General features: G+C 39.5%; 47 protein-coding genes (1 of these 47 running past the window's edge). 23 read left to right on the forward strand and 24 right to left on the reverse strand.

The features are described 5' to 3' along the window. The 5 genes from B9T30_RS10225 to epmA form a co-directional block, all read left to right on the forward strand. The coding region (locus B9T30_RS10225) for a YadA-like family protein (RefSeq protein WP_086184887.1) at positions 1-4,710 on the forward strand (4,710 nt) is incomplete at its 5' end. 67 nt (positions 4,711-4,777) lie between these two features. After that, complete coding sequence (gene tpgA / locus B9T30_RS10230; RefSeq protein ID WP_086184888.1) at positions 4,778-5,569, forward strand: trimeric autotransporter adhesin/peptidogylcan-associated protein TpgA; 792 nt, start codon at positions 4,778-4,780, stop codon at positions 5,567-5,569. Positions 5,570-5,671: 102 nt separating this feature from the next. Further along, positions 5,672-6,010, forward strand: a complete 339-nt coding sequence (locus B9T30_RS10235) for a hypothetical protein (protein ID WP_086184889.1) — start codon at positions 5,672-5,674, stop codon at positions 6,008-6,010. Positions 6,011-6,431: 421 nt separating this feature from the next. Beyond that, the gene (locus B9T30_RS10240) at positions 6,432-7,499 is read left to right on the forward strand and encodes a 4-phosphoerythronate dehydrogenase (protein WP_086184890.1); all 1,068 of its coding nucleotides are present in this window, start codon (positions 6,432-6,434) and stop codon (positions 7,497-7,499) included. Between the two features lie 32 nt (positions 7,500-7,531). Continuing rightward, complete coding sequence (gene epmA / locus B9T30_RS10245) at positions 7,532-8,503, forward strand: EF-P lysine aminoacylase EpmA (protein WP_171264158.1); 972 nt, start codon at positions 7,532-7,534, stop codon at positions 8,501-8,503. 520 nt (positions 8,504-9,023) lie between these two features. Here the strand turns inward: epmA and B9T30_RS10250 are convergent. From B9T30_RS10250 to ahcY, 6 genes are all read right to left on the reverse strand, one after another. Further along, the gene (locus B9T30_RS10250; RefSeq protein WP_086184891.1) at positions 9,024-10,259 is read right to left on the reverse strand and encodes a multifunctional CCA addition/repair protein; all 1,236 of its coding nucleotides are present in this window, start codon (positions 10,257-10,259) and stop codon (positions 9,024-9,026) included. 88 nt (positions 10,260-10,347) lie between these two features. Further along, positions 10,348-12,621: an NADP-dependent malic enzyme gene (locus B9T30_RS10255; protein ID WP_086184892.1), complete on the reverse strand. Its 2,274-nt coding sequence runs from the start codon at positions 12,619-12,621 to the stop codon at positions 10,348-10,350. 165 nt (positions 12,622-12,786) lie between these two features. Then, positions 12,787-15,654 (reverse strand): EAL domain-containing protein, encoded by a 2,868-nt coding sequence (locus B9T30_RS10260; RefSeq protein ID WP_086184893.1) that lies wholly within the window; start codon positions 15,652-15,654, stop codon positions 12,787-12,789. Positions 15,655-15,825: 171 nt separating this feature from the next. Continuing rightward, positions 15,826-16,542, reverse strand: a complete 717-nt coding sequence (locus tag B9T30_RS10265; protein ID WP_086184894.1) for a 16S rRNA (uracil(1498)-N(3))-methyltransferase — start codon at positions 16,540-16,542, stop codon at positions 15,826-15,828. A 35-nt stretch (positions 16,543-16,577) separates the two neighbouring features. Further along, positions 16,578-17,414, reverse strand: a complete 837-nt coding sequence (gene metF / locus B9T30_RS10270) for a methylenetetrahydrofolate reductase [NAD(P)H] (RefSeq protein ID WP_086184895.1) — start codon at positions 17,412-17,414, stop codon at positions 16,578-16,580. 188 nt (positions 17,415-17,602) lie between these two features. Then, positions 17,603-18,985, reverse strand: a complete 1,383-nt coding sequence (gene ahcY / locus B9T30_RS10275; protein ID WP_086184896.1) for an adenosylhomocysteinase — start codon at positions 18,983-18,985, stop codon at positions 17,603-17,605. Between the two features lie 261 nt (positions 18,986-19,246). Here ahcY and B9T30_RS10280 point away from each other — a divergent pair, with 261 nt between their 5' ends. After that, the gene (locus tag B9T30_RS10280; protein ID WP_086184897.1) at positions 19,247-19,762 is read left to right on the forward strand and encodes a peptidase C39; all 516 of its coding nucleotides are present in this window, start codon (positions 19,247-19,249) and stop codon (positions 19,760-19,762) included. 39 nt (positions 19,763-19,801) lie between these two features. Then, positions 19,802-20,734 carry a DUF4424 family protein gene (locus B9T30_RS10285; protein ID WP_086184898.1) on the forward strand — a complete coding sequence of 311 codons (933 nt, stop codon included), beginning with the start codon at positions 19,802-19,804 and terminating at the stop codon, positions 20,732-20,734. Positions 20,735-20,782: 48 nt separating this feature from the next. Here B9T30_RS10285 and B9T30_RS10290 read toward each other — a convergent pair whose 3' ends face one another. The 7 genes from B9T30_RS10290 to B9T30_RS10320 form a co-directional block, all read right to left on the reverse strand. Beyond that, positions 20,783-21,292: a tetratricopeptide repeat protein gene (locus B9T30_RS10290; protein WP_086184899.1), complete on the reverse strand. Its 510-nt coding sequence runs from the start codon at positions 21,290-21,292 to the stop codon at positions 20,783-20,785. Positions 21,293-21,391: 99 nt separating this feature from the next. Beyond that, a complete protein-coding gene (locus B9T30_RS10295; RefSeq protein WP_086184900.1) occupies positions 21,392-21,730 on the reverse strand; it encodes a DUF3325 domain-containing protein in 339 nt (112 codons plus the stop codon). After that, positions 21,727-23,448 (reverse strand): PepSY-associated TM helix domain-containing protein, encoded by a 1,722-nt coding sequence (locus B9T30_RS10300; RefSeq protein ID WP_086184901.1) that lies wholly within the window; start codon positions 23,446-23,448, stop codon positions 21,727-21,729. Before B9T30_RS10300 ends, B9T30_RS10295 begins: the two co-directional genes overlap by 4 nt. 1 nt (position 23,449) lies before the next feature. Next, positions 23,450-23,803: a hypothetical protein gene (locus tag B9T30_RS10305; RefSeq protein WP_086184902.1), complete on the reverse strand. Its 354-nt coding sequence runs from the start codon at positions 23,801-23,803 to the stop codon at positions 23,450-23,452. Positions 23,804-24,037: 234 nt separating this feature from the next. Then, positions 24,038-25,012 carry a Tim44 domain-containing protein gene (locus tag B9T30_RS10310; protein ID WP_086184903.1) on the reverse strand — a complete coding sequence of 325 codons (975 nt, stop codon included), beginning with the start codon at positions 25,010-25,012 and terminating at the stop codon, positions 24,038-24,040. Positions 25,013-25,123: 111 nt separating this feature from the next. After that, a complete protein-coding gene (gene radA, locus B9T30_RS10315) occupies positions 25,124-26,515 on the reverse strand; it encodes a DNA repair protein RadA (protein WP_074947446.1) in 1,392 nt (463 codons plus the stop codon). 131 nt (positions 26,516-26,646) lie between these two features. Then, positions 26,647-28,002, reverse strand: coding sequence for an alanine/glycine:cation symporter family protein (locus tag B9T30_RS10320; RefSeq protein WP_086185014.1), 1,356 nt, complete (start codon positions 28,000-28,002; stop codon positions 26,647-26,649). Between the two features lie 415 nt (positions 28,003-28,417). On the opposite strand from B9T30_RS10320, the gene B9T30_RS10325 reads away from it, so the two are divergent. The 5 genes from B9T30_RS10325 to B9T30_RS10345 all read left to right on the forward strand — a co-directional run bounded on the left by B9T30_RS10325 (position 28,418) and on the right by B9T30_RS10345 (position 33,435). Next, positions 28,418-29,821: an amino acid permease gene (locus tag B9T30_RS10325; protein WP_086184904.1), complete on the forward strand. Its 1,404-nt coding sequence runs from the start codon at positions 28,418-28,420 to the stop codon at positions 29,819-29,821. A gap of 133 nt (positions 29,822-29,954) precedes the next feature. Continuing rightward, the gene (gene lptM, locus B9T30_RS10330; protein WP_086184905.1) at positions 29,955-30,185 is read left to right on the forward strand and encodes an LPS translocon maturation chaperone LptM; all 231 of its coding nucleotides are present in this window, start codon (positions 29,955-29,957) and stop codon (positions 30,183-30,185) included. 24 nt (positions 30,186-30,209) lie between these two features. Beyond that, positions 30,210-31,454, forward strand: coding sequence for a diaminopimelate decarboxylase (gene lysA, locus B9T30_RS10335; protein WP_086184906.1), 1,245 nt, complete (start codon positions 30,210-30,212; stop codon positions 31,452-31,454). Between the two features lie 13 nt (positions 31,455-31,467). Next, positions 31,468-32,313, forward strand: coding sequence for a diaminopimelate epimerase (dapF, locus tag B9T30_RS10340; RefSeq protein ID WP_086184907.1), 846 nt, complete (start codon positions 31,468-31,470; stop codon positions 32,311-32,313). Between the two features lie 201 nt (positions 32,314-32,514). Beyond that, the gene (locus tag B9T30_RS10345) at positions 32,515-33,435 is read left to right on the forward strand and encodes a tyrosine recombinase XerC (RefSeq protein ID WP_086184908.1); all 921 of its coding nucleotides are present in this window, start codon (positions 32,515-32,517) and stop codon (positions 33,433-33,435) included. A 2-nt stretch (positions 33,436-33,437) separates the two neighbouring features. Here B9T30_RS10345 and B9T30_RS10350 read toward each other — a convergent pair whose 3' ends face one another. Continuing rightward, positions 33,438-34,991: an FAD-dependent oxidoreductase gene (locus B9T30_RS10350; RefSeq protein WP_086184909.1), complete on the reverse strand. Its 1,554-nt coding sequence runs from the start codon at positions 34,989-34,991 to the stop codon at positions 33,438-33,440. 441 nt (positions 34,992-35,432) lie between these two features. Here B9T30_RS10350 and B9T30_RS10355 point away from each other — a divergent pair, with 441 nt between their 5' ends. Beyond that, positions 35,433-35,801, forward strand: coding sequence for a hypothetical protein (locus tag B9T30_RS10355; protein WP_413772569.1), 369 nt, complete (start codon positions 35,433-35,435; stop codon positions 35,799-35,801). On the opposite strand, the gene B9T30_RS10360 is transcribed toward B9T30_RS10355, so the two are convergent. Together B9T30_RS10360 and B9T30_RS10365 are read right to left on the reverse strand one after the other, a co-directional pair. Continuing rightward, positions 35,728-36,339: a GNAT family N-acetyltransferase gene (locus B9T30_RS10360; protein WP_086184911.1), complete on the reverse strand. Its 612-nt coding sequence runs from the start codon at positions 36,337-36,339 to the stop codon at positions 35,728-35,730. The two genes, B9T30_RS10355 and B9T30_RS10360, sit on opposite strands and share 74 nt — an antisense overlap. Before the next feature lie 6 nt (positions 36,340-36,345). Next, a complete protein-coding gene (locus B9T30_RS10365) occupies positions 36,346-36,840 on the reverse strand; it encodes an Lrp/AsnC family transcriptional regulator (RefSeq protein ID WP_086184912.1) in 495 nt (164 codons plus the stop codon). Positions 36,841-36,955: 115 nt separating this feature from the next. Between B9T30_RS10365 and B9T30_RS10370 the strand changes: the two genes are divergently transcribed. The 5 genes from B9T30_RS10370 (at position 36,956) to gyrA (ending at position 43,687) form a co-directional block, all read left to right on the forward strand. Next, entirely contained in the window at positions 36,956-37,561 is a 606-nt protein-coding gene (locus tag B9T30_RS10370) for a LysE family translocator (protein ID WP_086184913.1), read from the forward strand. Between the two features lie 511 nt (positions 37,562-38,072). Next, the gene (locus tag B9T30_RS10375; RefSeq protein ID WP_086184914.1) at positions 38,073-38,822 is read left to right on the forward strand and encodes an electron transfer flavoprotein subunit beta/FixA family protein; all 750 of its coding nucleotides are present in this window, start codon (positions 38,073-38,075) and stop codon (positions 38,820-38,822) included. A 17-nt stretch (positions 38,823-38,839) separates the two neighbouring features. Continuing rightward, positions 38,840-39,772, forward strand: a complete 933-nt coding sequence (locus B9T30_RS10380) for an FAD-binding protein (RefSeq protein WP_086184915.1) — start codon at positions 38,840-38,842, stop codon at positions 39,770-39,772. Positions 39,773-39,859: 87 nt separating this feature from the next. Next, positions 39,860-40,375, forward strand: coding sequence for a DinB family protein (locus B9T30_RS10385; protein WP_086184916.1), 516 nt, complete (start codon positions 39,860-39,862; stop codon positions 40,373-40,375). 303 nt (positions 40,376-40,678) lie between these two features. Next, positions 40,679-43,687, forward strand: coding sequence for a DNA gyrase subunit A (gyrA, locus tag B9T30_RS10390; RefSeq protein ID WP_086184917.1), 3,009 nt, complete (start codon positions 40,679-40,681; stop codon positions 43,685-43,687). Between the two features lie 40 nt (positions 43,688-43,727). Here the strand turns inward: gyrA and B9T30_RS10395 are convergent, their stop codons facing one another. The 6 genes from B9T30_RS10395 to B9T30_RS10420 form a co-directional block, all read right to left on the reverse strand. Further along, entirely contained in the window at positions 43,728-44,651 is a 924-nt protein-coding gene (locus B9T30_RS10395) for a hypothetical protein (protein WP_086184918.1), read from the reverse strand. Between the two features lie 159 nt (positions 44,652-44,810). After that, positions 44,811-46,130, reverse strand: a complete 1,320-nt coding sequence (gene gltP, locus B9T30_RS10400; protein WP_086184919.1) for a glutamate/aspartate:proton symporter GltP — start codon at positions 46,128-46,130, stop codon at positions 44,811-44,813. A gap of 270 nt (positions 46,131-46,400) precedes the next feature. Further along, positions 46,401-47,498 (reverse strand): ABC transporter permease, encoded by a 1,098-nt coding sequence (locus B9T30_RS10405; protein WP_086185015.1) that lies wholly within the window; start codon positions 47,496-47,498, stop codon positions 46,401-46,403. A gap of 8 nt (positions 47,499-47,506) precedes the next feature. Further along, the gene (locus B9T30_RS10410; protein WP_086184920.1) at positions 47,507-48,637 is read right to left on the reverse strand and encodes an ABC transporter permease; all 1,131 of its coding nucleotides are present in this window, start codon (positions 48,635-48,637) and stop codon (positions 47,507-47,509) included. Continuing rightward, a complete protein-coding gene (locus B9T30_RS10415; RefSeq protein WP_205666511.1) occupies positions 48,637-49,824 on the reverse strand; it encodes an HlyD family secretion protein in 1,188 nt (395 codons plus the stop codon). Before B9T30_RS10415 ends, B9T30_RS10410 begins: the two co-directional genes overlap by 1 nt. Positions 49,825-49,842: 18 nt before the next feature. Continuing rightward, the gene (locus B9T30_RS10420) at positions 49,843-51,339 is read right to left on the reverse strand and encodes a TolC family protein (protein ID WP_227518967.1); all 1,497 of its coding nucleotides are present in this window, start codon (positions 51,337-51,339) and stop codon (positions 49,843-49,845) included. Between the two features lie 156 nt (positions 51,340-51,495). Between B9T30_RS10420 and B9T30_RS10425 the strand changes: the two genes are divergently transcribed. Next, complete coding sequence (locus B9T30_RS10425) at positions 51,496-52,161, forward strand: hypothetical protein (RefSeq protein WP_086184921.1); 666 nt, start codon at positions 51,496-51,498, stop codon at positions 52,159-52,161. A gap of 119 nt (positions 52,162-52,280) precedes the next feature. Next, positions 52,281-53,360 (forward strand): 3-phosphoserine/phosphohydroxythreonine transaminase, encoded by a 1,080-nt coding sequence (serC, locus tag B9T30_RS10430; RefSeq protein WP_086185018.1) that lies wholly within the window; start codon positions 52,281-52,283, stop codon positions 53,358-53,360. A 610-nt stretch (positions 53,361-53,970) separates the two neighbouring features. Here the strand turns inward: serC and B9T30_RS10435 are convergent. Continuing rightward, positions 53,971-54,903, reverse strand: coding sequence for a hypothetical protein (locus B9T30_RS10435; protein ID WP_086184922.1), 933 nt, complete (start codon positions 54,901-54,903; stop codon positions 53,971-53,973). Between the two features lie 273 nt (positions 54,904-55,176). Here B9T30_RS10435 and B9T30_RS10440 point away from each other — a divergent pair, with 273 nt between their 5' ends. Together B9T30_RS10440 and B9T30_RS10445 are read left to right on the forward strand one after the other, a co-directional pair. Next, positions 55,177-55,647 carry a YaiI/YqxD family protein gene (locus B9T30_RS10440; protein WP_004648315.1) on the forward strand — a complete coding sequence of 157 codons (471 nt, stop codon included), beginning with the start codon at positions 55,177-55,179 and terminating at the stop codon, positions 55,645-55,647. Between the two features lie 12 nt (positions 55,648-55,659). Beyond that, on the forward strand, positions 55,660-56,571 hold the full coding sequence (locus tag B9T30_RS10445) for a DMT family transporter (RefSeq protein ID WP_086184923.1): 912 nt from the start codon (positions 55,660-55,662) through the stop codon (positions 56,569-56,571). A 5-nt stretch (positions 56,572-56,576) separates the two neighbouring features. Here the strand turns inward: B9T30_RS10445 and B9T30_RS10450 are convergent, their stop codons facing one another. After that, complete coding sequence (locus B9T30_RS10450) at positions 56,577-57,146, reverse strand: PilZ domain-containing protein (protein ID WP_086184924.1); 570 nt, start codon at positions 57,144-57,146, stop codon at positions 56,577-56,579. A 23-nt stretch (positions 57,147-57,169) separates the two neighbouring features. On the opposite strand from B9T30_RS10450, the gene B9T30_RS10455 reads away from it, so the two are divergent. After that, on the forward strand, positions 57,170-57,671 hold the start of the coding sequence (locus tag B9T30_RS10455) for a lipoprotein-releasing ABC transporter permease subunit (RefSeq protein WP_074946404.1). It continues 734 nt past the right edge of the window; only the first 502 of its 1,236 coding nucleotides appear in the window; its start codon is at positions 57,170-57,172; its stop codon lies beyond the right edge, outside the window.

Consider the following 57,671-nt stretch of genomic DNA (forward strand, 5'->3'; position numbering starts at 1 on the left):
TTAAGCCAAGACTTGAGCTTGACCAGTGTGACCACAGGCAATACGGTTATTAACAATGCAGGACTTACAGCGGACAAAGTCACTGTAGGCAACGTTGTTATCGACAAAACGACCAATAAAATCACAGGCATCGAAGCAGGTACCAGCAGCAAAGATGCAGTGAACAAAGGTCAATTAGATACATTGGCGGCACAACAAGCGGCAACAGACAGTGCAGCAGTGAAGTACGACAATGCCGCGACGAAAGATAAAGTGACTTTAGGCGGAGCAGCGGGTACCACGATCAGCAATGTGAAAGCAGGTGGAGTCAATGCAAGCTCAAGCGATGCAATTAATGGTAGTCAACTTTATGCAGTATCGAACAGCATTAAAAATGCAATTGGCGGTAGTACGACTATAAATGCAGTGACTGGAGCTATCACCACCAACAACATTGGTGGAACAGGTGCAAACACGATTGATGGTGCAATTAACAATGTCAGCAATGCAGCGAAAGCGGCTAAGACCGAAGTCAAAGAAGGCGACAATATTAAAGTCACTTCAGTGGTTGGAGCAGATGGTCAAAGCATTTACACCGTAGCAACAGCGCAAGATGTAAGTTTCGATAAAGTAACCGTTGGTAGTGGTACTACGCAGATCACGCTTGATGGCAGCACAGGAAAAATTGGTGGTTTAAGCAACAAGACATGGAATGCGGCAAGCATTACCAGTGGACAAGCGGCGACAGAAGACCAATTGAAACTTGTGAGTGATGCACAAACTGCAACAGACAGTGCAGCAGTGAAGTACGACAATGCCTTAACGAAAGACAAAGTCACTTTAGGTGGCGGAGCAGCAGGTACCACGATCACCAATGTGAAAGATGGTGCACTAAATGCCAGCTCAACAGATGCAGTGAATGGTCGCCAACTCTACGCAACCAACCAAAACGTTGCACAAAACACCACAAGTATCAATGCACTAAACACCACGGTGAGCAATCACGGTACACAAATCACCACCAATATCGCAGATATTAGCACCTTAAAAGGTGGCTTTACCCTACAAACGAATGGTGCGAATGCAGGTGCAATCAAAGCAGGCGATACAGTTGATATCGGTGTTGCAGACCTTGCAGATACAAACCTCACTGCGACCAAGACCGGCAAAGACATCGCATTTGCTTTAAGCCAAGACTTGAACCTGACCAGTGTTACGACAGGCAATACGGTTATTAACAATGCAGGACTTACGGCTGACAAAGTAACCGTGGGCGGTGTTGTACTGAATAAAGCCAATAATGACATTACTGGTTTGAGCAATAAGAGTTTATCGGCAGCAGACTTTGCTACACAAGGTCGTGCAGCGACTGAAGAACAGCTAAAAATGGTCAGTGATGCACAAACTGCAACAGATAATGCAGCAGTGAAGTACGACAATGCAGCAACAAAAGACAAAGTCACTTTAGGTGGCGGAGCAGCAGGTACAACGATCACTAATGTTAAAGATGGCGCACTCAATGCAACATCAACAGATGCGGTGAATGGTCGCCAACTCTACGCAACCAACCAAAACGTTGCTCAAAACACCACAAGTATCAGCACACTGAACACCACAGTGAGCAACCACGGTACACAAATCACCACCAATACCGCAGACATTAGTAGCTTAAAAGGTGGTTTCACYCTRCAAACCAATGGTACGAACGCGGGTGCGATCAAAGCAGGTGATACTGTTGATATCGGTGTTGCAGACCTTGCAGATACAAATCTCACTGCGACCAAGACAGGCAAAGACATCGCATTTGCTTTAAGCCAAGACTTGAGCTTGACCAGTGTGACCACAGGCAATACGGTTATTAACAATGCAGGACTTACAGCGGACAAAGTCACTGTAGGCAACGTTGTTATTGACAAAACGACCAATAAAATCACAGGCATCGAAGCAGGCACCAACACTAAAGATGCAGTGAACAAAGGTCAATTAGACACATTGGCAGCACAACAAGCAGCAACAGACAGTGCAGCAGTGAAGTACGACAATGCCTTAACAAAAGACAAAATCACTTTAGGTGGAGGAGTAGCAGGTACCACAATCACCAATGTTAAAGCAGGTGGAGTCAATGCAAGCTCAAGCGATGCAATTAATGGCAGTCAGCTTTATGCAGTATCGAACAGCATTAAAAATGCAATTGGCGGTAGTACGACTATAAATGCAGTGACTGGAGCTATCACCACCAACAACATTGGTGGAACAGGTGCAAACACGATTGATGGTGCAATTAACAATGTCAGCAATGCAGCGAAAGCGGCTAAGACCGAAGTCAAAGAAGGCGACAATATTAAAGTCACTTCAGTGGTTGGAGCAGATGGTCAAAGCATTTACACCGTAGCAACAGCGCAAGATGTAAGTTTCGACAAAGTAACCGTGGGCGGTGTTGTGCTAAACAAAGCCAATAACGACATTACTGGACTAAGTAATAAAGATTTGAAAGCTGCTGATTTTGCAACGAAAGGTAGAGCTGCGACTGAAGAACAATTGAAGCAAGTGATTTCTAGCAACATCACCGAAGTTGTCGATGCTAGTGGTAATAAAGTCAATATTATTGATCAAGTTGTAAACACTAAACTGGATAATACTAATCAAGATTCATTGTTCTTAACTTATAACAAGCAAGGACAGGAAACCACGGATCGTTTGACGATTGGTCAAACTGTTCAGAAGATGAATACTGAAGGTACGAAGTTCTTCCATACCAATGCGGACACGTCTAAAGGTGATTTAGGCACAACCAATGATTCAAGTGCAAGTGGTCTAAATTCTACTGCAATAGGTGTCAATGCTATTGTCGCTGCGGGTGCAGATAGCTCAGTTGCCTTAGGTCATAACGCTAAGGTTCAAGGCGCACAGTCAATTGCAATTGGTAATGGTGCTGAAGCATTAGGTACACAATCAATCAGTATTGGTACAGGGAACAAAGTTAAAGGCAATCATTCTGGTGCAATTGGTGATCCAACAATTGTGAATGGTAATAACAGTTATTCTGTGGGTAACAATAACCAAGTGCTTACAGATGACACTTTTGTACTTGGAAATAATGTCACTAAGACGGTTGCTGGTTCTGTTGTATTAGGCACAGGTTCTGCTGCCACAACAGGTGCAGGTGTTACAGGTTATGCGTTGTCTACTGCAACAAATGCAGATAAGACCGCAATCAATAAAACAACGTCAACAACTGGTGCTGTTGCAGTTGGTGATGCAGCAAACGGTATTTATCGTCAGATTACGGGTGTTGCAGCAGGTACTCAAGATGCTGATGCCGTAAACGTTGCACAATTGAAAGCAGTTGGTAATCAAGTTGTCACGACCCAGAATTCACTTGTGAATAGTTTGGGTGGCAATGCTAAGGTCAATGCGAATGGAACCATTACTGGACCTACCTATAATGTTGCGAAAAGCACTCAAACTAATGTTGGTGATGCATTAGACGCATTAGATAAAGCCATCGAATCTACGGCTGTAACCTCTAAAACAACAGTGACTAAAGGTCAAAATATTGTTGTGAACAAGAGCAAAAATGCTGATGGTTCAGATAATTATGAAATAGCAACTGCGAAAGATTTAACCGTCGACTCTGTTAAAGCGGGTAACACTGTTCTCAATAATGCTGGTATTGCGATTGGTAATAATACTGTTGTATTAAATAACACAGGGTTAATTATTGCAGGTGGTCCAAGTGTCACAACTCAAGGTATTAATGCGGGCAATAAGCAAATTACCAATGTTGCTGCTGGTACAAATACAACTGATGCTGTGAATAAAGGACAATTAGATTCGGCAATTAATAGTGTGGCGAGTGATGTCACTCAGCTTTCTAACAATGCGGTGAAATATGACACTGCATCTAAAGATAAAATCACATTAGGTGGTTCGAATGGAACCACGATTACCAATGTTAAAAACGGTGCTGTTGTTCAAGGTTCGAAAGATGCTGTGAATGGTGGTCAATTGTGGACTGTTCAACAACAAGTGAACCAAAACACCAATGATATTCAAGGTATTCAAACCAGCATTAGTAATATCAACAATGGTAAGTCTGGTTTAGTGCAGCAACAAACACAAGGCGGTGATATTACTGTTGGTAAAGATGCAGGTGGTACAACACTCAATGTATCTGGTACTCAAGGTGATCGTGTTGTTACAGGCGTGAAAGATGGTGCAATTAATGCAACATCGAAAGATGCTGTAAATGGCTCTCAACTTAATACAACAAACAATAAAGTGGCTGAATTCTTAGGTGGTGGGGCTGGTTATAACAACATCACCAATAGTTTTACCAACCCAACGTATAAGGTTGATGGCAAAGACTACAATAATGTAGGTGGTGCAGTCGATGCTTTAAACAAAGCAGATCAAGCCTTAGGAAATCGTATTACCAATCTCGGTGATCGTTTAGAACAAGCCTTTACTGAAACCAACCAACGTATTGATGGTATTGAGAAAAAAGCCAATGCAGGTATTGCGGCTGCTATGGCGTTGGAAGCAGCACCATTTGTTGCAGGCAAATATACCTATGCGGTAGGCGCGGCTTACCATGGCGGTGAAAATGCGGTGGGCGTGACTTTACGTAAAACAGCAGATAACGGACGTTGGTCATTAACGGGTGGGGTTGCAGCGGCATCACAAGGCGATCCAAGCGTGCGTATCGGTATTAGTGGCGTAATTGACTAAGGTGTGAGAAGTGGAGAAAAACATACACAGTTTTTCTCCATACTGCAAAAATTCAAGAGTAATCAATATGAAAAAAGTTATTACAATCGCACTTTCAGCAGCGCTTTTTGGTCTTGCGTTGCCAGTTTATGCAGCAACACCTGTCGCAGTTGAGCAGGAAGATGATGTCTATTTCCCTACGATAGAAAAAAGCTACCTGAAGCAAGTTAATCGCTATGAATACAGCAATGCTGCCCGTTTAGAAGAAGGGTTAAGTAAGGATCAGATTCGTCACTTGCTTGGTAATCCTCAGTTTAGTGAAGGTCTATTTGCGGTTAAAACATGGGATTATGTTTTAGATATTCGCGCTCCGAATAGCCAAGACTACAAGCGCTGTCAATTACGCATCGATTTCAATAAAAACCTTGCTAAGCGTCTGTCTTGGAAAGGCGAAGCATGTGAGAATTTTGTACAGCGCGCTAATTATGGGCAGCAATCCTCTGAAGTTCAACCAATTACATCAGCGGTGAGCTCGGCAAATATTTTGTTTGCATTTGATCGTTATGATGCCGATGCGATACAGCAAGGTAGGCAAGCAGCGGCAGTAATTGCTCAGCAAGTTAAGGATTCTGGTTCAAATCATGCCGTTGTTGTTTCGGGCTTTACTGACCGCATTGGTAATACGGGCTATAACCAGAAATTATCAGCGCAACGTGCAAATACAGTGGTGGAGCTGCTGGTGCAGCAAGGCATTGATGCTAACCGCATTCAGCTCAATGCCAATGGCTCAACCGAACAATATCAATATTGTGAAGGCAAATATTCTCGTGCGCTGGTGGAGTGTTTACTACCAAACCGCCGCGTCAATGTAAGTTGGTAATGATTCTTTCTTCTCAATAAACGTGAGTGATGAGATAGATATTTGATAAGAGGGAAAGGATTGTCCTTTTCCCTCTTATTGCCCGATTTAAGGATCAAGAGAATGACTGAGTTTGCACAAGTTTTAATAAATATTGAACGCATTGATTATAAAAATATAAATTTTTTTTATTACTTAAATAGAATCATAGAAAGTGAAGATAGGTATTGTATTCTTAAAATCATGAGTAAGTTTATTGAATATACGAATTCTTATTATGATGATAAACATCATTTTTTTATACGAAACTTTCCCGAAGGAATGATAAACATTGTTTATCAAAAAAAATCGATTGAAAAATTAAAGAAAATTTATAGAGATTATGAGGGGAACCGTATTGAAAAAGATGAATTATGTGAAGAATTAAGTGATTGGATCTTAGCTGTACCAGCGCAAGCCTAAGCTGAAAATTACTCAACTTTTTCTATTCAGTAAACTTTCAAATAACGGATGTCTACAGAGTATTTTCCCTTGATGGGGGCATTGAGTATTATAAAATTCAGCCACTTGTCTACATTAATCGCTTCTTTAGATAAAGGAATGCGGTGCTCTTTTTTTAGCTTTTATACGTTATTGGTTTTATTCTTACTTTGACTGAATATGATTAATGTTATGCGAATTTTTAATTTTAATTCACTGGCTTGGGTAAGTGCTTCAGCCAAACATACTTCAATATAAAAATTCAATCAAACAAGTCAAAACTTAGATCTATTAAGCGCGATTTTTTATCGTTTGGGCTTTCTTTTTTCTTCACAGTACACGCTCATAGTCAGATTGGTCTCTAAGCGTTATTATAGCGCTCTTCATATTATTGGAATGTGCTATGAAAATCGTCGCAGATGAAAATCTGGCTTTTACTGAATATTTCTTTGCAGATTTTGGAGAAATTCAACAAGCGGCAGGGCGTACTTTAACCCAAGCAGATGTACAGGATGCTGAAGCTTTATTGGTACGTTCTGTGACGAAAGTAAATACGCAGCTGATAGAAAATAGTTCAATTAAATTTGTTGGTAGTGCCACGATTGGTACAGATCATTTAGATATTGCAGCCTTAGAAAAACACCACATTGCATGGTCAAATGCGGCAGGGTGTAATGCTCAAGCGGTTGCTGAATATGTCATTACCGCACTGCTATATTTACAACCGAATTTAATCGATAAGAATGAAAAATTTACCTTAGGGATTATTGGCTTAGGAAATGTGGGTTCGCGTTTAGCATTTATGGCCAAGTTATTGGGTTGGAAAGTGATTGGTTGTGATCCCTTTGTGAATCGTGAAACGATCCAGCAAGTGGAATTGGAAGAACTATTAAAAACGGCAGATGCTATTTCAATTCATGTTCCCTTAACCAAAATCGGGAAGTATCCGACGTTTCATTTGATCAATACCGAGGCGTTGGCACAGATGAAACCCGAAGCGATACTGATTAATTCAGCACGTGGGCCAGTGGTTGAAGAGTCGGCTTTAATTACGGATCTTCAAACGACTAAACGCCCAGTGGTATTAGACGTATTTGAACATGAGCCTGAAATTTCAGCAGAATTACTCAATTTAATTGGTTTGGTCACTCCGCATATTGCAGGCTATAGTTTGGAAGGGAAGGCCCGTGGTACGCAAATGATTTACGATGCTTTTTGCAAAACCTTTAACTTTAGCGCAAATAAGCAATTTGAAACGCAATTGCCTGTATGTGAACAATATTTCCAAAATCAGGATTTAAAGCAAGCACTGAAACAACATCTGAATCAAATTTATGATATTGCGCGAGATGACTCAAATTTACGTGCTTGTTTAAAAGAGGGTAAAGTCGATCAACAGGCTTTTGATTATTTACGTAAAACCTATCCATTACGTCGTGAATGGGCAGCGCATGGAGGCCCTCAAGCATGAGTATGGAAAACACTAAAATGGTCAATACTGAAATGGTCGATTATCAGCCCACCTGTGATATTAAAGCTTTAAAAGCACGCGCCAAAATGTATGCCCAAATTCGTCAATTTTTTGCCGAACGTGAGGTCTTGGAAGTAGAAACGCCAATATTGTCCCAAGCGGGTGTAACCGATGTACATTTAGCGTCAGTTCAGGCGCAGCGTCATCTTGGTGGAAAGCAACACACTCATTATTTACAGACTTCACCTGAGTTTGCCATGAAGCGTTTATTGGCAAGTGGTAGTGGCCCGATTTACCAAATCTGTAAAGTCTTTCGTGATGATGAACATGGTCGTAAACACAATAGTGAATTTACCATGTTGGAGTGGTATCGCCCAAATTTAAGCTTAAAAGAATTAATGTTTGAAGTTACTGATTTACTTAATGTGACTTTGGCACATCGTTTTGGTGAAGTACGTCCAACCATTTTAAGTTATAAACATGCTTTTATGGATCGTTTGAACCTCAATCCATTACAAGCTAGTTTAAAACAGTTAAAAGATTGCTGTAATCGTGTGGGTTTAAATCTAGATTTAGGTGATGACCGTTTGGGTTATATCGACTTGTTATTTTCACATATGGTTGAACCGAGTTTAGGCTTTGATACACCGGTATTTTTAACCGATTTTCCAGCTGAAATGGCATCTCTTGCCAAAGTCAGAACCGACGAAGATGGCGAGCATGTTGCAGCACGTTTTGAGCTATATATTGAAGGCTTAGAATTGGCAAATGCCTATGATGAATTGATTGATGCCGCGGTGTTACGTTCTCGCTTTGAAGCAGATAATTTGGAGCGTCAAAAACTTGGTTTACATGTGATGCCGATTGATGAATATTTATTAGCAGCATTGCCAAATATGACTGAATGTTCCGGCATCGCTTTAGGAATTGATCGTTTATTGATGATTGCTTCGCAGCAAATGAAGTTGGAAAAAGTGATTACTTTCCCTGCCCATGTTTCTTGAAAATTTTGCTAAAAAACTTTATAAATCACTCCCTTGCGTAGCAGCGCTACTCACCTTTAAAAAAGGGAGGGGAAGTTCTTCATTTTTTTAAAGATGAACCGAACTGCTAGGCAAGGGGGGTAAAATAAAAAGCTTCTCTTGTGAGTAATGCCAGTCAGTTAAGAAATTGACGGGCTTTTTTATTTTAAATTCATGATGTTATTCGATACGCGGAAATTTCATCCGCAACTGTTCGAGGCCAGACTACTTTGAAAAAGTAAAGTTTCTGCGATGAATTGATCAATAAAAAGTATTTGACGAGTTTTGCGGTGAGGCGCACTACGCCGCAAGATGCCTTTCTTGCGAACTCAAAATATATTTTGAGGCTTCTCATTTGGGCTTATCCAAAGTAATAGATGAGTTCCAAGTGTTTGATTTAAAGATATAAGACTCCGTTATGAATAGCTAAAAAGCTAAGGAGTTGATTGTAAAACCCCTTAACTGATCAGCATTATCTTTTGTGAGAAGCCTTTTTTCCAATCTAGACAATTAAAACAGTTTGCTGTGCTTTTAACGCTTCAATTGCTTTGATACGACGTTGAATAAGCATTTCACCAATATCGGGGCCTTGAATATCGGGGGGGAGATCTTGTGCTTTAATGCCACGAACAACCTCCATCGCATCGAGTACATATTGCGCTTGTGGATATTCACGGTTCTCTAAACCTAAACGACCCCGTGAATCACACTCACAAGCTTGAACATAGGCTTCAACACGTTCAGGACGACGTAATACATCTAAACGTTGTAATAAGCGCCATAAAGTGCCCGGTTTAAGGGTTAATGCTTGATGACATTTTAAATGTTCTTTACATACCGCAATTGCAAGCTGCTTGGTATGGGTTGGTACTTTAAGTCGCTCACAAACTTCGGTGACAGGTGTTATGCCTCGTTCTTCATGCATGATATGACGGGGTAACTCATCGACTGGAGTAAGCGCCTTACCTAAATCATGCATTAAAACAGCAAAGCGTACTTCCAGTGAGTAATTGGCTTTACAGGCTTGTTGTAATGACATCATGGTATGAATACCACAATCAATTTCTGGATGATATTCAGGACGTTGTGGAACGCCATACAGAGCATTTAATTCAGGAAAGAGGACTTTTAGGGCACCACAAGTACGCAAAGTTTCAAAATACTCATCTGCATGATTTTCCATCAAGGCACGGGAGGTTTCTTTCCAAACCCGTTCAGGTGTTAATGCTTCTAATTCGCCCGATTCTGCCAATTGCTGCATCAATGCTAAAGTTTCAGCTGCAATGCTAAATCCAAGTGATTTATAACGTGCTGCAAAACGTGCAATACGCAGTACACGTAAAGGATCTTCTACGAAAGCATCGGATACGTGGCGGAGCACCCGATCTGCTAAATCTTGTTGACCATTATAGGGATCATAAATATTGCCATCATCATCCATTGCCATGGCATTAATGGTTAGGTCACGCCGAATGAGATCTTCTTCAAGCGTAACACTGACATCAGTATGAAATTCAAAACCATGATAACCATGACCAGATTTGCGCTCAGTACGGGCTAATGCATATTCTTCTTTTGTTTTGGGGTGTAGGAAAACAGGAAAATCTTTGCCTACAGGTTGATAGCCAAGCGCAATTAGTTGTTCGGGTGTAGCACCGACAACGACATAATCTTTTTCGTGATAGGGGTGACCAAGTAAGTGATCACGTACTGCACCGCCTACTAAATAAACTCGCATGAAAAAACCTCTATTCTTCAAGCAATCATGCTACAGAATAGAGGTTTTCTCAAGTAAAGAACCTTAGCTTTTTGCTAAAGATTCCTTTTTATTCAGCTTGCGCTTGTTGAATTTCAGCAACAGTCAATGCCGTCATATTCACCAAACGGCGTGTTGTCGCTGTTGGCGTAAGAATATGAACTGGTTTTGCTGCACCAAGTAAAATAGGACCAATGGTCACATTATTACCTGATGTAGATTTCAATAAATTGAATGAAATATTGGCCGCATCAAGATTTGGCATAATCAGTAAATTTGCTGAACCTTTGAAACGTGAGTTCGGGAATGCAAAGTGACGAATGTTTTCATCGAGTGCTGCATCACCATGCATTTCACCTTCAACTTCAAGATCAGGCGCAATTTCGCTTAAAATTTCAAAAACTTTACGCATTTTTTGTGCACTGGCATCTTGCTGATCACTACCGAAGCTGGAGTGTGAAAGCAGAGCAACACGAGGTGTCATACCAAAGCGACGAACTTCTTCTGCTGCTAAAATGGTCATTTCAGCAAGTTGTTCAGCCGTTGGGTTGGTATTGACATAGGTATCAGCAATGAACAGGTTACGATCATTGAGCATGAGTGCATTTAAAGTAAAGAATGTGCTGCGACCTTCTTTCAAGCCAATCACATTTTTAACGAAATCTAAATGAATATCATAGCTCGAATAAGTACCACAAAGCATACCGTCTGCATGACCAAATTTCACCAGCATTGCAGCAATCAGGGTAGAGCGACGACGTGATTCACGTTGAGCATACTCAGGTGTTACCCCTGTGCGTTGCATGGTTTGATAGTAATCATCTGCAAACTGTTCGTAATGCGGATTATTTTCTTGATCTACAATTTCAATGTTGACACCGTGTTCAAGACGCAAACCTAATTTTTTGATGTTTGCTTCAATAACAGCAGTACGACCCACCAAGATTGGTTTTGCCAAACCTTCATCTACCGCAATTTGAACTGCACGAAGAACACGCAAGTCCTCACCTTCAGCATAAGCAATGCGTTTAGGGTCAGATTTTGCTTGTGCAAAAATTGGTTTCATCATAAATGCAGAGTTATAGACAAACTCAGATAATTTTTGACGATATGCAGAGAAATCTTCGATAGGGCGAGTCGCCACACCAGAATCCATTGCTGCTTTTGCGACAGCAGGGGCAATTTCAAGGATTAAACGTTGATCAAGTGGACGTGGAATAAGGTAGTCACGACCAAATGATGCAGATTTTTCACCATATGTTGCAGCATCAGCTTCGATATGTGCCATACGTGCAATGGCATGTACACAAGCAATTTTCATTTCTTCGTTAATTGTGGTTGCACCAACATCTAGAGCACCACGGAAGATATAAGGGAAACAAAGTGCATTATTCACTTGGTTTGGATAATCCGAACGACCCGTTGCCATAATCACGTCATCACGAACTTCATGTGCATGTTCAGGCAGAATTTCAGGGTCTGGATTTGCCAAAGCAAAAATAATTGGATTTTCTGCCATCACTTTAACCATTTCTTTGGTTAAAATGCCTGCCGCAGAAAGTCCGAGGAACATATCTGCACCAGCAATCACATCTGCCAGTTGAGTGCCTTCAATGTCTTGAACATAGCGTTTTTTAGATTCATCAAGGTTGTCACGTTTGGTTGTTAACAAACCACGTGAATCGGCAACGGTAATGTTTTCCTTGCTCGCACCTAAAGCACACAGCAAATCTAAACATGACAATGCAGCAGCACCGGCACCTGAAGCAACAATTTTAATCTCTTCAATTTTTTTGCCAGTCAGTTGTAAAGCATTCAGTAACGCTGAACCGACAATAATAGATGTGCCATGCTGATCATCATGAAACACAGGAATATTCATGCGTTCACGCAGTTTTTTCTCAATATAGAAACACTCTGGTGCCTTGATATCTTCAAGGTTAATACCACCAAAAGTCGGTTCTAATGCAGCAACGATATCGACAATTTTGTCTGGATCGTTTTCAGCAATTTCGAGGTCAAATACATCGACACCTGCGAATTTTTTAAATAGTACACCTTTACCTTCCATTACAGGTTTAGATGCTAATGGGCCAATGTTGCCTAGACCTAAAACGGCTGTACCATTTGTAATAACAGCAACCAAGTTCCCACGTGCGGTATAAAGTGCTGCTGTTGATGGGTCGCGTTCAATCTCTAAACATGGCGCTGCGACACCTGGAGAATAAGCAAGCGCTAAGTCATGTTGGTTGACCAGCTGTTTACTTGGTGTAACACTGATTTTCCCTGGTGTTGGGTGTTCGTGGTAGTACAAAGCTTGCTGTTTTAATGATTGATCGTCCATCTGTATCTCTATTGTTGCTTGAGTTGTCCAGCCCGAGCGGGTGGTGGTTTTTTGCTTACTTTAGTCGAATATAACATTTGTTACGACCTTAGCACAGTCGCGAATATACCTTTTTCCAGTAAACTTATACTTAGGTCGGTAGACTTATATTAAGCAGGTATAAGTCTACACTTGAGAAGGTATGAGCCTGTGTTGCTCTAAGAAGATTGTGGCTTCACTTTCGGGTAAAGGCTTTGAAAACAAGAAGCCTTGCGCAATGTCACATTTGAGATCTTGTAAGTACTGAAGTTGTTGCTGGGTTTCAATACCTTCAGCAACCACCATCATGCCCATAGCTTTGCCCATGGCAATCATGGCACTGACAATAGCCTCTTGTTTATTTTCGCCAATTTTAGAGATAAAGCTTCGATCTATTTTTAATATATCAATTGGAAAATCAGCAAGATAGGATAATGATGAGTAGCCAGTTCCAAAATCGTCGAGGGAGATGTTGATTTTACGTTCTTTGATTTCATCGAGTAGATTCTTAACCGTAATTGAGTTCTCAAGCAGCGATGATTCGGTAATTTCAAGCTCTAGACTTGACCCTGATATTTGGTAAGTTTGAATGGCATAATCAAGGTCTTCAAGCAACTGCCCCCGTTGTAATTGTTGGGCAACCACATTGACCGATACACAGATATTATTAAAGCCTAAATCATTCCAGTGTCGAATTTGTTTAGCGGTTTGTTGTATAACAATTCGACCAATATCTGAGATTAAACTGGTTCGTTCTGCTAAAGGAATGAACGAATTGGGTGGAATAATCCCTTTGGTTGGATGGTTCCAACGGACAAGGGCTTCAAAACCATAAATATTTTGGTCGCTAAAATTAATTTTGGGTTGATAGTAAACAATCAATTCATTGTTATTAATCGCAAGTCTTAAATCGCGTTCTAAATAAATACCTTGTTCAAGCAAGGCTGTATTTTTGTTTGAATAGTAACGAATGGTATTGCCACCTAAGTTTTTAGCTTCGGTTAATCCTTGTTCGGCACAATTATTCAGATAATCAAGTTGGCGACCATTTTCAGGGTAGAAAGCAATGCCCATAGAGAGGGTGATAATATGCTCTTGATCAAAAATAGTGAAGGGGAGTGAAAATGCTTGACTGATCCTTTCACAGTGTTGTTGAATCGATGGTCGAATATGTGAAATTTCATAGACAATTGCAAAGTCATCACCATTTAAATGAGCCACAAATAAGGCTTCTGCGTTGGTGAGTCGCAGTCTTTGAGCAACTTGGCGTAATAATTCATCGCCACCACTATTGGATAAGAATTCATTCAAAGGTCTAAAACGATCAATATTGAGACGGATCACAGCAAGCTGTTGAATAGAGTCCTTTTGGCTCACCAAATATTGGTGCAATTGATAATTATAATAAAAACGATTCGGTAGGTCGGTGAGAGGGTCGTAATTTTCTAAATAGGAGAGACGCTGTTCTTGTAGTTTGCGTTCAGTTAAATCAGAAACAATACCAATATAGTGTGTTACACGATTTTGCTCATCGGTGATGGCATTAATGTGCATCCAAACGGTGAGTTCTTTACCCGAGAGAAACTTTTCATTTATTTCCCCATCATATTCACCTGTTTTAAGTAGTTGATTGATGATTAAATAGTGATCATTTCTTTGTTGGGATTTATGGTTTGCAGTAATATCAAATAAATGTTTGCCAATGATTTTTTCTTGTGAAAAATTGGTCAATTTTTCATAGAATGGATTGACGTCGATGTAACACAGTTGTTCATCAAGTATAAAAATACCTTCTGAAGCTTGTTTTAGTACGCTGGCTGCAAGTTTTAAACGTTCTTGATCGGTGCGCTCTTGCTGAATATCACGACGAATACCGACCATACGTAAAGCTTTTTGATTGATCGGATCACGGCTAATGACTCTGCCAATATCGTGAACCCATTTCCATTTTCCAAGACTATTTTGAATTCGATACGTGGCTTCATACAGATTTGATCGACCACGTAAATGTTGTTTCATCGAAAATTTGAAATGTTCGACATCATCGGAATGAATAATATTTTGTAGCTGGTGCTGATGCTGTTTTAAAGCTTTTAATGTCTTTTGTTGTTTGGAATTGGTGATTAAAATTTCCCGATCTTTAATATTCCAATCCCAAGGTCGAAGTCCTGCAATTTCATGTGCCAACACCAGATTTTGTTGCTGATTTTCTAAATCGGTGTTCATTTTAGCGAGATCGAAAGTACGTTCTTTGACTTTTTGTTCAAGCAGCTGATTGTTTAATTGTAATTGCAGTTCAATCTCTTTTGATTTGTTAATTTCGGTTTTTAATTGCTGACATAACTCATCTGTCCATAGGACTTGTTGCTCTGCATTTTTAACCAAGCGGTTATTTTTGCAATACAGCGCTGAAATACGTTGATGAATACGCGAACTGGTATTTGCACAAAGTAAAATGACAATCAGGGCAAAATTGATTGTTAAATGGAATAAATAATTCGAGGTGTCAGCAGCAATAAATTGTGAAGCAAGATAAGGTAAAATTGCCGGAATAAAGGCTAAGCAAAAATAATTGAGCCGTTGGGTTAAAAACGTTAACGCAAATGCTTGGCTCACAATCAGCAGTAAAGCCGATAACATCAAGCCATGAACTGGGTTGAAATCATGGTTATACTGCGGAAGATAGTAATAAATGAGAGCAATACCCACCCCGATCCAGCTTCCTGTCGCCAAAAATTGAAATTGAAGCCAACGATGTGCATGCTTTAATGAGAAATTACGGGGCTTAAAATAGATACTGGTAATCAGTAAGCTTAAGCAACAAAACAGTGCCGTACTGATAAACCAAAGGTTTAAATAGAAAGATGGTTTGGCAAAATAAAATTGATAAATACAATAAATATACAGGGATACAATCACAATACTGACGAGAAAAAATCGGCTAAGACGAATCGTGTTGGTAATTTGTGCAGCACTCACATGCTTATTGATATATTCGTCCTGAATATTTGACATAAAAGCAAAAACCTTATTTTTGTTTTGCGATAAATTAACCCATCAAAATTTACTAGCGTTTAAAAAAAAGCAAAACTTTTTTTAAATCTATATTTATCATTAGAATCAAGAGTAATAATGTTATTTAAAAAAATCAATCGAATTGCGACTATTTACCTAGAATAAGGTGAACTAAACAGTTAGGTTATAATTTAAAATAGATAAAGCAACAATTGGCGCAGTTTCCGTCCGTAAGACGCGATTGCCAATACACCAATTGATGAATCCTACTTTATTTGATAATTCAATTTCACTTTCACTTAAACCCCCTTCGGGGCCAATCAGCAGTGCAATATTTGGCGTTGCATTTTCAAGTACATTGATTTGGTCTTTATTTGGCGCAAGTACCAGTTTGGTGGTGGGTAATTCAGTTTCAAGCCAGTCGGCCAATGCAAGCGGTGCTAAAATTTCTGGAACGCGATTCATGCCACATTGTTCACATGCTGCAATGGCAATACCTTGCCAGTGGTCGATTTTTTTCTGGTCACGATCATATTTTAAACGCATTTCACAGCGTTCAGACGTTAAAAGTTGAATTTGTGAAACACCCAATTCAACTGCTTTTTGAATCGCATAATCCATACGGTCACCTTTGCTCATCACTTGTCCGAGCAAGGTGCTAAAAGCAGGCGTGCGATCATCAGGGTTAAATGTGTCGACAGAAACACTTGCTGCTTTTTTTGAAATATCAACAAGTGTCACTTCATATTCGCCACCTTGTCCATTAAACAAAGTGGCACTTTCACCGACTTTTGCACGTAATACTTTCACCCAGTGGTGAAAAACGGTTTCCGTTAATTCAACATGCGTATCAACAGCTAAATCAGCTTCAATAAAAAAACGCGGCATGTGGTATTACTCTCAAAAATCGGTGAAAAGAAAAATTATGCTAAACCTAAGTCAAGCACAAGTTGACGATTAGGCTCAGTCTGGTTCATGGTGTAGAAGTGTAGACTTGGTGCACCGCCTGCAATTAGGCGTTCACAGAGTTTCACCACGACTTCATGACCAAAGGCTTTAATGCTTGCGCTATCATCACCATAAGTGGCTAATTGTTTACGAATCCAACGTGGGATTTCAGCACCCGTACCATCTGCAAAGCGAATTAGATTGCTGGCATTGGTAATCGGCATAATGCCAGGCGCTACAGGAAGATCAACGCCTTCTTTTTGTAAGCGATCGACAAAGTAGAAATACGCATCTGGATTAAAGAAGAATTGAGTCAATGCTGAATTGGCGCCTGCACGAGCTTTAGTGATAAAGTTTTGAATATCTTGATCAAAGCTTTCGGCTTGTGGATGCATTTCAGGGTAGGCTGCGACTTCAATATGGAAGTGATCACCAGAATGTTCACGAATGAATGCCACTAAATCAGAGGCGTAAGGTAATTCACCTAGACCCACTTGACCTGAAGGTAAGTCGCCACGCAGTGCAACGATACGGTCAATGCCTTGTGATTTATACAAATCGAGCAATTCGGCAATACGTGCTTTGTCATCACCAATACAAGACAGGTGAGGGGCAACGGGTGTGCCTTTACCATTAAAATCGTTGATGGCAGCGAGTGTACGTTCACGTGTTGAACCACCTGCACCATAAGTTACTGAAAAGAACTCAGGATTCAGCAGTTGTAATTCTTGATGAACTACACGAAGTTTTTCTGCACCCACATCAGTTTTAGTCGGAAAAAATTCAAACGAAACTGGAATACGTTTGCTCATTTTTCAAATCCTTTTTTTATAAATATTTAAAATTTTAACCCTCATCCTAACCTTCTCCCTGAGCCATATATGGCGCAAGAGAAGGAACTCCCTATTCATTTTGCAATCAAAATTCCCTCTCCTGAGCGTGCTTTAAGCATTGCTTTAAAGTTCAGCGCAAGTGAGGGCTAGGGAGAGGTATTAAGAACTTAGTATTTATAAGAGTCAGATTTGAATGGGCCTTCAACAGGAACACGCAAGTAGTCTGCTTGTACTTGAGTTAACTGAGTCAATACGCCACCAAAACCAGCAACCATTGCCGCAGCAACTTCTTCATCTAATTTCTTAGGAAGCAGTTCTACACGAATTGCAGCTTGTTTTTGATCTTCCGCAAGATCCGCAAATTTTTCAGCGAATAAGTGCATTTGACCTAATACTTGATTGGCAAAAGAACCATCCATGATACGTGATGGGTGACCTGTTGCATTACCAAGGTTGACCAAACGACCTTCTGAAAGAAGGATTAAGTAATCGTTATCGTTTTCTGTACGATACACTTGGTGTACTTGAGGTTTAACTTCAACCCACTTGTAGCCACGTAAATAGTTGGTGTCGATTTCAGTGTCAAAGTGACCGATGTTACAAACCACAGCACCTGCTTTTAAAGTATCAAGCATTGCAGCATCGCACACGTGGTAGTTACCCGTAGTTGTTACGATCAAATCAGTATTTTGAAGAAGATCAGCATTTACATCTTCTTTCTTACCCGTTTGAACGCCATTTTTATATGGAGAAACAACTTCATAGCCATCCATACATGCTTGCATTGCACAGATTGGATCAACTTCAGTAACACGTACAATCATGCCTTCTTGACGAAGTGATTGCGCAGAACCTTTACCTACATCACCGTAACCGATGACTAATGCACGACGACCAGACATTAACATGTCAGTACCGCGTTTGATGGCATCATTCAATGAGTGACGGCAACCGTATTTGTTGTCATTTTTAGATTTAGTGACTGAATCATTGACGTTGATTGCAGGAACTTTTAAAGAACCGTCTTTCCACATTTCTAAAAGACGTTGAACACCTGTTGTGGTTTCTTCAGTAATGCCGTGGATTTTAGCAATCAATTCAGGATATTTGTCATGAACAACAGCAGTTAAGTCACCGCCATCATCTAAAATCATGTTGGCATCCCAAGGTTTGCCGTTCACATTAATTTGTTGTTCAAGGCACCACATGTATTCTTCTTCTGTTTCGCCTTTCCAAGCAAATACAGGAACGCCAGATGCAGCAATTGCAGCAGCAGCATGGTCTTGAGTCGAGAAGATGTTGCAAGATGTCCAACGAACTTCTGCGCCCAATTCAACTAGGGTTTCAATGAGAACCGCAGTTTGAATGGTCATGTGGATACAGCCGAGGATTTTTGCGCCAGCAAGTGGTTTTGCAGCAGCATAACGACGACGTAAACCCATCAATGCTGGCATTTCAGCTTCAGCAAGTTTGATTTCTTTACGGCCGTAATCAGCAAGTGAAATATCAGCAACTTTATAATCTGTAAATGAAGCAGTAACCGCGTTCATCAGGATCTCCTAGTTATTAAATAACAATAAAAATAGATTGGATCGTTATGTTCGCGGATGCCGTTGTTAATCAAAACCAGTGTTTTACAGAAGCTTTGACCGAATTGTCGAGCCTAGCGATTTCACATTACTGTTTTTGAAAATCAGCCTGTGAAAAAGTCGCAGCACCCCTCGACGAGTTGCATATTGTACTTGGAAATTGTTGTAGTTCCAATGTCGTTTTGCTTATTATCAACACAATCATCTTTTTTGAATTGTATTATGGCTTTGAATATCCCTGAATCCTTAATGAACCTTGAAGCAAATGGCGGTATTTATGCTGTATGGATGATGCTGCAACATTTAGCTATAGATGCTGATATTGAGCAACTTATAGATGTATGTGGCTACGAAGCAGAACATGGTACGGCAACCATTGGCTTAGCGGTGGGATTAAAAAAATTTGGTTTCAATGTTCAATTTTATACCGATGAAGACCCCGACCTTCAAGAACAAGAAAAACTGAGCTATGCAGAAGCAGAACAACTAAAACTTCCTGTTTTACCTGCCATCAATTACCAGCAAATTCAACAGGCATTTGAGCAAAATAAATTTGTCATTGTGTATTACGATACTTTAGAAGAGGTCGGAAACCACTCACTGGTTTATTCGATAGATGAGCAGGAAATCTGCTTCTTTGATTCTTTTGAACCAATGTCTGCATCTGTTTTTGAACAACAGCGTCAAGCAGAGGGCATCTGCCGACAAGTAATCGTGATTGATAATTCAAATTCTTGAATATTTTCAGAAAAATAAAGATTAAAGAAGAAGTTAAAAATGAAAAAGATTATCGGAATATTGGCATTTATTTCAATGCAAATTAGTGCCAATGACAGTACTGGCTACGTCTCTACGGGTGGTGTGCAGTATCTGAAAAATAATAATATTCAAATGTACAGTGAAGACTTATTCATTAGTAAAAATCAGATTAAAGTTGATTATCAATTTAAAAATTTAACCCATAAAGACATTTCTGAGACGGTACTTTTTCCGCTTCCGCCGATAGAGAATTTCTTTGAATCAGATTTTGCGGATACGGAAAAATTGCTAAACAGCTTTAAAGTGCAGGTGAATGGCAAAAATATTCAGCCAGAAATGCATGTGAGAACATTTATTCAAAAAAATGAGCACTCAAAGCCAATCGATGCAACCGAGCTATTTAAGCAATGTGGTTTTACGCAAACTGAAATGCTGAATCCGTGGAATAGAAAAATCTATGAATATGAATTGTTTGAAAATAAATTAAGACGTTGTCCTAATGTACAGTTAAAAAATCTTTTGCCAAAGAGTCAAAGTGAAGCAATAGTGTGGTCTTCTCAAGTGATTTACAGTTGGCAGCAAAGCTTTAAAGCCAGCTCATTGACGCGTGTACAGCACCAATATGCACCATTGGTCGGTGGTTCAGTGTCCTTATATCCAGCAGAAGATGAAAAATCGTATTGCATGGATGGTAATTTTAAAGCGGGTTTAAAGAAAGCCAAGTCACAGCATGCACCTTATTCAGCTTTGGGCTATATTTTAAAAACGGGTGCCAATTGGGCTAAACCGATTGAGCACTTTAAGCTCACAGTTGAACGTGATACAGATGAGTTGGTCTCTTTTTGCTGGGCTGGAAAGGTGACTAAAATGAGCCCAACACGCTTTCAAATGCTTGAAAAGAATTTTCTGCCAAAGCAGGATTTAGAGATTATTTTTGTTCGAAAATTTTAATCCGTGCAGACCAAGAAGCCGATCATTCGATAGGCTTCTTGGTTAAATTTATTCAGCAGCTTTGACTTTCTCATTCCAATAATCTGCTTTTTCTTCATCAATCTCTACACCTAAACCATGCTCATAGATACAGACTAAATCACGCATCGCTTGAACTTCACCCAGTTCGGCTGCTTGTTTGACCAATTCAACCGATTTCGCCACATCCTTTTCAACCACATCACCACGACGGTAAAAATTTGATAGCTCTAAAATTGCAGTAGGGTATTTATGTTTACTGGCTTGTTCTAACCAGCGGTATGCATGTTCAAAATAGGTTTTTGCCTCTTCAGGATCTTCTTCTAACATATCTTTTGCATAGAAAGTATAGCCTTCACCTAACCAGTACATGGCTTCAACATGACCTAATTGTGCGGCTTTAAGCGCCCATTCTTCAGCCAGTGCAACATGGTCTTCATTTTCACTTTGCATATAAATTTCAGCAAGTTCAAATTGTGCATCACGATTACCTGCCATGGCACGATTAAACAGTTCGGTAGAAATAGGGAGGTCAGACATAACAAATCCAAAGGACATAATGTGTATAGCGTAAATGGTCGGCGTAAAAAAACCAATCCATAGATTGGCTTTTTCAAGCTGTTATTTAATTTTGAACGCTTAGATGAGATAGGTTATGCAACTTAAAATGGCAATCAAAATACACGCCATCACCCATTGTTTTGCTTTATGTGCAAAATAGCTTAAACATAAACCGACAAATAAAGCAGAGAAGGTTAGTGCGCCAATCCAATAACTGATCATATTGCTTAAGTTGCCATGAGTGATACAGATCACCAGTGCAATGATTAATAATACCCAGCCTACAAGCGTTGCAAGTTTAGTTTTTGATGCTGTTAATTCACGACCAAAAATTTGCTTTTGATGTTTTGACATACAACTTGCTAAAGCAAAGAATGCCACAGTACAGATTGACCAAATCAGGATGAAAAAAATCATGCTTCAGGCTCCTGAGTAACTTTGGCTTTTTTAACGGGGAGACCTTTGTGATTTTTCACTTTCTGATAAGAATAGAAGAACAAGATTGCAAGTAGCCACATGGCTAAATCAAATGAAGCGATCATCCATTGCTCATTGGCAATACTGTTCCATAAGGCTTGACCACCTGTCATAAAGTTAATAACAGGTAACAGGGCAAATGCAACTGTTGCAAAAATAAGTAATTCTAACCATGCTTGACGGTGTGGACGAATCGCAGCATAAATTAAACTGAGTAGCCAGATGATAAAGAAGCTACGAATTTCCCAGTCTGAACGCATGTCCATTTCAGCAGGAATAAAACGGTTGGCATAAAAATATGCAGCACAGGCAATCGGTAAACCAATAATCGCTGTAATATTGGTGACTTCGACTACACGATAACCAAAGGATTTATAACCTTGTTTTTGTTGCTGAGGGGCACGTTTTACACACCATAATATTAGACCTGTTGCCACCATCAATGTGCCAACGATTCCTGAACAGAACAATAACCAACGTAGGGCTAAGTCGACACCACGGGCTTCATGGAGTACGGTCACGACATTATAAATAGCCATCGGTACAGATGGGTTTTTTAGACGTGAACTGTCATCTGTGATGTTTTGACCTGTCACAGCATTAAATTCTAAGCTGTCATAAACATTGCGATGAGCAACACTTTCCCCCAATAAGGCACGTAATTCAATTTTGCCTTGATTGGTATTTGGCGCAATGATCGTGATTGAACCTACAGGATTGCCTTTCCACTTTTGTTGTGCAGTCGCCAAAATAGGAGCGATGTTTGCTAAAGGTGCGGGTTGAGCTTCAGGTTTTTGACGCTGTTGCCGTTTTTCACGACCTTCACCGTGTTGTTCCGTATTTCCGCCACGAGCTTGCGAATTGTTTTGACGATTAGTATTACGTCCCTCAGCACGTTCGTTTTTATTTTCTTTATTTTCGACCAGTGCACGACTTTGTTCTTGTAGGAATTGTCCTCGGTCTTCATAAATTTGGTTAATTCCCCAAGGCATGAGTGTAAATAGCAGCAGTAATAAGCCACTAAAAGTAATCATGATATGAAAGGGTAGCGCAAGTACAGCAGTGGCATTGTGTGCATCTAACCAAGAGCGTTGTCCTTTGCCTGCACGGAAGGTAAAGAAGTCTTTAAAGATTTTTTTATGGGTAATCACACCGCTAATAATGGCAACCAGCATAAGTAGGGTTGCAATTCCAACCAGCCAACGTGTCCATAATCGTGGTAAGCCATACAATTCAAAATGGAAACGATAGAGAAAACTACCACCACGAGTATCGCGTGCTTCAAGTACTTCACCTGTTGCGCTATCTAAGGTGATTCGTTCACCGCCACGCCGTGCGCGAGGATCTTCACCAATTTTACGAATATTAAGTAGGGTTGTATTTTGCCGTGCATTCGGCAGTTGAATATTCCAACTGCCAGCATTCGGATGGTTTTTTTGTAAATAATTGAGCGCCACTTGCGTTTGTTGAATTTGACTGCTCTGAGGTACAGATTGGTGTAATTCAGGTTTCATCCAAACCGTGATTTCATTTTGGAAAAAGCTTAAAGTACCGGTCAAGAATATTGCATACAACAACCAACCAAGAATTAAACTTGCCCAAGTATGTAACCATGACATGGACTGGCGAGGCCCTTCCTGTTTTGCATCTACGCGCATATTAGTTTCCTAAAAACTGATAAATAACAAATAAGAAGAGACTTGGGAGAACAATACCTAGACTGGCTTTTAGTGTCTTGTTGACCATAAAAACCCAGATAAATGCACATGCCCAAAGTGTAAAAGCAACGAGAGTCGCACTCATTGCAGCACTACCCCGAGATTCAGCAAAGTATTGTGCAATAACCATCGCACTTAAACTCGCCAGAACATAACCGCCTATCAGCGCTAGCATAAAACGATAGAAAATCATAAAACGGTAAGCGAGTAATAAAGACTTTTGCTGCGTTTTTTTAGCTGCTGAAGTGGCAAGGTGATTTGTTGCCAAAGCATCAAGTTGGGAACTATTCATCATTTTAAATTCAATTATTACGAAGCGTGATTGTTTATAATGAAAATGATAACAATTATTATTAATGTTTAAAATGATTGATTTAATAAAATGCACGATTAAATAATATTTCTTTATCGCATTATTTATTTTAGAAGGGATGATGTGGCAAGAAATGGTAAACGGAATTGGTGATAGATTTTTGCAGTTGTTAAGCAAAAACAGCGACCGAAGTCGCTGTGTTTAGTCCAAAAGAGCTTAAGCTTCTTGTTGGATACCTGCAACCAACCAATCTTGGTTAGAACCAGCAGGTTTAGTGAAATGCCAAATTTCTGCAAAAGATTGCGGTAAGCTGTTTAAGTCTTCACTTACAGTACCCGTGAAACGTACACTCACCACATATTGACCATTTTCATTTGCAGAATCTGTCACCATTGCATTGAGGTTAGAGAATTCAGCAACGTCTTGGTCTTGGTTTGCCATAATGTCGTTATACATAGACTGATAAAGATCAGGTGTTAAATAACGTTGAATTTCAGCAATATTGCTTGCTGTGTTCATAGATTGAATATGGTTAAAGCGTTGACGAGCAACACGTAAGAATGCAGCAGGTTCAGTACCATCTGGTAATTGATTGCCATTGCTGGTCGAAGCGCTTCCAAAAGGAGCATGAGTTGCTGCGCCCGCAGAACCACCTACAGATTGACCAAAAATATTGCTGTTGTCATTTGAAGTACGTGGTGCTGCGGTTTGTTGACCAAACGGTGCTGTATTTCCAGCATTGTTTGGTGCGTATGGGTTATTGGCGGCTAGTTTTTTTTTTGCTCCGAATTTACGGAACAAGAAAAATGCGCCTGCTGCTGCAAGAAGAATCCAGATCCAGCTCGGAAGACCACCTTTTTCTTCTTCTTGCTGTGTAGTCGCATCAGCACTGCTTGCAGCAGGTTTATCATCCGCCATTGCATTGGCTGCAACTGCACCAATTGCAGCACCAGCAACACCAGCAGCAACCATTTTACCTACGCCAGAACCTGATTTTTGTTGAGTAGGTGCTGTTGTTGGTTGTGGGGCAGGAGTAGCTTGACGTGGCTGTTGGTAAGATTGGCTTGGAGCAGCAGAACGACTCATGCCATGGCTTTTACCACCACCTGCACGTTTTGCTTCAGCCATTGGTGCAACCACCAAAGCCGCCATTAAAATACCTGCCATCAAACTACGCTGTCGAACTTCCATCGTTTTTTCCTAAATAAAAATAAATTATAGCCACACAGTTATGCAGTCATTTACACCGAATTTCAATATTAAATTGGTGTTTTTTTTACATAATCTTTCATCTGTCTAAGCTTAAGCCAATTCTTCTGTTAAGTTCATGGCTTCGGTTAATGCTTCATGTAAACGTGCCACTGAAATGATTTGTACATTTGCAATGGGTTTTTGAGGAGCATTACCTCTGGGTAAAATAATATATTTGAAACCATGTTTGATGGCTTCCTTTAATCGCTCTTGACCATTTGGCACAGGACGAATTTCACCAGAGAGTCCCACTTCACCAAATACAGCCAGTTGTTGTGGTAAGGCTTTGCCGCGCAAACTTGAAGCACAGGCCAGTAACACCGCAAGGTCAGAACCTGTCTCGGTAATTTTTAAACCACCGACGACATTGACATAAACGTCTTGCCCTGAAGTTTGTACGCCACCGTGACGGTGCATGACGGCAAGCAGCATATTGAGTCGGTTTTGTTCTAAACCCAAGGCAACACGGCGGGGTTGTCCATGTGCATCGTCCACCAAAGCTTGTACTTCAACCAAGAGTGGACGTGTGCCTTCACGGCTAATCATGACAATAGAACCGGGAATGGCTTCATCATAACGACTTAAGAAAATCGCAGATGGATTGGCAACCTCTCGTAAGCCTTTATCGGTCATACCAAACACGCCTAACTCATTGACTGCACCAAAACGGTTTTTGACGGCACGAATCATTCGATACCGTGAGTCAGATTGACCTTCAAAATACAGCACACAATCGACCATATGTTCTAGAACACGCGGCCCAGCGAGAGCACCTTCTTTGGTTACATGCCCCACCAGAAACAGTGAGGTGCCACTATTTTTAGCAAAACGGGTCAACAGTGCGGCAGATTCACGAATCTGTGAAACTCCACCGGGAGCAGATTGCAGTGTTTCGGTATACAGCGTTTGAATCGAATCTAGAATGGCCACTGCTGGACGGACTTGCGCTAAAACTTCACAAATTCGTTCCACACAGGTTTCCGCCATGACTTGAAGATGGTCTGTCGGTAACTCTAAACGATGGGCACGTAACGCCACTTGTGAAAGTGATTCCTCACCGGTGACATACAGCGCTGAACTTTGTGCCGATGCCATGTGTGTGGCAGTTTGTAACAAAATGGTTGATTTACCAATACCGGGATCACCACCAATCAACACCACAGAACCCGTCACCAAGCCACCGCCTAAAACACGGTCAAATTCAGCAATGCCTGTCGCTAAGCGGGTTTCATGTGAAACTGAAATTTTATTTAAGGTGGTAATGTTGGCGACTTGACCTGCATAACCACCGCCCATTTTCGGTTGGGCACGATGAGTGACGGCAGGCTCTACACGGACTTCCGTTAAGCTATTCCATTCGCCACATTCCGAACATTGACCTGACCATTTGGGATGATCAGCACCGCATTGCTCACAACGGTAAACACTTTTTGCTTTTGCCATATCTTATTTTTAAATGCTGAAAATGAATAATCTGATAACAGCATACAGATGAATTTTACTGAATTGAATGCTTGCTAGAATTTGAGTCCATAAAAAAGCCACCTTCAAGGTGGCTTGATGAACTTTTGAAATTAATACAATTCGCCTGACTTACGTTTTGCAATGAAATCTTTCGACTCTTTCGCAATCACTGTAGAGAGCAATAAGAGTGCAATTAAGTTTGGAACAGCCATTAAGCCATTGAAGGTGTCGGCAAAAAGCCAAACCAAGTCTAGCGTGGCGACGGTGCCAATAAATACTGTCGCAATATAAATAAGACGATAGATGAGTACGTACTTTTCTCCGAAAATATAAGTACAACATTTTTCACCGTAATAACACCAACCTAAAATAGTTGAGTAGGCGAAGAAAATAATACCGATTGTTACCACCCAACCGCCAACACCCGGTAAGAGTTGATCAAAGACACGCGTCGTGAGTACAGCACCTGTTTCATTTCCAAAGGTGTTGCCTGCCATGATGAAACCCATCACCAAGACAATACCGGTAATACTACAAACAATAATGGTGTCAATAAAAGTTCCTGTCATTGAAACCAAACCCTGACGTGCTGGATGATCTGTTTTTGCCGCTGCTGCTGCAATCGGTGCCGAACCCATACCGGCTTCGTTAGAGAAGACACCACGTGCGACCCCGTAACGAATCACAGCACCAATTGCACCACCTGCAACCGCTTCGCCCGTAAATGCATCTTTAAAGATCAATTCCAGTGCAGGTACAACCAACTCAAGGTGGTTAAGAATAATGATTAAACCACCAGCAACATAGCCCACCGCCATGACAGGAACAATTACAGTTGCTGCTTTAGCAATGGATTTAATCCCGCCTAAAATCACCAAGGCAGAGAAAACAGTAATGATGATGCCTGTAACCCACGTTTCAATACCCATGCTGTTTTGCACGGCAAGCGCAACAGTATTGGACTGTACTGAACTACCAATACCAAAAGAAGCCACGGTGCCAAAGAATGCAAAAATCAGAGCCAGCCATTTCCATTTTAAGCCATGTTCGATGTAATACATGGGACCACCAGACATCATCCCATTTTCATTTTTAACACGATATTTGACGGCCAGTACACCTTCACCATATTTGGTTGCCATACCAAATAAAGCCGTCATCCACATCCAAAAGACGGCACCGGGGCCACCTAGAACGCATGCTGTTGCCACACCCGCAATGTTACCTGTACCAATAGTGGCGGAGAGTGCTGTCATGAGCGAGGCAAAATGTGAAATATCTCCTGCATGGGATTTAGCTTGAGGATGCTTACCAAAAACCTGTTTAAAGGCCAGTGGCAGCATACGAAATTGCCAGAACATGAGACGGAATGTGAGAAATACACCAGTACCGACAATCAGTACCAACATGTACGGACCCCAGACCCATCCGCTGAGTGTTTCCATTATCGATTGTAAGTTTTGCATCATAGCTTCTTCTTTTCGTCTAGAGTTTCGTGAATGGCTTATTTAGATTTATCAATGCTTAAGCAAGTGGTGTGCCATATTGGGGACCTTCCTGATCATTTGTTATAACGCGACTAAGACATTTATTCATTAGGGTTGAAAAGGTTTTAATTTTTGTTACTTGCTGCTGGATTTGTTATGAAAGCATTTTGTTTTATTGTTATTTATTTTTTAGCTAAAGTTCAGCACTTTTACAAGCATTTAAAATGAATTATTTATGTTTATTTTTAAATCAATTTTTCATCATTTTCCTATATAAGAAAAATAAATTAACTTTCTTACTTAATTAGAAAATATAGATAGTGCACAGTTTTTTATTGTTTTCTGTATTTTTTACGTTAATTTGTTGCGATAGACGTCGAAGATGAATGAAATAATGTCACATCAAAATACAAGTTCGACCGCTGAAAATGGTGAACTGCAACGAAGTTTGTCTAATCGACATTTGCAATTGATTGCAATCGGTGGGGCAATTGGTACGGGATTGTTCATGGGTTCGGGTAAAACCATCAGCCTAGCGGGTCCTTCAATTTTAATTATTTATATGATTATTGGTTTTATGGTGTTTTTTGTCATGCGTGCGCTTGGCGAATTATTGCTATCTAACTTACAGTACAAATCTTTTATTGATTTTTGTACCGATTTAATTGGACCGTGGGCAGGCTATTTTGTCGGCTGGACCTATTGGTTGTGCTGGATCACGATAGGGATTGCCGATCTTTCTGCGATTATTTATTACTTACAGTTCTTTAATAATGGAATGCCCTTTAGCCCAGCAGAAGGAGTCATGATCAGTATTGCCGCGATTGTTTTCATCATCGGTTTAAACCTTGTGACTGTAAAACTGTTCGGTGAACTCGAGTTCTGGTTTGCATTAATTAAGATTATTGCCATTGTCGTGCTGATTGGTGTCGGCTTATGGATGATCTTTACTGGTTTTACCTCGACAGCAGGTGAGGTTGCCTCGTTTACGCATTTATGGTCACATGGTGGTATTTTCCCAACAGGTGCGACAGGCTTCCTTGCAGGTTTCCAAATTGCAATTTTTGCTTTTGTGGGCGTGGAACTTGTGGGTACAACTGCGGCTGAAACCAAAGATCCTGAACGTAACTTACCAAAAGCCGTGAACTCGATTCCAGTGCGTATCATTATTTTCTATGTGTTGGCATTGGTGATTGTTATGTCCGTGACACCATGGAATAAAATTGATCCAACCGTTAGTCCTTTTGTAAACTTGTTTAGTCAAGCAGGTATTGCCGCAGCTGCAATCATCATGAATTTGGTGGTGTTATCTTCAGTGATGTCATCCATGAATAGTGGTGTATTTTCAACCAGTCGGATGTTGTTTGGTTTATCTCGTGAAGAACAAGGACCTAAAGCATTTGGACATTTAAATAAGCGTGCTGTTCCTGCCAATGCCTTGTATTTCTCTGCGGTATGTTTGTTGTTAGGTGCTGCACTTCAGTACTTTGTACCGAATACTGTTGAAGCCTTTACTTTGGCCACCACACTTTCAACCATTTTGTTCATCTGTGTATGGTTGATGATTATCTGGAGTTATATTGTTTACTATAAAACGCGTCCAGAACTTCATGCGAAATCAACCTTTAAATTACCGGGTGGATTATTTACCTGTTGGGTGGTCATTGTCTTCTTTATTGGCATGATTTACGTGTTGTCATTAGAAGCCGATACCATGAAAGCCCTGATGGTGAGTCCAATTTGGTTCATTATCTTGATTGTTGGTTACTTTGGTTTCTATAAACCGAAACATAAATAAGCCCTTTGTTGGTGAAAAACGCCAGTTTGAAACTGGCGTTTTTTTTTAACACACGATAATCTCTAGCGTTTAGCACTTTGGTCACGGCTGTGATCGAGTTATACTTCTTTGAAAACATAGGATAGGTGGTCAGATGCGTCTTGTCATTTGCTACATCAGTTTATTGGCGACAGGTTTTGCCTTGGTCGGTTGTGGTCAATCTGGAGCTTTACAGTTACCGAATGATCAGAATTACGACAAGCGTTCCAAGTATTTGTTATATCCCAATGTCGATTCCAAAAAGCAGTCTGAACAGAATCAACAATCTGAACAGAAAGAGCTTGAAACACCGAATACTGAGTCTAATCAGCCTTCTACACCTTAACGCTTTCATAGAAAGGATACATTCATGAGTTTTACCCGCATTAATGGGGTTTTGCACGCAGAGCAATGTTCATTGCAACAACTTGCGCAGCAATTTGGCACGCCACTTTATGTTTATTCAAAAGCCACTTTTGAAAAGCATTATCTCGATATGGATCGTGCATTTAGCTTTATCGATCATCAAATTTGTTTTGCGGTAAAGTCAAACTCAAATATTGCGGTATTGAATGTATTGGCCAAGCAAGGTGCTGGTTTTGATATTGTGACTGGCGGTGAGCTTGCTCGTGTATTGAAAGCGGGTGGGGATGCTTCTAAAATCGTATTCTCTGGTCTAGGTAAATCAGAAGCAGACATTAAAAAAGCTTTAGAAGTGGGCATTGCTTGCTTTAATGTTGAGTCGTATGCAGAGCTGGATCGCATTCAAAAAGTTGCGGCTGAATTGGGGCAAAAAGCACCTGTTTCTTTACGTGTCAATCCAGATGTCGATGCGAAAACACATCCATACATTTCGACGGGTTTAAAAGAAAATAAATTTGGTATTCCATCTGACAGCGTATTTGAAACCTATCAATATGCAGCTTCATTATCGAATCTAGATGTGATTGGCATTGACTGTCATATTGGTTCGCAACTCACTGAAACTCAGCCTTTTGTCGATGCACTTGATCGTGTGATCATGATGATTGAAAAATTGAAAGAGCTGGGTATTCATCTTAAACACATCGACATCGGTGGTGGTTTAGGCGTGACCTATAAAGATGAAGTGCCACCAACCGTTACTGAATATGCCAATGCACTGAAGCCTGCTTTAGAAAAATTGGGCTTAAAAGTGTATATGGAACCGGGACGTAGTATTTCTGCCAATGCAGGTGTATTGCTCACCAAAGTAGATTTACTCAAACCGACCAATCATCGTAATTTTGCCATTATTGATGCGGCAATGAATGACTTGATTCGTCCAGCTTTATATGAAGCATGGATGGATATTCAAGAAGTTACACCACGTACAGATGTTGAAGCAAAAGAATGGGATGTGGTGGGCGCGATTTGTGAAACGGGCGATTTTTTGGGTAAAGAACGCCAGTTAGCGCTTCAAGAAAATGATGTCCTTGCCGTATTGGGTGCAGGTGCATACGGTTTTGTAATGAGTTCAAATTATAACAGTCGTGGTCGTGCGGCTGAAGTGATGGTCGATGGTGATCAAGCGCATTTAATTCGTGAACGTGAAACCATAGAATCTTTATGGGATAAAGAACGCTTATTGCCTTAAGGAGTCATTCAAGATGTTTTTAGAATTTACTAAAATGCATGGTCTAGGCAATGACTTTATGGTGGTTGATCTAATCAGCCAGCGTGCTTACCTAGATACTATGACCATTCAGCGTTTAGCTGACCGTCATTTCGGGATTGGTTTTGACCAATTACTGATTGTTGAACCACCCGATTTACCCAATGTCGATTTTAAATATCGTATTTTTAATGCGGATGGTTCTGAAGTTGAACAGTGTGGGAATGGCGTTCGTTGTTTTACACGCTTTGTGCATGAGCGCAAATTGACCACCAAAACCAAAATTAAAGTACAAACCAAAGCGGGGATTGTTGAACCTGAACTGGGTCAAAATGGTTGGGTTCGCGTCAATATGGGCTATCCAAAATTCTTACCGAACCAAATTCCATTCCTTGCTGATGAGCCTGAAAACCTATATAGCTTAGATTTGGCCAATGATGAAAGTATTATCATTGATGTGGTGAATATGGGTAATCCGCATGCAGTGACAATTGTTCCTGATGTGTTGACTGCTGATGTTGCAGGAATGGGGCCACAAGTTGAGTCACATGAACGCTTTCCGCAACGTGTCAATGCGGGCTTTATGCAAATTATGGATGAAACACATGCGCGCTTACGTGTATTTGAGCGTGGTGTAGGTGAAACTTTAGCGTGTGGTACAGGTGCTTGCGCAGCTGCAATTTCAGGTATGCGCCGTGGTCTACTAGGTAATGCTGTGGAAATTGAACTGGCTGGTGGTAAATTGCAAATTGAATGGCGTGAAGGCGATGTGGTTTGGATGACGGGTCCAACAGCAAATGTCTATGAAGGTCGTATCGATTTGAGTTATTACCAAGCATAAAAATGCATGGTTTGATTAAAAAGCACTGTCATCATGATGGTGCTTTTTTATTTGAGCATCTAGTTGATAGCATGATTACTTAGGTAAGTTAGAATGGAGCCGATAGCATGAAAAAGTTGCAGCATAAATTCTCTATTTACGATTGAATTTTGAATAAAAACCGATTAAATACAGTGAGAAAAAAATGTGATTGAGTCTGAAATGCAGAACTATTCTCCAGCGGATTTATTGGTGATGTGGCTTAAAGAACGAGAAATTCAAAATCAATCCAAACATACACTACAAGCGTATGATCGTGATGTTTCCGATTTTTTAAATTTTTGTGCAGTGAAAAAACTCAGTTTAATGAATGTAGAATCTACAGATTTACGTGAATTTTTAGCTCAAAAAGTAGAACGGCAACAACTCAGCTCCAGTAGTTTACAACGCTTATTATCTTCGATTCGGCAGTTTATGAAATGGGCAGAGCAGGGGCAATATTTGGCTTTTAATCCAGCCGATGATTTTCAGTTAAAACGCCAGCCTAGACCTTTGCCGGGTATGGTGGATATTGAAACGATTAACCAAATTTTAGATCAGCCCAAACCTGAAAGTGAAGTACAGCAACAAATGTGGCTGCGTGATAAAGCCATTTTAGAATTGTTGTATTCCAGTGGTTTACGCTTGGCAGAAGTACAAGGGCTACGTATTAAAGATATTGATTTTAATCGACTTCTTTTACGTATTATCGGTAAAGGTAATAAAACACGTGTGGTGCCTTTTGGTTCAAAAGCCAAAGATGCAGTCATGCAATGGTTACAAGTTTATCCCCTTTGGAATGGTGATTTTGTGCCTGAGGCCAATGTATTTATTACCCAAAAAGGCAATCCGTTGGGTGCACGACAAATTGAAAATCGGGTGAAATTTCAAGCGCAACGTGCAGGGGTAAATATCGATTTACATCCACATTTGTTAAGGCACTGTTTTGCCAGTCATATGTTGTCGAATAGTGGTGATTTACGCGCAGTGCAAGAAATGTTAGGGCATAGTAATTTAACCACCACGCAAATTTATACCCATGTCGATTTTGAGCAGTTGGCGAAGGTGTATGATCAAGCACATCCACGGGCACAAAAATCTTAATTTTATCCAAGCATATTTTTGTTGTTCGCTTCTATTTTTTCTGGATATTGCATCTGTATTTTTTGAAAATATTGTTCCAAAGTGTCGATGTTGGCTTGTGCATCTATCAAGGCGATATAGGTATCAGGACGAATGAGATAAACCGCATTTTCGAGTAAACCGACCTTTTTGCAGTTCGCATCCCAAACAAATTCGGATAAAGGCAAATTGTGCTGATGGCACCATGTTTGTAGTTCTGACTGTGCTGTGCCATAGACATGAATCTGCCAAAGCATTTGTTTTAAAGTTTCAAAATTATTGCTTTGTGCTTGTTGAATCCAAGGCAACCGATCACCTGCATGAATTTTACCAGTTTTGCCTTGGCTGAGTGGACTGTGCCGATAATGGATGCCAAGCTGTGAAATGATACGAAAAATGAAATGACTCAGTGGCGCATTGTTGTAAATTTTAGGCAATAGATAGGGAGCAATTTTGGTTCTAATTTCAGCAGCTAAAGCACCTTCTGCGGTGATTATACTAAAGATTCGATCTGTGCTTTTTACCAGTTTTTCAGCAAATGCCCGCCGTTCAATTTGATAGCTTTCTAACAGTTGTTTCGAGGCTTGACCTTTGATAACTGCGGCTAATTTCCAAGCCAGATTGATGGCATCACCAATACCCGTATTCATCCCTTGAGCACCTGCTGGGCTATGCAAATGTGCTGCATCACCCAGCAGAAAAACATTGCCGATGCGATAGTCTGAAACAATACGATGATGCACGCGATAGGTCGAAAACCAGTTGACCTTTTCGATGGTTAGACCTAGGTCTTGAATAGCGGTATGTGCGACATCATCAAAGCTTAAGTTTTGCCCAGCTTGAATACGATCCTCACGAATTAGCCCAATCAGGCGTGCTTGTCCGAGTTGCCCATAAGAAAACAATAAAACAAAATCCTCTCGATCTAAAGAAATATGCACACCACCATCGACAGCAGTTCCTTGTACGTTGACATCCGCAACATAGAAAAGTTTTGAATACGTTCCACCAGAAAATTTCAGCCCTAATTGATGTCGTATAGGTGATTTTCCGCCATCACAGGCACCCAAAAAACGGGCAGAATAGTGCTCTAAACCCTGTGGGCTACGAATTTCTGCACAAATATGGTCTGAATGATGGCTGAAACTAATCAGTTCGCTGGAGCGTTCAACATGCACCCCCAATTTTTCTAAATGTCGGATCAGCAGTCGTTCATGTTGATCTTGTGGATAGATTAAAATAAAAGGATAGGGCGTGAGTGTTTTGCCTTGTTCGATTAATTTCAAAACACCACGTTTTTTTCCCAATGCCCATAAATTGAGCTGTACATTCGGATAACCCGCTTGAATGACTTCCTCTGCCAAATCCATCTGTTGATATAATTCGAGCGTGCGTGCATGAATACCCAGCGCCCGTGAGCTTTGACTGGGTTCTGCATTTTTATCAATAATTCGGACAGGAATCCCTTGTTTACTGAGCCAAAGTGCAAGGATTAAACCCGTTGGCCCTGCACCAACAATCAGAACATTATTTTTCATATGATCTCCTATAAAGTGATTCCTGAAAAATGACTCCTATAAAGTGATTCTTGAACGTGAGTAGGTGAACATTGTTCAATGTTTGATCTGAAAGGGCGCTTTATTTTGTGGTTAGGTTTTTGAAGAATTTTTTAGCATAATCCTTTCATGTGGACATATTTGCAGCAAAATTGTAGAGTTTTTTGTTTTGTGGTTGATGAAAAAAACCTCAAAACTGTCAATTGTTATAAAATATGTAGGTTAGTTTGTATGTTTTTTATTGCGATTCATAAGATTGGAACAATATCTGCATATTCTTTAAAATGAAAATAGAAAATGTACTTGAGGTTGGGCGCAGTGAAAAAAGTTGCTTTATTATAGGATGGTCGTATTTTATTTTTGTAGAATAAAAATAATATAGCGAATTGAAAATGATGAATGCGTAGATGGAGGGTAACGGAAATGAAAAATATTGAACAAAAATATGCACAATTAACCGAAGCACAAAAAGAAATTTTTGCAGGTTATGGTTTAAGACAGGTCAAACATTTTGTGGAAATTAGTTTGCCAAATATCGAACCCTCTTTACCTGAAAATACGCATGTGCAAGGCATTAATGCCGAAGGTAAGGTGCAAGCAGTTAATTCGGAGAGTAAAGAAACTTATCTTTGGATTTCAGACCTACAATGGCAAGAACGTCCGATTATCATGATTAATGTTGATTTAAAAGAAGACTTTTTAGAAATCTGGAAAATATTTAATCTTCAGGCGTATGAGCTGATTGATTTAAGTCACATTCATCGTGATTTTTTAGAAAACCAGCTGGTTTAAATTGAGCTGCATTTATTTGATAAAGCACATGTCTTTGTAGTGGGCTACGATGCTCTAATGCAGGATGATTAAAATGGTGTTGAAATTGCATTCCTAGGCGTTGCATTAGGGCTTGGGATTTACTGTTTTGTTGTGCAGTAAATGCAACCACTTCATTTAAATGAAGTGAATCAAAAGCAAAATCTAAGCAAGCAATCGCGGCTTCGGTTGCAAAACCCTTGCCCCAAAATTTTTGCTCAAGTCGCCAGCCGATTTCGGTACAGGGTGAAAATGTAAATTGATTAGGTTGCTGATGTAAACCAATGAAACCGATAAACTCACCCGTTTGTTTTAACTCTACTGCCCAAAAACCCCAACCTTGAATGTCGATTATGCTTTGAAACTTTTTTGCTAAGGCATCACTCTGTGGTTGTGTGAGGCAACTTGGAAAATAGCGCATCACTTCGGCATTGGAATTTAGCGCATAAAAGGGCTTGAGATCGGAATTTTTCCATGACCTTAAAATTAAACGCGATGTCTCAAGCTGTTGATTCAACATAATGTCCTAAAGATCGTCTAGTGGAAGCTGAAAACTTTGTTTAATAATTTGACTGGGTAAATCCGTTTTCACACTGGTAATGCCATTTTTTTTGGTTAAATGTGCAGACTGAAATTTACGATAGCTTTCTAAATCTGGAACCACAACTTTCAGCATGGCATCAGATTCACCTAAAATAATATAACACTCCATCACTTGAGGCAGCTCTTTCATCGCCTCAATAAAGCAATCAATCGTTTCGGCATCTTGCCCAACCAACCAAATACGTGAAAATAAAATCAGTTGTAAACCAATTTTTTGCGGATCAACAATGGTGGTATAGCTTTGAATAACACCTGATTCTTCAAGTAATTTCACCCGTCGTAAACAAGAGGATGGTGATAGTCCAATTTCACGAGCCAAATCATTATTTTGCATACGGCCATTGATTTGCAATTCACGAATGATATTTTTATCTATACGATCAAGTTTTACTGAAATAGATTTAGATAATGGTTTCATAAATTAGAATATAATTCGAAAAATAATTCTAATTATAGAATATTTTGAAACCCTATTTCGTGACATTTATTCGATACTTATTTCCACTTTCAAAATATAGAAAGGGAAAAAGGAAATGTCAGTATTTTTACTCTTCGCCTTAACGGTAATCCCGCTTATTTTTACACCTGGGCCAGATATGTTGTTTATCTTGTCGCAAGTGATGGGTAAAGATGTGAAAGCCGGTATGATGGCGACTGTTGGGGTATGTTTAGGATATTTAGTCCATTCTGTTTTGGTGGCTTTAGGTATTGCAGCAATTATTGTGTCCTTTCCCATTCTGTTTGAAAGCATTCGCTGGTTAGGGATCGCTTACCTTTTATTTTTGGCTTTGAGTTTAATTAAATCTGTTTTTAACACGCAGAAATTAGCCATTGAAAAGAAAAATACAGCCAAACCGATTCAAAAAGGCTTCTTTACTGCTTTATTAAATCCAAAAGGCATGTTGATTTACTTTGCCATTTTACCGCAATTTATCGATAAAACAGGCAATACAATCAGTCAGGGCTTAATCCTTTCTTTTATCTTTATTGGCTTATGTTTTGTAGTGTACGGTGGTTTAAGTGTGATTTTTGCCAAAATTAGCCAAAAAACACAGATTGATGAACGTAAACAAAAATGGATTGATGGTGGTTCAGGTGGCTTATTAATGCTTGCTGCAACTTGGCTCATTATTCAATAATCGTACGATGAAAAGCATGTCTAAATGGCATGCTTTTTTTATGCAGCACTTTATGTCGTGTTGGATTTATAAATTAAACGTCATTTGTGACATGTTTAACTTAAAGAAGTGACCCGTTTTACGACAAATACAACACAGTAATGAGATCAATCTGTCTTAAATGACAGGACGTAACTTATACATTTGTGCAAGAAGGGTAAGTTGATTAAACCCAAAAATAATCCAAAATAAGGATCAAATCAGAACCTTTGATGAGCCTAATCAAATAAAAAATAATAAAAATCAATGCTTAAAAATTAACTCAATATTGATAGAATTCAGCTGGATAAAAAAAATTAAAAAAACATGAACGCCTAGTTCAAGGAATTTGACGTATTTTTACGGCTGTTTCGATAATTGTGACTTGACCGAAATGCCATACGCATTGCAAGATAGGGCACCTAAAAATTTTAACTGAAGAGTTATTATAACTTTTCTCAATTTTACTTTTGCTAAAACAGCCGAGGATTACATGAAGGCTCTTGTTGCTGTAAAACGTGTGGTTGATGCCAACGTCAAAGTTCGCGTAAAACCAGACAATAGTGGGGTAGACCTTACTAACGTTAAGATGTCGATCAACCCATTCTGTGAAATCGCAGTGGAAGAAGCGGTTCGCTTAAAAGAAAAAGGAACAGTTTCGGAAATCGTTGTGGTTTCTATTGGTCCTAAAGAAGCGCAAGAACAAATTCGTTCTTCTATGGCACTTGGTGCTGACCGCGGTATCTTGGTTGAAACGACGGATGAGATTGGTGCACTTGAAGTGGCTAAAATCTTAAAAGGCATTGTAGAACAAGAAAAACCAGAATTGATCCTTCTGGGTAAGCAAGCGATTGATGATGACTCTAATCAAGTTGGTCAGATGTTGGGTGCTTTACTGGGTGCTGGTCAAGGTACATTTGCTTCTGTTGTGAATGTTACTGGTGACAAAGTTCAAGTGACGCGTGAAGTAGACGGTGGTTTACAAACGGTTGAATTGAATACTCCTGCAATTATCACCACTGACTTACGTTTGAATGAGCCACGTTATGCTGCGCTTCCAAACATCATGAAAGCGCGTAAAAAACCGCTTGATGTGAAGTCACCTGCGGATTATGGCGTTTCAGCGACAACTAAACTTAAAACAGTTAAAGTTGAACCACCAGCAGAGCGTAAAGCTGGCGTACAAGTGAAATCTGTGGATGAGCTTGTAGAAAAATTGAAAAACGAAGCGAAAGTGATCTAATACAGAAGGATAAAATCATGAGTATTTTAGTTATCGCTGAGCACGACAATAAGACACTTAACGGTGCGACTTTAAACGTTGTTGCGGCAGCTCAAAAAATCGGTGGTGATATCACTGTATTGGTTGCGGGTTCAGGCGCTCAGGCTGTTGCTGAGCAAGCGGCTCAAGTTGCGGGTGTAAGCAAAGTATTACTTGCTGACAACGCGGCTTATGCCAACCAATTGGCTGAAAATGTAGCTGCTTTAGTTGCTGAGTTAGGCAAGGGTTATTCACATATCCTTGCGACTTCTACAACAACTGGTAAGAACATCCTTCCACGTGCGGCTGCACTGTTAGACGTCAGCATGATCTCTGACATCATTGCTGTTGAAAGCCCTAAAACTTTCAAACGTCCAATTTATGCAGGTAATGCGATTGCAACTGTAGAATCTTCAGAAGCCATTGTCGTTGCAACTGTACGTGGTACTGCATTTGATCCTGTAGCTACAACAGGCGGTTCAGCTGCTGTTGAAGCTGTAAGCGACGTACAAGATGCAGGCATTTCTAAGTTTGTTTCTGAAGAGATTGTGAAATCTGAACGTCCAGAATTAACAGCTGCGCGTATTGTGGTTTCTGGTGGTCGTGGTGTGGGTTCAGGTGAGAACTATCACACTGTACTAGATCCATTGGCGGACAAACTGGGTGCGGCTCAAGGTGCATCACGTGCTGCGGTTGACGCTGGTTTTGTACCAAATGACATGCAAGTGGGTCAAACAGGTAAAATTGTTGCACCTGACCTTTATATTGCTGTGGGTATTTCAGGTGCGATTCAGCATTTGGCAGGTATGAAAGATTCTAAAGTGATCGTTGCGATCAACAAAGATGAAGAAGCACCAATTAACGCAGTAGCGGATTACTGGTTAGTGGGTGATTTGAACACTGTGGTTCCAGAATTGGTTTCTAAAATCTAATTTCTGAACTTGTGTTTGAATAAAAACGCTCCGAAAGGGGCGTTTTTTATGTTAAAAAATAACAACAAATAAACGAAGGGGTTGTAGATGAGTTATCGTTTTAAAACCTATTTTCTTATGTTAGCTCATTATAATCAGTGGGCAAACCAGAAGTTATTTTCTATTTTAACCACGCTAACAGAAGAACAACTAAATCAAGATTGCGGAGCCTATTTTAAATCCCCTATGCAAATGGCAAATCATCTACTGGTAGGCGATTTACTCTGGTTTGAACGTATTAAGGGTGTAGTGGCCTCAAATTATGCCTTAGATGAGATTCTTTACCCCCAGATCATGTCGTTGATTCCTGCGAGATTTGAGCATGATCAGCGTTTAATTGGCTTTCTCAATGAATATGATGAAGCTGCCTTTAACGGGCTTATCACCTATATTCGTCGTAGTCAGGCTTATACTGAACCATTAATCGAGATATTAGCGCATCTATTTAATCATCAAACTCATCATCGAGGACAGATGCATAGCATGCTTTTTCAACTGACAGGTAAGTCGTTAGAGTTGGATTTAATTTTTTTCCAAAGAGAAAATGCTCATTTGTATAGATGATGGTTTTGAATTTACGTTGACTTTTTTTATTGGAAATGGCGTTATTTTAGATTAAAAAATAAGCGTTTATTCTGTTCGTCAAAAAGTAGAAATTTAGATTTTTAACTTATTAATTCTAATAAACTTTTTATTGTAAAAAAATACTATTTTTCAGATTACTAAACTCCCTGTTAGTAAGCCTTTTATGCTATAATTTACGGCTGTATTTAGACTTTAGCTCAGCTTATTTTGGGTTAATTTTTGCAAGATTGATTATATAAAACGAGCGGTTCAATACTGTACTGTTTGTAATAAGGAGTATGCATGAGCGTATCGGAAATTAGACCGATTGCCATTGAGGATGAACTTAAAAGCTCATATCTCGATTATGCCATGAGTGTTATTGTATCTCGTGCATTACCAGACGTGAGAGACGGTTTAAAGCCTGTTCATCGTCGTGTGCTGTTCGCTATGCACGAATTGGGCAATGACTACAACAAAGCCTATAAAAAATCTGCGCGTGTAGTCGGTGACGTGATCGGTAAATATCACCCACATGGTGATTCTGCTGTTTATGAAACCATTGTACGTATGGCTCAAGATTTTAGCTTGCGTTATCAATTGGTCGATGGTCAAGGTAACTTTGGTTCTGTCGACGGTGATAGTGCAGCAGCAATGCGTTATACCGAAGTCCGTATGCGTAAATTGACTCATGAAATGTTGGCTGATTTAGAAAAAGATACAGTCGAATGGGAAGATAACTACGACGGTTCTGAGCGTATACCGCAAGTCATGCCGACCCGTATTCCAAATTTATTGATCAATGGCGTAACGGGTATTGCTGTGGGTATGGCGACCAATATGGCGCCGCACAACATGACCGAAGTGGTCAATGCTTGCTTGGCTTATGCAGATAATCCAAATATCAGCATTGAAGGGTTAATGCAGTATATCTCAGGGCCTGACTTCCCTACAGGCGGTATCATTTACGGTAAATCCGGTATTGTGGATGCCTATCGTACGGGTAAAGGCCGTTTACATATTCGTGGTAAGTATCACTTCGAAGAAGATCCGAAGAATGGTCGTACCACCATTGTATTCACTGAAATTCCGTATCAAGTCAATAAAGCAAGAACCATTGAGCGTATTGCTGAATTGGTCAAAGAGAAAAAACTTGAAGGTATTTCAGAACTACGTGATGAGTCTGATAAAGACGGCATGCGTATTGCAATTGACTTAAAGCGTGGCGAAAACGCAGAAGTCATTGTTAATAACCTGTTCCAAAATACTCAGCTTGAAAATTCGTTCAGTATCAACATGGTTTGCCTAGACAATGGTCAGCCGAAGTTGATGAATTTAAAAGATATCATCGCGGCATTTATTCGTCACCGTCAAGAAGTAGTGACCCGTCGTACCATGTTTGAACTGCGTAAAGCGCGTGAACGTGGTCATATCTTGGAAGGCTTAACAGTTGCTTTAGCCAATATCGATGCGATTATTGAAACCATTAAAAGTTCTGCTAACCCAGCTGAAGCGCGTGAGCGTTTACAAGTAGGCGAGTGGGCTGCGGGTGGCGTGGTTGCATTACTGGAAAAAGCAGGTTCAGTTTCTGTACGTCCAGAAATTATTGATGGTGAAGATCTGTCTAAACCTTATGGTTTTGATGGTGGTATTTACCGTCTTTCACCTGCGCAAGTGGGTGCAATTTTAGAATTACGTTTACACCGTTTAACGGGTCTTGAACAAGACAAGTTACACGCAGAATATTCTGAAATTTTGGGTCAAATTGCTGAACTCACTGCCATTTTAAATGACTTTAATTTGTTGATGAATGTGATTCGTGAAGAACTCGCATTGATTTTGCAACAATATGGCGATGCACGTAAAACTGCGATTGTTGAGTCACGCATTGATTTCTCACGTGAAGATTTAATTCCTGAAGAACAAATGGTACTGACCGTTTCGAAAACAGGTTATGCAAAAACACAACCATTATCTGACTATGCTGCGCAGCGTCGTGGTGGTCGTGGTAAGTCTGCAACATCCATGAAAGCAGATGATTACATTCAACATCTGATTGTGACATCGAATCATGCAACGGTTCTTTGCTTTACCAATGTCGGTAAAGTGTACCGTTTGAAAGTCTATGACGTGCCACAAGCATCACGTGGTGCAAAAGGTCGCCCAATGGTGAACTTGTTGCCATTGGATGCCAATGAGACCATTACAGCAATTTTGCCTGTGATTGATGCACCGAAGAAATTTAAAGATCGTTTGGTTGCGTTCCAAGTATTTGTAAAAGCCAATAAAGCTAAACTGCAAGAAAATGAAGTGATTAATGGTCATTTTGTTGAACTTGAAGCTGCTTTAGCTGAACTTGAAGATGGTGCAGATGATTTATCTGATGCTTTACGTGTTCAATTAAAACAATTAGGGGTAGAACTTTCTACCACTGATTTAGATGATGAAATTATTGCTGACTTTGCACAGCAAGCTGAAGCTGTTCGTAAAAACTTTTATGTGTTTATGGCGACTGAGTTCGGTACGATTAAACGCGTTGAGCTTGAACAATTTAGTAATGTTCGTTCAAATGGTTTACGTGCGATTGAGTTAAATGAAGAAGATACCTTAATTGGTGTCGCGATTACCGATGGTGAACAGCAGATTATGTTGTTCTCCAATGAAGGTAAGGCGATTCGTTTTGCTGAAACTGATGTACGTTCAATGGGTCGTTCTGCTAAAGGTGTACGCGGTATGCGTGTCACGATTGGTGCAGCACAAGTTGAAGATACCGAAGATACTGATGTAGAGTCTGATGATGAAGATGGCTCGGATTCAGTTTTAGTCAGTCGTATTGTATCGTTGGTCGTAGTACCTGAAACAGGTGAAGTACTGTGTGCTTCTGCATATGGTTACGGTAAACGTACACCAGTCGGTGATTTCCCAACCAAAAAACGTGGTGGTAAGGGTGTTATTGCACTTAAGACTTCAGAACGTAATGGCGAGCTTGTCGGTGCGGTTGCGATTGATGCATCTAAAGAGTTGATGTTGATTTCTGATGGCGGTACTTTAGTGCGTACTCGTGCTTCTGAAGTTGCACAAACTGGTCGTAATGCGCAAGGTGTTCGTTTGATCCGTTTAGGTCAAGATGAAGTGCTTGTGGGTGTTGTTGCTGTCGAAGCAGTTGAAGAAGAAGAATTTGTAGCAGCGGTTGAAGATGAAGCAGTAACGACTTCTGAAGCTTTGATTGATTCTGAAATTCTAATTGATGACGAAATGATTGCTGATGAAACTGGCAATGAATCAGATTTAAATGAATCTGAAGAAGAGTAAGTTTTGACGGTGATAAAAAGGACGCGTAAGCGTCCTTTTTTTATGAATCATTTCCTTTACGTTTGAGATATCGTGATTTTGCGACTTTCTCTTTATATTCTTTGAGAAGTTTTGGATTATCAGCGATAAGTTCATCCATTTTATTCTTGCCGCCACGATACTCAGGATATTGTTTACGTAAATCTTTAACTCTTACGCGTTTCTCCCCATTACTTTTTAGTGAGTAAATAAAAGAAGCGGAGGGATATTTTTTTATTGCTTCCTGTTTATATAAGGGAGTAGCAATATTCGTAAAAAGATAATTAGAATTATAACTGATCATTTTATCTAGAATCTGTAAGGGAATGAGTATTACAGGACCTACGATTTTATCTTTACCCCAAGGTACATGAGGTAAATCTAATTTAATTTTTTTCCATTTCTTATCAATTAAACAAAAATAGCCAAAGGATTTTTGAGTTTCTGAGGTTTGGATACCTAATTTTAGACATTGCTCTTTAGTGTAATCTGCGAAATGCTTTAAACAAATATTGGTTGTAATATCTGAAATAGTATCTGCACCAATATTTTCAGTAACAAGAATAAGCTCTTCGAGATCTTCTAATAGTCCAGATTGAGCAGCTTTAGATGATTTAAGGCAAGTTAAAATTTTATCAACTTTGATGTCCTTAGAGCCTCTACCGTTCACACTATCTTTTGATACTCCTAACCCTGTAAATTTAGGTTCAGGGAAATGAGAACATAATTCAATAGCTTTGTTTTCATCTTTATTTTTAAGTGCTTCCATTAATTCAGTCATAAAAACCTTTTGGGTTTCTAGTGCTGTTTGGACATATTTATTCGGAGACCAAGTTAAGTAATAACTATCAATATAAAAAGGAGTATCCTTTTCAAGTATTGGATTAAAAAAGTCAATGTCTACAGAACCAATAGGGATATTGAAATTTTCAAGAAATGTTGTCATTAGTAATATACTCTTAAATTAAATAAATCTGATTAAAATACCATCAAATGTAATTAATTAAGAGAGTATGTTTTATGAACATGTCATTTTGTGCTGCTTAATTTTTTTTATTTTGTTAATAAAAAAGGAAGCCGAAGCTTCCTTTTTTAATTTCATGAATTACGCAGCATCCTGCATTTTAATCTCATGATTTTTTTGCATTACAACAGCATAATTCTTTTGTTTTTCAGTATCGAATTGGCCTTCCCATTTACTAATTACAAGAACAGCCAACGAGTTACCAATGACATTCAATGCAGTACGTGCCATATCTAAAATACGGTCAATACCTGCAATAAATGCAAGACCTTCAAGCGGAATACCGACACTACCCAATGTTGCTAACAACACCACAAAAGACACGCCCGGAACACCAGCAATACCTTTAGAAGTAATCATTAAAGTTAATACTAAAATAATTTGTTGGGTCAGACTTAAATCAATACCATAAAGCTGCGCAATAAAAATAGCGGCAATACTTTGATAAAGCGTAGAGCCATCTAAGTTAAATGAATAACCAATTGGAATGACAAAACTGGTAATGGATTTTGGTGCGCCATAGGCTTCCATCTTTTCCATAATACGCGGTAAAACCGTTTCTGAACTCGCAGTTGAATACGCCAGAATTAGTTCATCTTTTAGAATTTTAATAAGTGCCCAGATGCTGAAACCACAGAATTTAGCAACTGCACCCAAAATGATAAAGGTGAAGAAGAAAATAGCGCCATAGACTAAAAGTGCCAACTTCACTAATGGAAGTAGAGAACTAAAGCCAAAGTTTGCAACTGTTGCCGCAATCAGACCAAATACACCGAAAGGTGCAAAGAGCATGATCATATGCGTCACTTTGAACATGGTTTCAGAAACTGCCTGTAACACATTAATTAAAGGCTGTTTGGTTTCTTTAGCTAACGATCCTAAACCAACACCAAAGATCACTGAGAAGAAGATGATCGGCAACATGTGCCCATCGGTCAGTGCTCCAAAAATATTGGAAGGAATTAAAGATAAAATGGTATTAACCAGACCGTGAGCATGGCTACTCACTTCCTGTGTTGTTGCTTGGTATTTAGAGATATCGGTTTGCGTTAAACTCGACATATCAATGCCAGCACCTGGCTGGAATACATTGGCAGCAACAAGACCAACAATAATGGCAATGGTTGTAATGACTTCAAAATAAACAATGGTTTTGAAACCAAGTTTACCTAAATTTTGACCGTGACTTGTATTGGCAATACCTAAAATCAGCATTGAAACAACAAGTGGAATAACGATCATCTTAATTAAATTAATAAAAATTGCACCCAATGGGCTAAGTAAATTATTAATTAAAACTTCACGGTATTCGGGAGAGTAGTGTAAAAAAGAGCCTACAAGCACACCTAAAATGAGTGCAATTACGATTTGCCATGCAAGGCTAATCTTAATTTTCTTCATGTTAATCCCTTAAAATCAGATATTTAGTGAAAAAAAGCTGCAATAAAACTGTCGACTTCATAACGACATGTTAATGGGAGCATGGGAGTGAATAATAGATATATTCTGGGAGTACGGAAAAAACGCTATTCTGCATTGATAAATGCATAGAATCTAACGTTTTCTATGCAATACTTGTTCAATTGATCAAAAATATTCCAGTTTTTGTTGGATATCCGATCTATTTGTTAAGTTTTATTTATTAATATTATGATGTCTCTCATTAGAACATTATTTTTTATTGTTTTGTGTCAATCGGAAATATCCTAAAACCAATAATATAGCTCCAACAGTTGCCAAATAAATCATTTTTGGAATGACCAGATCCGTTGGTACACCCATTTGATTGAGTTGAATAAACATTTGAATGCCTTGGGTAGATGGCAGTGCGTTGCCTAGGTATTGCATCCATTCAGGCATGGCTGCATGTGGCCATGCTGTGCCTGAGAGTAAAAATAGCGGAATGGAGGTAAACACAATGACGTGTCCTGCGCGTTCTGGCATATCAAAAAATGAAGCAATAACCATTGTTAGCCCAATCACGCAACTGATAAAGATCGGCACCGCCAAAAGCATGCCCCAAAAATTTCCACCATGTGGATAATCATAAAGCCAGAAAGTAAAACCGAATAAATAAAAACAGCCTAAGCAACCAATGGTTAAAATGGCGCAGAATAGTCCGAAAAATTCAGTTTTTTTAGGTTGCCACTTGGATTGCCTATAGCCTGCAATGAGCATACTTAAGCCTAAAACAATGGTTTGATGAATAATTAACGGGGCAATTGCAGGGAAAACATAACTGCCATAACCAGATAGCGTATTAAATAAAGGGACTTGATGAATCGAAAGTGCAGGGCTGAAATGTGAAATATGGCCAAATTTTTCGGTCTGTTCAGCAATTGCTTGTTCAATTGCGCTGGCTATGCCCAAGCCAATTTGTTTGGTCTTGAGAAAATAAGCAGCACTTAAATATAAGCCAACACCACCAACCTCACCACGATGAACACTATTGGATAAATTGTCAGGCAATAATAAAATACCGTCAGCTTGCTGGGTTTTGATCATCATTTGCGCTTCAGCAAAATTGCCTGTGACAGCTTTAATTTTTACATTTGGGCTTTTTGAAACCTCAGTAATAATGTTGGAAGTCAGCATACTTTGTTCTTCATCCACAATCACAATAGGCAAAGATTCTGCATGCTGGGCTTTATAGGCAGTAGGATAGAAAAAACTATATAAAAATACTGATAAAACCAAGGTGGTAAAGATTGAGCTATTACGGGCAATATCTTTAAAAGTTTTGAAGTAAAAATGAAGGAATTCTTTCATGCTATTTTTCATGATTGAACTCCCTTTACATACTTTCTAAGAAAGAAATACGCTGTTGCAAAATAAAATAGACAGTAGAATGCCAAAACTGCAAGGGGTAAAAGTGACGCGGAGATTGGGCTACCGATTACCCATTGTTCAGTCTGCAATTTTGCATATGGCGTATAAGGAAGAATATTGGCCCAAAATTGCGTAAACAGAGGGGCATTATTTAAAGGTAAAGTGACCCCAGCAAAACTTAAAGAGGAGCCACCATAAACGGCAATAAAACCGTACGATTTAGCTAAGTCGCGAGTTGCCAATACAACAGTGCTGCTAATCAAGGCATAAGCACTGTAAAAGAAAAATTGTCCGATTAAGATCATCCATAGATTGCCTGCAACAAACCAGCCACGAATTTCAATGAGCCAGAACATCCAAGCCCATGTCCATGCAGTAAAAATCAAAACATAAACTAAAACTTTAGACAATAAGGCACTAAAAATACTGTGCTGATTTAACCATTGTCCCGTGGTGTTAAATTTCAGCTCTTGTCCTACTGCAAAGGCCACACAACAGCACAATAATAAATGCAGAATTGCAGGAATCATAAAGGGTTCTAAGTAAAACTCATAACTTAAACTTGGATTATATAAAGGCGAGATTTTGACATTCGGCGTTGGAATATCCAAATACGGAATGCTATTGGCTAAATAGTTTTGCCGAGTGAAATCAATGGTCGCTTCTAGGGTACTCAATAACATTGCAGATGAAATCGCATTGCCCACACTAAAATAACTTTGGTTAAAAGCAATGCTGATTTCGGCATCTTGAGCTTGAACCAGTCTCTGTTCCGCACCGGCAGGAATAGAAATATAGCCCCAAATTTGAGTCTGATTTAGCAGTTTTTCTACTTCATCGGGGTTTTGTGAAATTAGTGCAATTTTTAAAGCTGAATTATGACTGACATATTTTTCAATATTTCGACTCAGTTCGCTTTGGTCTTGGTCAATAATGGCAATCGGCAAATGTTCAGGCTTGCCCTGATAGAACATGCTGGAAAACAACACAATAATAAATAAAGGGGTAAGTGTGACTAAGCACAAGTCCCATTTATGTGTCAGTAAATAGCGCAGTTCGCGCAGCATGCCCGACCACATTATTGAGTCTCTTTAATTTTAAATAGAACGCTCATACCGACTTTTAAATCTGTGATTGGCTGCACAGGTGCCAAATGAATTTTAAAGCTACGAATATCGTAACCGCCAGTTTGGCGCGTGGTTTTAATGGTGGCAAATTCACCTTCGGCCTCAATATTCTTAATTTTAAAAGTCGCAGTTTGGTTCAGTGCAGGAATAAATCCGTCTATGCTTTTGGTTTTATAAATTTGTGCATATAGGTCTTCACGTACATTTACGCTCACCCATAAATCATCATCTTGAATAATACTAACCAAAGGCACCCCCATAGCCACTAGTTCCGAGACTTTGCCATAGGTTTTGGAGACTGTGCCGTCGATAGGAGAGCGCAGTTTGGTTTCCGCTGCTAAAGCATTTGCTTCGGCTACCGCTGCCTGAGCAATTTGAACTTGCGCATCGGCAGAAGATATCTGTTGTGGTGTGCTACCACGTTTGGCACGTGCATATTGTTGATAAGCTGCTTCCGTGAGTTGACTTGCAGATAATGCTGCGGCTTGCATTTCATCGCGTCGTTGGCGGGAAATCACGCCTTCTTTAAACAAGTTTGCACCACGTTGATAAGTGGTTTGAGCTAAGGCTTGTTGTGCTTTTAAACTTTGCCAATTGGCATAGAGCGTATCAATATTTTCCTGTTGTGAGCCTCGTTCAGCAGTCGATTGCAGTGCTAGGGCGGATTGTAAAACGCCTAAAGCTTGCTGTTTTTTTGCATCTACCTCAGGGCTAAATAAACGTATCAATTCCTGATCTTTGCTGACCTTTTGTCCATCATGCACATAAATTTCTTCAATACGACTGGGCACTTTAGTACTGACATGAATCGTGTCGGCTTCAACTCGCCCTTGTAATTCAATTTCTTTGGGTTGATAGCTTTTCCATAAACCAAACGCAATTAAGCCTAAAAGTAAAATAAGCAGCATTAAACCAATTGCCTTTATAACTGCTGATTTTTTCGGTTCGCTGTTTGAATCTGTTGCTATTTGAGTTTGAGTCTTTTGCTGATTTTGGGCTTCCGTTTCTGCATCTGTTTGTTGTTCAATGGGTATTTCTTGCGTCTCTGTTTTGCTATTTTGAGCTGATAGATCTGTAGAGTTTCCTTCCGATGAGGTGTTTTCTACATCTTGATCAGACTTGCTTTGATCTTGATTCATTTTATTCCCCATCAAAAATTAACGAAGGTGGTAAGTTTGAGTTTGATTGATATAACTTTGAAATTGGTCAATCGAGCCGTGACTTTGCAATAATGTTGCCAATGACATGACATATTTATAAGCATTCAATGCCATTTCACTTTTTAAGCCCGTTAAGGCATTTTGTGCATCAATCACTTGTGTGGCTGTGCCCATATCTTCTTTAAAAGACAGCGTTTGAATACGTAGGTTCTCTTGAGCCGCTTGCATATTTTGTTGTAATAGTTGATGACTTTGTTGTGCCGTCGTCACTTCACTATAGGACTTGTAAATAATATTCTCAATTTCCTGTTTGGTACGTTCTGTGATTAATTCAGAGGCATAGCGTTGTAATTCAGCGGCTTGAATATTTTTGTTTTTATCGACCCCTGAAAATAAATTATAGCGAGCGACCACACCGACAATCCAGTTTTGCTTGTCATCTAGACTGTATTCGCCAAAGGCAAAAAGATTGGGTTTTTTTGCCGCATTTTGCACTTTTACATTGGCATTGGCCAGTTGCGTATCCATTTGCATTTTACGAATGAGAGAGGATTGATCTTGATAGGTTTTAAGTAATCCATTCAAAGATTGGCTTTGCGCAGAATTGACAAATAACGGTGTGCTGAGTTCAGTAATTTGGCTGCTTTGTAAAAGATTATTCAGTTGAAATAAGCTCGATTTGAGATTGGCTTCAGTATTTTGCTCTAGACGCTGCGCATTATTTTTTGCCACTTCAAATTGCATCCGTTGCCCTTTGCTAATAAAGCCCTGATTTTCCAGTTTACGTGCATTGTTATAATGCGTTTGCATGGCATTTAAATTGGAATGACTTGAGCTTAATAATTGCTTTTGCAGTTGCACATTAAAATAGGCTTGAATCAGTTCAAAGCGTTGTACATCTTGTTGTTGCTTACTGCTGAGTTGACTACGTTCAGCCTTAATATTCGCCACTTCTTTGGCGCTAGAAGTTAAACCACCCGTATATAAAGGCATCAGTATTGACACCGTTGGACGCACAACTTGATCTTCTAAAATCACATTGGCAGAATCTGGAAATAGACCAACACCACTATGAATGGCTTGATTAACACCTTCTTTTAAAGGATCAGAAATATTAGGTGGCAGGTTTTCTTGATTAATACGGTCATTAATCCCTTGAGACAGGGTTTGTTCTAAATTGTTTTTAAATGAATTTAAAGGAATATCGACTTCATTATGAAAGGCATAAGCCCTGACATTTAAGTCGACACGTGATAGACCTAAACCTTTGACTGCTTCTGCTTCTAATTTTGCCGCCTGTTGTAAGGCTTGATTGGCTTGTGTGCTATATGAATCGGTTAGTACAGATTGTTCCGCTTGTGCATAACTGATGCTTTGAGCAAGACTGATTGAACTTGACAAGATGGAAGACGAAAAAATTAAAATTTGTACAAGAGGTTTTTTAATCAAGATATCTCGCTTAAAACCTAAAAAGGGCGGTGAACGCTGTAACATCGAATAGACTCTCCACATCGTAATTTTAATTATAAAGCATCATTTAATGATGTGTTTTGATATCAGTGACTGCCTTGTGCGAGATGAATCAAGCGTGAAAAACATAAATTTATTGATTATATTGTAGCTAACCTCATACATTTAAATAAATATAAGATGAATTTACAAGTTAAACAGCCGAATAAATTTCCAGATGAATGTACGCTCAATCAAGCCATCGATCTTTTTTATCAGAAGAATGGTTTTGGGCCAATTGTTGGTGATCGTGAACCTTTAACCGTAGGCGTGTATACCGGTTGTTTAATTGTCCCTATGCCCAACATCGGTGTACGCCATAAGTATTTAAAATATCATGATATTCATCATATTTTAACAGGTTATACTGTGGGGCGTATTGGAGAAGGGGAAGTCAGTGCATGGGAGCTTGGAACAGGGTCAATGTTTAGCCACCCTATATTGGGTATCATGAATTTGATAGCACTGTCTACAGGATTTTTTTTAGAGCCTAAACGCATGTTACAAGCGTATAAGTTAGGTTTAAAAAGTTCAAATAACTACGATTTAAAAACTCGAATCTGGCTAGATTTGCATGCTGGCGAAATAACGGTACAAGAGCTGGTACAACTTAAATTGGCACATAAACCCAAGATTTTTTTGCATTGGCTGCGTTGGATTGAATTTGCAGTGTATTTAAGTGCAGCAATTTTAATTCATGCAATTGTGGTTATTCCTGCTTTAATTTTACGCATAGTGAGTTATTTACTTGCTGGCGAGCCATTCATTGAAATTATTAAACCTGCTAAGCGGTCAGATCTTTATTGAATTTTTGACTTTAAATGTCCGACAGCATTGAAATATTTTCAGGATAATTTACTGCAAGCACAGGCTATATGTGGTTAAATGCCATCATTTTATTGTGTTTCACTTTGAAAGGAAAACTCATGCGCGCGTACAATTTCTGTGCTGGTCCTGCTGCATTACCTACTGCCGTTTTAGAAAAAGCTCAAGCTGAAATGCTCGATTGGCATGGCAAAGGTCTTTCGATCATGGAAATGAGTCATCGTAGTGATGACTATGTTGCTGTTGCAGAAAAAGCAGAAGCTGATTTGCGCAAATTGATGAACATTCCAGAGAACTACAAAGTATTGTTCTTACAAGGCGGTGCTTCACTTCAATTCTCTGCAATTCCTTTAAACTTGTTGGGTAAAAATAATAAAGCAGATTATATCCATACGGGTATTTGGTCTGAAAAAGCGCTAAAAGAAGCAAAACGCTATGGCGACATCAACGTCGTGGAAGCGGGCACCACCATTAATGGTAAATTAGCAATTACCGATCAAAGCCAGTGGAATCTATCTGATAATGCCGCTTATGTACATTATGCGGATAATGAAACTATCGGTGGTTTGCAATTTGCAGGTATTCCAGAGGTGAATGCACCTTTAGTGTCAGATTTATCTTCAAGCATTCTTTCAGCACCGCTTGATGTATCTAAATTTGGTTTAATTTATGCGGGTGCTCAAAAAAATATTGGGCCTGCTGGTTTAACTTTAGTCATTATTCGTGAAGACTTACTTGATCAAGCGAAACCTGAAATTCCAAGTATTTTGAAATATTCTGCACAAGCGAAGAATGATTCAATGGTCAATACACCATCGACTTATGCTTGGTACTTATCTGGTCTAGTCTTTGAGTGGTTACTAGAAAATGGCGGTGTGGATGCCATGCATAAAGTAAACCTTGCAAAAGCAAACTTACTTTATGGCTATATTGATGCAAGTGATTTCTATGCCAACCCAATTGCTGTTCCAAACCGTTCAATTATGAATGTGCCGTTTACTTTGGCAAATGCTGATTTAGAGAAATTGTTCTTGAAAGAAGCAGAAGCAAACCATTTGCTTAACTTGGCAGGTCATCGTTCAGTCGGTGGTATGCGTGCCAGCATTTATAATGCTGTGCCTTTAGAAGGCGTTCAAGCATTGGTTAACTTTATGGATGACTTTGCAAAATGCAATGGTTAATACCTGACATGAAAAAGCCCATCAAATGATGGGCTTTTTACTATTTATTGAAATGAGTTTGGTGAAATCAGTTGAGCGAAATAAGATCAGAGAATAAAGTGGTGTAAAATATAGGCAGACATAAACATGCCCAATACAAAAAACAGACATGAAATTGAGTCTAACTGGAAACATTTGCTGAGTTGATGTTCAACGTGTTGTATATTTTCTTCTTGTAAGATTTTCATGGGAAATTCTATTCCGATTTATTTATCGTTAATTCCTATTGATGGCTTGTATTTTTAGCATAAAAAATTGATTAAATAAAGTACTAAATAAAAATATGCAATTAAAATATTTATTCTATAAAAATGTAGCGCTAGGTTAATCGTAGCTTCTAAGCAATGCAGGATTTTTTAAGATAAAAGTTTAAAATTTCGAAGTAAAAATATAATCAGAAAAGGATTTTAAATAGATCACGTTGAATTGAAAACTTTAAGTATTATTCAGTAAGTAGCATCCAGTGCTGTGAATAAATTGAAAGTCTAATATTTACGAAAAGTAAAATAGAGATACAAAAGCAGCTCAATATGAATGTTGATGATCACCATATTGAGCTGCTTTTTATAAATTATTGTTTTTTAGCGTGAATATTGACTTGAATCCATAAGTTGCCACGAATGAATTGACCAATCTGAAAGTCTTTGTACGCTGCATCTTTGCTTGCAATACGAATCAATGTTGCTTCTTGGTCTTCATCGTGAATCAGGGCAACGTCATAAAGCGTATATTCTTGCTCCATAAAGCGCATTGCAGTTTTACCAACAATGTTGCCTTGGAACCAAGCTTCATCTTCCTGACCCATTTTTTCGCCATAAAGATAAGCCACCATTTTTGAAAAATCGACGGTTACAGGTTCTTTATCATCGTCCGATTTGGGTTCCCAAGCGTCAATTTGTTCTTGCAAATTGGCAGGTGCAACACCGTTATTGGCAGCTAAAATATCATTTAAAGCACGGTGGTGTTTAATCGAAGCAGGATCATCAACCACCAATTGTTCATGGTTTGAAACAGCTTCAAGTTCATAAGCCCAAGCATTGAATTGAGCAAGATAGTTTTGATCTTTTTCATACTGCTCATGATTAACGCTATATAAGCTATCAAAAGCATAAACTACGGTATTTGCACCCAAATTAAGCTGTAAGACGGCCTGTGTATTTGATTTACACGTGATAATACGCTCAATCGTGGCATTCACTTTATATGGACTTTCAAAACTTGGAAATGCTGTTTTAACACATTGAGGTTTGTTGTTTTCAACCGCAATTACTTGAGTGATTTTTACAGCGGCTTTGTTTGGTCCTTGAATTAGCCATGTGGCTTCATCCATGTCCGATTCTTCTTTACACAAACCCATCGGCATCACAGGTGCATCTAGTGCTAAGCCAAGCCACTTAGGCACATCTGTACATGGATTATCGGTAAGTAAATTCCAATGTTCGACATGGCTGCCAAAGTTCTGATCTTCAATGGTGATAATTTCTGGTCTATTTTGATTTTTCATATTCACAATTGATGTTGGGTTGTATTTGTATATTAAATCGAGGGTTATTTTTAAATTTCAAGTCATCCAGACTAAATTTAACCATTAAAGTAAGTGAAATAGAGAAAATACCTTGAATTAACCGAACTTAGGTCGCAATCGTTCTGTGCTAAAAAATGCAGCCTCGCTGAATTGAGGTAAAAGAGCTGAATGGATTAAGTGGATTTATCCATCATCTTGTCATACGGAATTTGCTAAACTAAGTGTTCATCTTTTTCTAGTTTTGGATGCTTTGTGCTGCCATTTAAACTTTGGGTCGATGCCGATGCATTGCCTAAAATTCTACGTGAAGTCATTCTTCGTGCTTCAGATCGCTATCAATTAGAAGTTACTTTTGTGGCCAACCAAAATGTCGGGATTACCCCTTCAGTAAGGATTAACTCCATTCAAGTGATGAGTGGGGCAGATGCCGCAGATAAAGAAATCATCGAACGCATGAAAGAGCATGATATTGTGATGACACAAGACATTCCTTTAGCGGCACAGGTGATTGAAAAGGGCGGAATTGCGATTCATCCACGCGGTGAGGTTTATACCACAGCCAATGTCAAAGCCCGTTTGCATTTACGTGATTTTATGGATTCTTTACGTGGGGCAGGTGTAAACACGGGGGGCCCGCCACCAATTTCTGAACGTGATAAACGTGAATTTTCCAGTTCACTCGATCAAACGATCCAAAAACAGAAACGTAAAACTGCACTTTAAGCCGAGCCCATTATGCCATCCAAAGCCAATATCGTGTCAACTTATGCCTTATTGGTGTTTATTTGGGCCACAACGCCATTGGCAATAGTGTGGAGCGTCTCTGATCTACATTTATTTTGGGCTTTGGTGCTGCGGTTTTTTATCGCTTTACCGCTGGCCATTATGTTGTTGCTGATACTCAGAGTTAAATTTCCAACGGATCAAATATCTTGGCATAGTTATTTGGCTGGCTCATTTAGCTTAATGGGTTCTCAGATCTTTACTTATATTGCGACCAGTTATTTAAGTTCTGGGATTATTGCTTTGATGTTTGGTCTCGCCCCAATAATGGCAGGTCTGATTGGATATTTTGGCTTTAAACAGCATTTAAGTCGTTTACAGTGGTTGGGTATGGTGATCGCGGTGGCTGGATTAGCCATCATTTGCTTTGGCGGTGAAAATCAACATATCCATCCGATTGGGATTGGCTTAATGTTGATGAGCGTATTTACCTATGCGTTATCCATTTTCTGGGTCAAAAAAGTCAATGCAAATATTGAGCCTGTGGCTCAAGCAACAGGTTCGATTCTGGTCTCGACCATTGCGGCTATTTGTATTGTGCCCTTTATTTGGCAATATGCACCGACACATATTCCAACTGCGAAGTCGTTATTGGCCCTTATTTATACAGTGGTCATGGCATCACTGATTGCGATGTTCTGTTATTTTAAATTAGTACAAAATATTCAAGCGACGACTTTATCGTTAACCACCGTCATGACCCCAATGATTGCCTTATTGATTGGTGCTGTGCTCAATCATGAAGCATTGTCTGCAATGGTTTTTGTCGGAGCATTCATTTTGCTATTTGGTTTGTTTATTTATTTCTATCGCGACCTTAAGGCGAGTCGAACACTCGCCCATAAGATTAAATCTAATCCTTGAAATTTTTAATCTTTATTTTTACTTATAGAGATACATTCGGCAAGCTTAACGCGATCCTGTGGATGTAAGGTGATGAAATAGGCTCCTGTACGGAATTTGCCATTTTCTTCTGTTCGGCTATAGACCACTTGCGCAGTTGCAGCAATATGAAAGAAATTTTCAGGATGGCTTAAGGTCACATGAATGTAAGTTCCTTCTTGAATGAGACGCTCATTAAAGAAGCTGAATCCTGTTTCTGAAAAATTGACATCTTCTGGTATTGGTAACATGGATTGTACAATTGTGTCGTACAAGGAACCGGTAATAAGGTTTAATTTTTGGTTGAATAAGGATAAGATTCGAGCAATTTGTTGATCTCTTTCAGTTAATTGTTCTAATTCGTAGTTTAAGGCATGATCAAATTGATCTAATTCTGCGAGTAGTAGAAAATAACGTGGCAGCACAAAGTTAGGATCATAAGGGTCATTTAATGCGACATCATCAGAAATAATCTGATAATTAATTCGCAAGGCAGCATCTATACGTGACATCACACGTCGTTCCATGTTGCCACTTTGATGCTGTAAATTTTCCATAATTATTCCTCGGACTAGATGGTATGTTTAAACCAATCTCGCTGTATATAGGGTTGAGATATACCCGCGCACGGCGTAGTAACCACTTTATTTCTTTTATTGCGTTGGTTTCTATGATCGGTCTCACCTTAGGTGTGGCTGTACTCATTACAGTCTTATCTGTTATGAATGGTTTCGACCGAGAGTTGAAAAACCGTGTCTTAGGAATGATACCTCAAGCTACTGTTTCTTCAACGCAAATTTTAACAAATTGGCCAGAACTTGCAAAAAAAATTGAGCAACACGAGCATGTCAAAGGCGTAGCGCCATTTACTCAGTTACAAGGCATGCTGACTGCACAAGGGCAAGTGGCTGGAATTATGGTTTCAGGAATTGAACCTGAATATGAAAAAAAAGTCTCTATTATCCAAGATCATATGGTTGAAGGCAGCATAGACCGTTTGAAAAAAGGTGAATTTGGCATTGTTTTAGGTAAACAAATGACGGATTCGCTTGGTTTGGGGCTTAATGACAATATTACTTTAG

This window comes from Acinetobacter sp. ANC 4973, assembly GCF_002135275.1.
Classification (GTDB): Bacteria; Pseudomonadota; Gammaproteobacteria; order Pseudomonadales; family Moraxellaceae; genus Acinetobacter; species Acinetobacter kyonggiensis.

What these genes read in the sequence shown, in the direction of transcription:
- tpgA (WP_086184888.1), top strand. Translation starts at nt 4,778, where the DNA reads ATGAAAAAAGTTATTACAATCGCACTTTCAGCAGCGCTTTTTGGTCTT.
- B9T30_RS10235 (WP_086184889.1), top strand. Translation starts at nt 5,672, where the DNA reads ATGACTGAGTTTGCACAAGTTTTAATAAATATTGAACGCATTGATTAT.
- B9T30_RS10240 (WP_086184890.1), top strand. Translation starts at nt 6,432, where the DNA reads ATGAAAATCGTCGCAGATGAAAATCTGGCTTTTACTGAATATTTCTTT.
- epmA (WP_171264158.1), top strand. Translation starts at nt 7,532, where the DNA reads ATGGTCGATTATCAGCCCACCTGTGATATTAAAGCTTTAAAAGCACGC.
- B9T30_RS10250 (WP_086184891.1), bottom strand. Translation starts at nt 10,259, where the DNA reads ATGCGAGTTTATTTAGTAGGCGGTGCAGTACGTGATCACTTACTTGGT.
- B9T30_RS10255 (WP_086184892.1), bottom strand. Translation starts at nt 12,621, where the DNA reads ATGGACGATCAATCATTAAAACAGCAAGCTTTGTACTACCACGAACAC.
- B9T30_RS10260 (WP_086184893.1), bottom strand. Translation starts at nt 15,654, where the DNA reads ATGTCAAATATTCAGGACGAATATATCAATAAGCATGTGAGTGCTGCA.
- B9T30_RS10265 (WP_086184894.1), bottom strand. Translation starts at nt 16,542, where the DNA reads ATGCCGCGTTTTTTTATTGAAGCTGATTTAGCTGTTGATACGCATGTT.
- metF (WP_086184895.1), bottom strand. Translation starts at nt 17,414, where the DNA reads ATGAGCAAACGTATTCCAGTTTCGTTTGAATTTTTTCCGACTAAAACT.
- ahcY (WP_086184896.1), bottom strand. Translation starts at nt 18,985, where the DNA reads ATGAACGCGGTTACTGCTTCATTTACAGATTATAAAGTTGCTGATATT.
- B9T30_RS10280 (WP_086184897.1), top strand. Translation starts at nt 19,247, where the DNA reads ATGGCTTTGAATATCCCTGAATCCTTAATGAACCTTGAAGCAAATGGC.
- B9T30_RS10285 (WP_086184898.1), top strand. Translation starts at nt 19,802, where the DNA reads ATGAAAAAGATTATCGGAATATTGGCATTTATTTCAATGCAAATTAGT.
- B9T30_RS10290 (WP_086184899.1), bottom strand. Translation starts at nt 21,292, where the DNA reads ATGTCTGACCTCCCTATTTCTACCGAACTGTTTAATCGTGCCATGGCA.
- B9T30_RS10295 (WP_086184900.1), bottom strand. Translation starts at nt 21,730, where the DNA reads ATGATTTTTTTCATCCTGATTTGGTCAATCTGTACTGTGGCATTCTTT.
- B9T30_RS10300 (WP_086184901.1), bottom strand. Translation starts at nt 23,448, where the DNA reads ATGCGCGTAGATGCAAAACAGGAAGGGCCTCGCCAGTCCATGTCATGG.
- B9T30_RS10305 (WP_086184902.1), bottom strand. Translation starts at nt 23,803, where the DNA reads ATGATGAATAGTTCCCAACTTGATGCTTTGGCAACAAATCACCTTGCC.
- B9T30_RS10310 (WP_086184903.1), bottom strand. Translation starts at nt 25,012, where the DNA reads ATGGAAGTTCGACAGCGTAGTTTGATGGCAGGTATTTTAATGGCGGCT.
- radA (WP_074947446.1), bottom strand. Translation starts at nt 26,515, where the DNA reads ATGGCAAAAGCAAAAAGTGTTTACCGTTGTGAGCAATGCGGTGCTGAT.
- B9T30_RS10320 (WP_086185014.1), bottom strand. Translation starts at nt 28,002, where the DNA reads ATGCAAAACTTACAATCGATAATGGAAACACTCAGCGGATGGGTCTGG.
- B9T30_RS10325 (WP_086184904.1), top strand. Translation starts at nt 28,418, where the DNA reads ATGTCACATCAAAATACAAGTTCGACCGCTGAAAATGGTGAACTGCAA.
- lptM (WP_086184905.1), top strand. Translation starts at nt 29,955, where the DNA reads ATGCGTCTTGTCATTTGCTACATCAGTTTATTGGCGACAGGTTTTGCC.
- lysA (WP_086184906.1), top strand. Translation starts at nt 30,210, where the DNA reads ATGAGTTTTACCCGCATTAATGGGGTTTTGCACGCAGAGCAATGTTCA.
- dapF (WP_086184907.1), top strand. Translation starts at nt 31,468, where the DNA reads ATGTTTTTAGAATTTACTAAAATGCATGGTCTAGGCAATGACTTTATG.
- B9T30_RS10345 (WP_086184908.1), top strand. Translation starts at nt 32,515, where the DNA reads ATGCAGAACTATTCTCCAGCGGATTTATTGGTGATGTGGCTTAAAGAA.
- B9T30_RS10350 (WP_086184909.1), bottom strand. Translation starts at nt 34,991, where the DNA reads ATGAAAAATAATGTTCTGATTGTTGGTGCAGGGCCAACGGGTTTAATC.
- B9T30_RS10355 (WP_413772569.1), top strand. Translation starts at nt 35,433, where the DNA reads ATGAAAAATATTGAACAAAAATATGCACAATTAACCGAAGCACAAAAA.
- B9T30_RS10360 (WP_086184911.1), bottom strand. Translation starts at nt 36,339, where the DNA reads ATGTTGAATCAACAGCTTGAGACATCGCGTTTAATTTTAAGGTCATGG.
- B9T30_RS10365 (WP_086184912.1), bottom strand. Translation starts at nt 36,840, where the DNA reads ATGAAACCATTATCTAAATCTATTTCAGTAAAACTTGATCGTATAGAT.
- B9T30_RS10370 (WP_086184913.1), top strand. Translation starts at nt 36,956, where the DNA reads ATGTCAGTATTTTTACTCTTCGCCTTAACGGTAATCCCGCTTATTTTT.
- B9T30_RS10375 (WP_086184914.1), top strand. Translation starts at nt 38,073, where the DNA reads ATGAAGGCTCTTGTTGCTGTAAAACGTGTGGTTGATGCCAACGTCAAA.
- B9T30_RS10380 (WP_086184915.1), top strand. Translation starts at nt 38,840, where the DNA reads ATGAGTATTTTAGTTATCGCTGAGCACGACAATAAGACACTTAACGGT.
- B9T30_RS10385 (WP_086184916.1), top strand. Translation starts at nt 39,860, where the DNA reads ATGAGTTATCGTTTTAAAACCTATTTTCTTATGTTAGCTCATTATAAT.
- gyrA (WP_086184917.1), top strand. Translation starts at nt 40,679, where the DNA reads ATGAGCGTATCGGAAATTAGACCGATTGCCATTGAGGATGAACTTAAA.
- B9T30_RS10395 (WP_086184918.1), bottom strand. Translation starts at nt 44,651, where the DNA reads ATGACAACATTTCTTGAAAATTTCAATATCCCTATTGGTTCTGTAGAC.
- gltP (WP_086184919.1), bottom strand. Translation starts at nt 46,130, where the DNA reads ATGAAGAAAATTAAGATTAGCCTTGCATGGCAAATCGTAATTGCACTC.
- B9T30_RS10405 (WP_086185015.1), bottom strand. Translation starts at nt 47,498, where the DNA reads ATGAAAGAATTCCTTCATTTTTACTTCAAAACTTTTAAAGATATTGCC.
- B9T30_RS10410 (WP_086184920.1), bottom strand. Translation starts at nt 48,637, where the DNA reads ATGTGGTCGGGCATGCTGCGCGAACTGCGCTATTTACTGACACATAAA.
- B9T30_RS10415 (WP_205666511.1), bottom strand. Translation starts at nt 49,824, where the DNA reads ATGAATCAAGATCAAAGCAAGTCTGATCAAGATGTAGAAAACACCTCA.
- B9T30_RS10420 (WP_227518967.1), bottom strand. Translation starts at nt 51,339, where the DNA reads ATGTTACAGCGTTCACCGCCCTTTTTAGGTTTTAAGCGAGATATCTTG.
- B9T30_RS10425 (WP_086184921.1), top strand. Translation starts at nt 51,496, where the DNA reads ATGAATTTACAAGTTAAACAGCCGAATAAATTTCCAGATGAATGTACG.
- serC (WP_086185018.1), top strand. Translation starts at nt 52,281, where the DNA reads ATGCGCGCGTACAATTTCTGTGCTGGTCCTGCTGCATTACCTACTGCC.
- B9T30_RS10435 (WP_086184922.1), bottom strand. Translation starts at nt 54,903, where the DNA reads ATGAAAAATCAAAATAGACCAGAAATTATCACCATTGAAGATCAGAAC.
- B9T30_RS10445 (WP_086184923.1), top strand. Translation starts at nt 55,660, where the DNA reads ATGCCATCCAAAGCCAATATCGTGTCAACTTATGCCTTATTGGTGTTT.
- B9T30_RS10450 (WP_086184924.1), bottom strand. Translation starts at nt 57,146, where the DNA reads ATGGAAAATTTACAGCATCAAAGTGGCAACATGGAACGACGTGTGATG.